This is a genomic window from candidate division WOR-3 bacterium (assembly GCA_029858255.1).
Taxonomy (GTDB): Bacteria; Hydrothermota; Tepidihabitantia; order SM23-42; family SM23-42; genus SM23-42.
This window is the reverse complement of record JAOUFJ010000015.1, coordinates 1-57671: the sequence shown is the minus strand read 5'-3', so window position 1 is coordinate 57671 and position 57671 is coordinate 1. Positions and strand designations below refer to the sequence as shown.

55 protein-coding genes, 1 tRNA gene and 1 pseudogene (1 of these 57 running past the window's edge) are annotated in these 57671 nt (G+C 48.5%); 18 read left to right on the top strand and 39 right to left on the bottom strand.

Annotation, left to right across the window (positions count from 1 at the left end):
* On the bottom strand, positions 1 to 1715 hold the 5' portion of the coding sequence (locus tag OEV79_07825; GenBank protein MDH4211341.1) for a TonB-dependent receptor. Its footprint begins 808 nt before the window's first position; the window shows 1715 of its 2523 coding nt (coding positions 1-1715); it begins with the start codon at positions 1713 to 1715; the stop codon falls past the left edge of the window.
* A gap of 311 nt (positions 1716 to 2026) precedes the next feature.
* Between OEV79_07825 and metK the strand changes: the two genes are divergently transcribed.
* Entirely contained in the window at positions 2027 to 3172 is a 1146-nt protein-coding gene (gene metK, locus OEV79_07820) for a methionine adenosyltransferase (protein MDH4211340.1), read from the top strand.
* 8 nt (positions 3173 to 3180) lie between these two features.
* Complete coding sequence (locus OEV79_07815; GenBank protein MDH4211339.1) at positions 3181 to 4422, top strand: adenosylhomocysteinase; 1242 nt, start codon at positions 3181 to 3183, stop codon at positions 4420 to 4422.
* A gap of 50 nt (positions 4423 to 4472) precedes the next feature.
* Here the strand turns inward: OEV79_07815 and dprA are convergent, their stop codons facing one another.
* The 21 genes and pseudogenes from dprA to OEV79_07710 form a co-directional block, all read right to left on the bottom strand.
* Positions 4473 to 5555 carry a DNA-processing protein DprA gene (gene dprA, locus OEV79_07810; protein ID MDH4211338.1) on the bottom strand — a complete coding sequence of 361 codons (1083 nt, stop codon included), beginning with the start codon at positions 5553 to 5555 and terminating at the stop codon, positions 4473 to 4475.
* On the bottom strand, positions 5536 to 6072 hold the full coding sequence (locus OEV79_07805) for a HEAT repeat domain-containing protein (protein ID MDH4211337.1): 537 nt from the start codon (positions 6070 to 6072) through the stop codon (positions 5536 to 5538). The genes dprA and OEV79_07805 overlap by 20 nt, the downstream gene beginning before the upstream one ends.
* Positions 6062 to 7012, bottom strand: coding sequence for a GTPase ObgE (gene obgE, locus OEV79_07800; GenBank protein ID MDH4211336.1), 951 nt, complete (start codon positions 7010 to 7012; stop codon positions 6062 to 6064). Before obgE ends, OEV79_07805 begins: the two co-directional genes overlap by 11 nt.
* A 139-nt stretch (positions 7013 to 7151) precedes the next feature.
* On the bottom strand, positions 7152 to 7631 hold the full coding sequence (gene coaD, locus OEV79_07795; GenBank protein ID MDH4211335.1) for a pantetheine-phosphate adenylyltransferase: 480 nt from the start codon (positions 7629 to 7631) through the stop codon (positions 7152 to 7154).
* A gap of 6 nt (positions 7632 to 7637) precedes the next feature.
* Positions 7638 to 8174 (bottom strand): 16S rRNA (guanine(966)-N(2))-methyltransferase RsmD, encoded by a 537-nt coding sequence (gene rsmD / locus OEV79_07790; protein MDH4211334.1) that lies wholly within the window; start codon positions 8172 to 8174, stop codon positions 7638 to 7640.
* A 44-nt stretch (positions 8175 to 8218) separates the two neighbouring features.
* The gene (locus tag OEV79_07785; protein ID MDH4211333.1) at positions 8219 to 9820 is read right to left on the bottom strand and encodes an AMIN domain-containing protein; all 1602 of its coding nucleotides are present in this window, start codon (positions 9818 to 9820) and stop codon (positions 8219 to 8221) included.
* A 3-nt stretch (positions 9821 to 9823) separates the two neighbouring features.
* Positions 9824 to 10228: a pilus assembly protein PilP gene (locus OEV79_07780; GenBank protein ID MDH4211332.1), complete on the bottom strand. Its 405-nt coding sequence runs from the start codon at positions 10226 to 10228 to the stop codon at positions 9824 to 9826.
* The gene (locus OEV79_07775; protein MDH4211331.1) at positions 10206 to 10778 is read right to left on the bottom strand and encodes a type 4a pilus biogenesis protein PilO; all 573 of its coding nucleotides are present in this window, start codon (positions 10776 to 10778) and stop codon (positions 10206 to 10208) included. Before OEV79_07775 ends, OEV79_07780 begins: the two co-directional genes overlap by 23 nt.
* 2 nt (positions 10779 to 10780) lie before the next feature.
* The gene (locus OEV79_07770) at positions 10781 to 11380 is read right to left on the bottom strand and encodes a PilN domain-containing protein (GenBank protein ID MDH4211330.1); all 600 of its coding nucleotides are present in this window, start codon (positions 11378 to 11380) and stop codon (positions 10781 to 10783) included.
* Complete coding sequence (locus tag OEV79_07765) at positions 11380 to 12420, bottom strand: pilus assembly protein PilM (protein MDH4211329.1); 1041 nt, start codon at positions 12418 to 12420, stop codon at positions 11380 to 11382. The genes OEV79_07770 and OEV79_07765 overlap by 1 nt, the downstream gene beginning before the upstream one ends.
* A 156-nt stretch (positions 12421 to 12576) precedes the next feature.
* Positions 12577 to 13685 (bottom strand): annotated as a pseudogene (tgt, locus tag OEV79_07760) (tRNA guanosine(34) transglycosylase Tgt).
* Entirely contained in the window at positions 13682 to 14812 is a 1131-nt protein-coding gene (locus tag OEV79_07755; protein ID MDH4211328.1) for an FAD-binding oxidoreductase, read from the bottom strand. Before OEV79_07755 ends, tgt begins: the two are co-directional and overlap by 4 nt.
* Before the next feature lie 136 nt (positions 14813 to 14948).
* A complete protein-coding gene (gene kbl / locus OEV79_07750) occupies positions 14949 to 16196 on the bottom strand; it encodes a glycine C-acetyltransferase (protein MDH4211327.1) in 1248 nt (415 codons plus the stop codon).
* 10 nt (positions 16197 to 16206) lie between these two features.
* A complete protein-coding gene (locus OEV79_07745) occupies positions 16207 to 16461 on the bottom strand; it encodes an acyl carrier protein (GenBank protein ID MDH4211326.1) in 255 nt (84 codons plus the stop codon).
* Between the two features lie 18 nt (positions 16462 to 16479).
* Positions 16480 to 18180, bottom strand: coding sequence for an acetate--CoA ligase (gene acsA / locus OEV79_07740; protein MDH4211325.1), 1701 nt, complete (start codon positions 18178 to 18180; stop codon positions 16480 to 16482).
* 17 nt (positions 18181 to 18197) lie between these two features.
* On the bottom strand, positions 18198 to 18563 hold the full coding sequence (locus tag OEV79_07735; protein MDH4211324.1) for a 4'-phosphopantetheinyl transferase superfamily protein: 366 nt from the start codon (positions 18561 to 18563) through the stop codon (positions 18198 to 18200).
* Between the two features lie 12 nt (positions 18564 to 18575).
* Positions 18576 to 19616: an L-threonine 3-dehydrogenase gene (gene tdh, locus OEV79_07730; protein ID MDH4211323.1), complete on the bottom strand. Its 1041-nt coding sequence runs from the start codon at positions 19614 to 19616 to the stop codon at positions 18576 to 18578.
* 253 nt (positions 19617 to 19869) lie between these two features.
* Positions 19870 to 20346 carry an NAD(P)H-dependent oxidoreductase gene (locus tag OEV79_07725; GenBank protein ID MDH4211322.1) on the bottom strand — a complete coding sequence of 159 codons (477 nt, stop codon included), beginning with the start codon at positions 20344 to 20346 and terminating at the stop codon, positions 19870 to 19872.
* Positions 20347 to 20477: 131 nt separating this feature from the next.
* The gene (locus OEV79_07720) at positions 20478 to 22421 is read right to left on the bottom strand and encodes a S9 family peptidase (GenBank protein ID MDH4211321.1); all 1944 of its coding nucleotides are present in this window, start codon (positions 22419 to 22421) and stop codon (positions 20478 to 20480) included.
* The gene (locus OEV79_07715) at positions 22418 to 23269 is read right to left on the bottom strand and encodes an undecaprenyl-diphosphate phosphatase (GenBank protein MDH4211320.1); all 852 of its coding nucleotides are present in this window, start codon (positions 23267 to 23269) and stop codon (positions 22418 to 22420) included. Before OEV79_07715 ends, OEV79_07720 begins: the two co-directional genes overlap by 4 nt.
* Positions 23167 to 23979: a geranylgeranylglycerol-phosphate geranylgeranyltransferase gene (locus tag OEV79_07710; GenBank protein ID MDH4211319.1), complete on the bottom strand. Its 813-nt coding sequence runs from the start codon at positions 23977 to 23979 to the stop codon at positions 23167 to 23169. Before OEV79_07710 ends, OEV79_07715 begins: the two co-directional genes overlap by 103 nt.
* A gap of 77 nt (positions 23980 to 24056) precedes the next feature.
* On the opposite strand from OEV79_07710, the gene ruvX reads away from it, so the two are divergent.
* From ruvX to OEV79_07670, 8 genes are all read left to right on the top strand, one after another.
* Positions 24057 to 24467, top strand: coding sequence for a Holliday junction resolvase RuvX (gene ruvX / locus OEV79_07705; protein ID MDH4211318.1), 411 nt, complete (start codon positions 24057 to 24059; stop codon positions 24465 to 24467).
* Entirely contained in the window at positions 24464 to 25420 is a 957-nt protein-coding gene (gene mltG / locus OEV79_07700) for an endolytic transglycosylase MltG (protein MDH4211317.1), read from the top strand. The genes ruvX and mltG overlap by 4 nt, the downstream gene beginning before the upstream one ends.
* The gene (locus OEV79_07695) at positions 25417 to 27834 is read left to right on the top strand and encodes a hypothetical protein (GenBank protein MDH4211316.1); all 2418 of its coding nucleotides are present in this window, start codon (positions 25417 to 25419) and stop codon (positions 27832 to 27834) included. Before mltG ends, OEV79_07695 begins: the two co-directional genes overlap by 4 nt.
* A complete protein-coding gene (locus OEV79_07690; GenBank protein ID MDH4211315.1) occupies positions 27831 to 30098 on the top strand; it encodes a hypothetical protein in 2268 nt (755 codons plus the stop codon). The genes OEV79_07695 and OEV79_07690 overlap by 4 nt, the downstream gene beginning before the upstream one ends.
* The gene (locus OEV79_07685) at positions 30098 to 31489 is read left to right on the top strand and encodes a diguanylate cyclase (GenBank protein MDH4211314.1); all 1392 of its coding nucleotides are present in this window, start codon (positions 30098 to 30100) and stop codon (positions 31487 to 31489) included. The genes OEV79_07690 and OEV79_07685 overlap by 1 nt, the downstream gene beginning before the upstream one ends.
* A 62-nt stretch (positions 31490 to 31551) precedes the next feature.
* Complete coding sequence (locus OEV79_07680) at positions 31552 to 32046, top strand: CBS domain-containing protein (protein ID MDH4211313.1); 495 nt, start codon at positions 31552 to 31554, stop codon at positions 32044 to 32046.
* Positions 32039 to 33217 carry a cation:proton antiporter gene (locus OEV79_07675; GenBank protein ID MDH4211312.1) on the top strand — a complete coding sequence of 393 codons (1179 nt, stop codon included), beginning with the start codon at positions 32039 to 32041 and terminating at the stop codon, positions 33215 to 33217. Before OEV79_07680 ends, OEV79_07675 begins: the two co-directional genes overlap by 8 nt.
* A gap of 22 nt (positions 33218 to 33239) precedes the next feature.
* The gene (locus tag OEV79_07670) at positions 33240 to 34376 is read left to right on the top strand and encodes a cation:proton antiporter (GenBank protein ID MDH4211311.1); all 1137 of its coding nucleotides are present in this window, start codon (positions 33240 to 33242) and stop codon (positions 34374 to 34376) included.
* A gap of 44 nt (positions 34377 to 34420) precedes the next feature.
* Here the strand turns inward: OEV79_07670 and OEV79_07665 are convergent.
* From OEV79_07665 to OEV79_07655, 3 genes are all read right to left on the bottom strand, one after another.
* A tRNA-Pro gene (locus tag OEV79_07665) sits at positions 34421 to 34495 on the bottom strand.
* A 264-nt stretch (positions 34496 to 34759) separates the two neighbouring features.
* Positions 34760 to 35179, bottom strand: a complete 420-nt coding sequence (nikR, locus tag OEV79_07660; protein ID MDH4211310.1) for a nickel-responsive transcriptional regulator NikR — start codon at positions 35177 to 35179, stop codon at positions 34760 to 34762.
* 42 nt (positions 35180 to 35221) lie between these two features.
* A complete protein-coding gene (locus tag OEV79_07655) occupies positions 35222 to 36472 on the bottom strand; it encodes an MFS transporter (protein ID MDH4211309.1) in 1251 nt (416 codons plus the stop codon).
* Between the two features lie 263 nt (positions 36473 to 36735).
* Here OEV79_07655 and OEV79_07650 point away from each other — a divergent pair, with 263 nt between their 5' ends.
* Together OEV79_07650 and OEV79_07645 are read left to right on the top strand one after the other, a co-directional pair.
* Positions 36736 to 37143: a hypothetical protein gene (locus OEV79_07650; GenBank protein MDH4211308.1), complete on the top strand. Its 408-nt coding sequence runs from the start codon at positions 36736 to 36738 to the stop codon at positions 37141 to 37143.
* 8 nt (positions 37144 to 37151) lie between these two features.
* Positions 37152 to 37607, top strand: coding sequence for a hypothetical protein (locus OEV79_07645; GenBank protein ID MDH4211307.1), 456 nt, complete (start codon positions 37152 to 37154; stop codon positions 37605 to 37607).
* A gap of 4 nt (positions 37608 to 37611) precedes the next feature.
* Here the strand turns inward: OEV79_07645 and OEV79_07640 are convergent, their stop codons facing one another.
* Genes OEV79_07640 through OEV79_07615 form a run of 6 tightly spaced genes read right to left on the bottom strand, consistent with a single transcriptional unit; the run spans position 37612 to position 41757 of the window.
* Positions 37612 to 38841: a DPP IV N-terminal domain-containing protein gene (locus tag OEV79_07640; protein ID MDH4211306.1), complete on the bottom strand. Its 1230-nt coding sequence runs from the start codon at positions 38839 to 38841 to the stop codon at positions 37612 to 37614.
* On the bottom strand, positions 38838 to 39458 hold the full coding sequence (locus OEV79_07635) for a TonB C-terminal domain-containing protein (protein MDH4211305.1): 621 nt from the start codon (positions 39456 to 39458) through the stop codon (positions 38838 to 38840). Before OEV79_07635 ends, OEV79_07640 begins: the two co-directional genes overlap by 4 nt.
* Positions 39455 to 39850: a biopolymer transporter ExbD gene (locus OEV79_07630; protein ID MDH4211304.1), complete on the bottom strand. Its 396-nt coding sequence runs from the start codon at positions 39848 to 39850 to the stop codon at positions 39455 to 39457. The genes OEV79_07635 and OEV79_07630 overlap by 4 nt, the downstream gene beginning before the upstream one ends.
* Positions 39847 to 40551 carry a MotA/TolQ/ExbB proton channel family protein gene (locus tag OEV79_07625; GenBank protein ID MDH4211303.1) on the bottom strand — a complete coding sequence of 235 codons (705 nt, stop codon included), beginning with the start codon at positions 40549 to 40551 and terminating at the stop codon, positions 39847 to 39849. The genes OEV79_07630 and OEV79_07625 overlap by 4 nt, the downstream gene beginning before the upstream one ends.
* Entirely contained in the window at positions 40548 to 41264 is a 717-nt protein-coding gene (ybgF, locus tag OEV79_07620) for a tol-pal system protein YbgF (GenBank protein MDH4211302.1), read from the bottom strand. The genes OEV79_07625 and ybgF overlap by 4 nt, the downstream gene beginning before the upstream one ends.
* 25 nt (positions 41265 to 41289) lie before the next feature.
* A complete protein-coding gene (locus OEV79_07615; protein ID MDH4211301.1) occupies positions 41290 to 41757 on the bottom strand; it encodes an OmpA family protein in 468 nt (155 codons plus the stop codon).
* Between the two features lie 54 nt (positions 41758 to 41811).
* On the opposite strand from OEV79_07615, the gene OEV79_07610 reads away from it, so the two are divergent.
* Complete coding sequence (locus OEV79_07610; GenBank protein ID MDH4211300.1) at positions 41812 to 42135, top strand: hypothetical protein; 324 nt, start codon at positions 41812 to 41814, stop codon at positions 42133 to 42135.
* Between the two features lie 114 nt (positions 42136 to 42249).
* Here the strand turns inward: OEV79_07610 and OEV79_07605 are convergent, their stop codons facing one another.
* The 7 genes from OEV79_07605 to OEV79_07575 all read right to left on the bottom strand — a co-directional run bounded on the left by OEV79_07605 (position 42250) and on the right by OEV79_07575 (position 52831).
* Positions 42250 to 46089, bottom strand: a complete 3840-nt coding sequence (locus OEV79_07605; protein MDH4211299.1) for a hypothetical protein — start codon at positions 46087 to 46089, stop codon at positions 42250 to 42252.
* Complete coding sequence (locus OEV79_07600; GenBank protein MDH4211298.1) at positions 46086 to 47591, bottom strand: 4Fe-4S binding protein; 1506 nt, start codon at positions 47589 to 47591, stop codon at positions 46086 to 46088. The genes OEV79_07605 and OEV79_07600 overlap by 4 nt, the downstream gene beginning before the upstream one ends.
* Positions 47592 to 47617: 26 nt before the next feature.
* Positions 47618 to 48529 carry a DUF362 domain-containing protein gene (locus tag OEV79_07595; GenBank protein MDH4211297.1) on the bottom strand — a complete coding sequence of 304 codons (912 nt, stop codon included), beginning with the start codon at positions 48527 to 48529 and terminating at the stop codon, positions 47618 to 47620.
* Between the two features lies 1 nt (position 48530).
* Positions 48531 to 49091 (bottom strand): hypothetical protein, encoded by a 561-nt coding sequence (locus OEV79_07590; GenBank protein ID MDH4211296.1) that lies wholly within the window; start codon positions 49089 to 49091, stop codon positions 48531 to 48533.
* A gap of 8 nt (positions 49092 to 49099) precedes the next feature.
* Positions 49100 to 50419: a DUF362 domain-containing protein gene (locus OEV79_07585; protein ID MDH4211295.1), complete on the bottom strand. Its 1320-nt coding sequence runs from the start codon at positions 50417 to 50419 to the stop codon at positions 49100 to 49102.
* 208 nt (positions 50420 to 50627) lie between these two features.
* Positions 50628 to 51824: a hypothetical protein gene (locus tag OEV79_07580; GenBank protein ID MDH4211294.1), complete on the bottom strand. Its 1197-nt coding sequence runs from the start codon at positions 51822 to 51824 to the stop codon at positions 50628 to 50630.
* Positions 51821 to 52831: a hypothetical protein gene (locus tag OEV79_07575; GenBank protein MDH4211293.1), complete on the bottom strand. Its 1011-nt coding sequence runs from the start codon at positions 52829 to 52831 to the stop codon at positions 51821 to 51823. Before OEV79_07575 ends, OEV79_07580 begins: the two co-directional genes overlap by 4 nt.
* Before the next feature lie 157 nt (positions 52832 to 52988).
* Between OEV79_07575 and OEV79_07570 the strand changes: the two genes are divergently transcribed.
* The 5 genes from OEV79_07570 to OEV79_07550 all read left to right on the top strand — a co-directional run bounded on the left by OEV79_07570 (position 52989) and on the right by OEV79_07550 (position 57157).
* A complete protein-coding gene (locus OEV79_07570; GenBank protein ID MDH4211292.1) occupies positions 52989 to 53111 on the top strand; it encodes a hypothetical protein in 123 nt (40 codons plus the stop codon).
* On the top strand, positions 53108 to 53488 hold the full coding sequence (locus OEV79_07565) for a DUF3887 domain-containing protein (protein MDH4211291.1): 381 nt from the start codon (positions 53108 to 53110) through the stop codon (positions 53486 to 53488). Before OEV79_07570 ends, OEV79_07565 begins: the two co-directional genes overlap by 4 nt.
* 252 nt (positions 53489 to 53740) lie before the next feature.
* Positions 53741 to 55204, top strand: a complete 1464-nt coding sequence (guaB, locus tag OEV79_07560; GenBank protein ID MDH4211290.1) for an IMP dehydrogenase — start codon at positions 53741 to 53743, stop codon at positions 55202 to 55204.
* Positions 55185 to 55937 (top strand): class I SAM-dependent methyltransferase, encoded by a 753-nt coding sequence (locus OEV79_07555; protein MDH4211289.1) that lies wholly within the window; start codon positions 55185 to 55187, stop codon positions 55935 to 55937. Before guaB ends, OEV79_07555 begins: the two co-directional genes overlap by 20 nt.
* Positions 55934 to 57157, top strand: coding sequence for an endonuclease Q family protein (locus OEV79_07550; protein MDH4211288.1), 1224 nt, complete (start codon positions 55934 to 55936; stop codon positions 57155 to 57157). Before OEV79_07555 ends, OEV79_07550 begins: the two co-directional genes overlap by 4 nt.
* A gap of 155 nt (positions 57158 to 57312) precedes the next feature.
* Here OEV79_07550 and OEV79_07545 read toward each other — a convergent pair.
* Positions 57313 to 57671: M55 family metallopeptidase (locus OEV79_07545; protein ID MDH4211287.1), on the bottom strand; the 359-nt coding region annotated here is incomplete at its 5' end.

Genomic DNA, 57671 nt, shown 5'->3' with positions numbered 1-57671 from the left:
TTCTCTGGTGTCAGTTCAGGATTGCCGATGATCGGAACGTATCCGAAGAGATAAGAAGGCAGTGGCAGGAGGCTGTAGTAGCTGTACATGTAATCGTACAAAGGCGGTTGTGCATATTGACCGAGATTCGCGCGAAAGATGAACTTTTCAGTTACCTCGAAAGACAACCCGATTCGCGGGGATATGTAATGCTTCGGCTCGACGCCTTCGATATCGCTGGAGAAGTAGTCATAGCGGCAGCCCAGCTTAGCATAAACGCCCTTGAAATCGATATTATCCTGGACGTACAATGAATACTCAGTTGGCTGATAATCATATTCATCCAGAAGCTGGCTTGAGCTGTCGCTTATGAAATAAGTAAGGCTGCTGAAATCCTGCAGGACATATTCGCATCCTGCTTTCATCTGATGGTATCGGTGGACCTGCAGATCGGTGTTGAGTGTTGTCTTTATGACATTCGAAGTCTTGTCACCGAATTCAGGATAATCACCTGCGCAGTATGGTTTCCAGACGTAGGCACCGTACGGGTTATCCATGCTTGATCTCAGCCACTCCAGCGAACTGTATGGCTGGAATACGAAGTCTTCGAAAGTACCATAATCTAAGTCTTCTCGGACCCCATAAGTTTTATGAAAATGGAGATGGCTGAGTGTCAGTTGAAAGAATTTTCGGGTATCGGGAAGGTAACTCAAATTCAGGGTTTGGAGATTGCCTTTTTCCAGGTCAGAACGGTAGTGGTCGAGATGGAATTTCCACAGGGTTTCATACCGGTCGAACTGGCTGCGCGACATGGCGCCACTTAAAGCCAGTTTCAGTTTTGCTGACGCGTCGTACAGCCACTTGCCGTACAGAGAATAGTCATCGCGGTTCTTGTGGGGAAGAATTTCCAGGCGGGGGTCCCAATCATCGGTGTGCATGATGTCGAGCGCGAAGTAGCCCTTCAGCCGGCGGTTCAGTGGCAGATGGAGGGATGTCTGCACATTCTCGTAGCCGAAATCCTCTTTATCTGACATGATGCGTTCGGTCTTGCCCCTGACTCGCGAGCTGAAGTAATCAGCCGGGTGCGAGGTGATCATGTTGATGATACCAGACATGGCGCGTCCGTATTCGGCATTGAATCCTCCAGGCAGGAAGATGACCTCATCAATAATACCCTTTGTGAGATTTATCGCCACGTCTCCTGTTTGTGGGTCAATGATGGAAACATTATCGATCATGTACTGAACTTCGGTGGCACGTCCACCTCGGACGTGCAATGCTGTATCCCGGCGGGCGACGGAAGCTTGAAAAGCGATCAGGTCGACAGTGTAATCGACCGGAAGCGAAGAAATATCTTCTTTCCGGACAAGATATGTGGTACCGACCATTTCTTTTGATACTGCCGGCCGTTCACTCGTTACGGTTACGGGCGAGATTTCGATCGTCGTTGGCTCGAGGACTACGCTCAGCCTTGCGGTTTCATCATGTTGCACGATAACGTTTTCGATGCGTTTAGTACCGTAGCCAAGGCATGAAACTTCAACGACATATCTGCCCGGCGCGACATTGAGAATGAAGAAATCACCACTGGCATCGGTGGCCGCGCCGATTTCTGTTTCGAGAACCAAAACATTTGCACTTTGTATTGGTTCACCGCTCATCCCATCGGTCACCGTGCCTTGTATCTTACCTCCGATACTGGTAAGAAAGACCACGCCAACACATAAGTAGATCATTTATCTCCCCCTTAGTTTAATCGAACATTTGTCCAGAATATGATATTGGACAGTGTCAAAAGCTTCTCACATCCTTTCTCACAGATTTGAGTGTATCCACGGTACATCAACGAAAGGCGTTCTAATGTACGATTGATGAAGTTAACCGAAAACGGTTATTTGTCAATGCATTGGTTGATTTGACCTGCACGGCTGAATTGCACGTATATCTATCGATGTGCATCCTGGGGCGCCTGGTTCTTTGATTGTCGGCTGCGGACAGAACCTTGATTTTATGGACGATTTGTCTATAATTCGAGAAAAGGAGTAAAATGGAAAATTACTTTATTACCTCTGAATCAGTTACTGAAGGACATCCAGACAAGATCTGTGACCAGGTTTCAGACGCGATCCTAGATGCGATTCTGGAGAAAGACCCATTTGGCCGTGTTGCGTGTGAGACTCTGGCGACCCGGGGCATGATCTTTGTCGCCGGTGAGATTTCAACAAACTGTTATGTGGACATACCAGATATTGTACGCGCGCTTCTCTACGAAATAGGATATACAGATTCTGATATGGGCATTGACGCAAACACGTGCGCGGTCATATCGGCGATCCAGGAGCAGTCGAGCGATATCGCCATGGGCGTAAATATCGGCGGCGCAGGTGATCAGGGTATGATGTATGGGTATGCGACCGATGAAACACCGCAGCTCATGCCCATGCCCATTGCAACTGCGCACGACCTCGTACGAAGGCTTACCGAGATAAGAAAGACGAACGTGGTCGCTTACTTGCAACCGGATGGTAAGTCACAGGTTACGGTCCAATACAAGAACGACAAGCCATTCAGGATCGACACGATAATCCTGTCGGCTCAGCACCACCCCGACGTCAGTAACGAAAAACTGCACACGGACATAAAGAAGTTAGTGATCGGAGATGTCATTCCCGGAGAACTCATAGATGATAAGACAAAAATAATGATAAATCCAACCGGGCGTTTTGTAGTGGGTGGTCCACAGGGTGATACGGGAGTGACCGGACGGAAGATAATGGTCGATACGTACGGCGGTATCGGTCACCATGGGGGCGGTTGTTTTTCCGGGAAAGATCCGACCAAGGTTGATCGCTCTGCTGCCTACATGGCTCGATATGTCGCAAAGAATATCGTTGCTTCGGGAATTTGCAGGAAAGTCGAGGTTTCGATGTCGTATGCCATTGGTGTGGCTGAACCGACTTCAATATCGGTGAACACGTTCGGAACATCCTCGGTTGACGAGGCAGTGATCATAACCATCATCCGCAAACTATTCGATTTTACACCGCAGGGCATGATCGACAAACTCAATCTGCGGCGGCCGATATACCGCCGAACCGCCTGCTACGGGCATTTCGGTCGTGAGGAAGAAGGTTTTAACTGGGAATTATGTGACATGGCTGAAGCGATAAAACGTGAGGTGGGTGGACAATGAGAAGAATGGTGAGTCATAATATCAGTGATGAGAATCTGGCTCCGGAAGGTCAGAAACGGATCGACTGGGCGGATGCCAAGATGCCGGTACTGGGGTTGATACGCGCGAGAATGAAAAAATCCAGGGCACTCAGGAACCGGCGCATCGGTTGCTGCCTGCACGTGACCAGCGAGACGGCAAATCTAATGAGGACGCTAAGGGATGGCGGTGCCGAGGTGGCGTTGTGTGCTTCTAATCCTTTATCTACACAGGACGACGTTGCGGCTGCACTGGTAAAGGAAAACATAAGTGTCTATGCTTGTCGAGGTGACTCCCGTAAAGAGTATTATTCGAACATGAACAAGGTACTTGCACGAAAACCCGAAGTACTGATCGATGACGGCGCTGATCTCATTTCAACGGTCCACAAAAAGAAACAGCGCGGAATACTCGGTGGTACCGAGGAGACCACAACCGGCGTGGTACGTCTGAAACAGATGGAAAGAGACAATGTTCTTCAATTTCCAATCATCGCCGTCAATGATTCACTCACCAAGCACTTATTTGACAATCGTTATGGCACCGGCCAGTCGACGATCGACGGTATCCTGCGCGCGACGAATATTCTAATCAGCGGCAGTAACTTCGTGGTTGCTGGTTATGGTTGGTGCGGCCGCGGTCTTGCGCTGCGTGCCAAGGGTATGGGCGCCCAGGTCATCGTGACCGAAGTGGATGCGGTGAAGGCCCTCGAAGCTCGTATGGATGGTTACACGGTTCTGCCTATGTCCGAGGCTGCCAGGTCAGGCGATATCTTTATTACTGTAACCGGGGACATCAATGTGATCAGAAAAGAGCACATGTTGGGAATGAAAGACGGTGCGATTGTCGCGAATTCCGGACACTTCGATGTGGAAATAGACAAGCAAGCGCTGAAAAAGATTGCTGCGCGCAAGCGGACAATAAGGAACTCGTGCGAAGAATATACATTGAAAAATGGCAGAAGAATATATTTGCTCGCCGAAGGAAGGTTGGTCAATCTCGCGGCGGCAGAGGGTCATCCCGCCATGGTGATGGATATGTCTTTCGCAAATCAGGCATTTGCGGTTGAGTATATCTTGAACCGGCCGGACCTTGATCAGCGGGTATATTGCCTGCCCGTTAAAATAGACCAGGAAATAGCAAGTATTAAGTTGAAATCGATGGGCATAAAGATTGACAGGCTTACACCTGAACAGCGCCGGTATTTGTCATCATGGAAAATGGGAACGTAGATTTTTTTGTATTTTGATGTGACTATATTGAAAATGTGTGTTGAGGCAGTCTATTCAAACTTCCTGACGAATGACATGCCCGGCAGTTGTTTTACATAACCCTTGATCTCGAGTTTCAGCAGAATATTCAAAATGCTGCTTGTAGGCTGGTCGAGCTTTTCAGCGAGTGCATCGAGAAAAATTGGCTCACAGGAGAGAGCTTCCCATATAATATTCTCGTCTTGATCAAGAGAGATATTTTGCGTTGCCATTTCCCGTTCCGTTTTTTTTACGCCGAGATATTCCAATACCTCATCCGGTGATGTTGCTGGTGTTGCTCCTTCTTTTATCAAACGGTTCGTACCGCGTGAGGTCTTTGCGAATATGTTACCGGGAACCGCAAAGACTTCCTTATTCTGTTCGAGTGCCCATTTTACCGTATTCATGACACCCGATTTTTCCTTTGCCTCTATCGCGACCACGGCTTTTGCCAGACCAGAGACGATCCGGTTGCGTCTTGGAAAGTTGTGCGCGAGGGGCGGCGTTCCAATGTCGAATTCGGAAATGACCGCTCCAGATGCGACTATCTCGGTCATTAACGTCTTGTTTTCTGGCGGGTAGCATGTGTCAACACCACATCCCAAAACAGCTATTGTACGCCCTTTGTTCTGCAGGGCACCGCGGTGGGCTTCGGTATCGATACCACGCGCCATACCGCTGACCACGGTTACTCCGGCAAGAGCGAATTCGGCGGCAAACTTACGGGCGATTTCCTTGCCGTATACGGTTGCCCCTCTCGTGCCGATCACGGCTATGGAAAGTTCGTCCCCGGGAACAATGTTGCCCCGTATGAAAAGTATCGGAGGGAAGCGATCGATCAGAGTCAGCCATTCGGGATATTCCGGAGCATAGTACGGTGTGATATTGACGGTCATCTCCGCCAGTTTGCGCTTCTTTCTGAGCAGCGTGTCAGAAATGGCGAATGACTTAATCGCTGCCGCGGCCTTTTCTCCGACAATACCGAGCAAATCTTCTCTGGATGCGCAAACGACTTCTCTACATGAACCAAAATTATCGATCAGCTCATGCAGATCCTTTACCTTCAGCGCGTCTATCGAGAGAAGATGAAGTAGCTCAAATGTCTCGTCTTTCATCCATGATCCGTTCTTTGATCTCACCGTACAATTCAATGTCAGTTCGTTCCAGCGTGAAAAGAACGGTTCGTAACTCACTGGGTTGGAGCTCGATAATCAAAAGCTTTTCCGTGAATTTACCCGGTTTCTTGCGAGCGAACTTCGCCAGCGCGCCACTTGCTTCTTTTATCACTGTGGGATTTTCGTCATCGAGAAATACCCTGATGACGGGTTCCAGCGTGCGCAGATCACCGATCTCACCGAGCGCGAGGCATGCAGATGCGCGGGTATACCAGTAGCCTTTTTTAAGAAGGCGCTGCAGGCGTGATGAAACTCTCGAGCCGTATGATACAAGTTTACGAGCTGCTCGTTCGCGCATGGACCAGGACTGGTCTTCCAGCATTTTCATCAGGATCTTTATACCTTCTCTTGAATCAACGCCGTCGATCCGGTCGAGCAATTTAAGTTTTTTTTCTATATCGTTAGATTTTAATATGTTGAGGACGGAGTCCTTGTCCTGTTTCAGTTTAATTCTCATTTCTAAGGTAATCAATGAGGCGGTTAACGCCCGTTCCTTTCAGTGCAGAGACGAAGAATATGTTCTCCTTCAGTCGTACAACGGGTATGCGGTCAAGCAGGTCGATCTTGTTGAAAACCACGATGCGTGGTTTATGCAGCAATTGCGGATCATACTGTTTGAATTCATTCAGCAGTGATTGATATTGGTCGATCGGGTTTGTTCCTGATGCGTCAACCACCAGGATCAACAAATGCGTTCTTTCGATATGTCTCAGGAATTGCAGCCCGATTCCCTTGCCTTGATGCGCGCCTTCAATTATTCCCGGCATATCGGCGATAACGATATTTTTCATGTTGTCTCGCAAGACGCCCAGGTTTGGATTGAGCGTCGTGAACGGATAGTTATCGATCTTTGGTCTTGCATTGGTCATGGCTTTCAAGAGTGTTGACTTGCCGGCATTTGGCAGGCCGACAATGCCAATGTCGGAAATGATCTTGAGCACGATCTTCAATACCTTCTTATCCCCGGGGTGTCCTTCCTGTGATTTCCTTGGCGCTCTGTTAGTGGATGTGACAAAGTGCGCATTGCCACGGCCTCCACCACCACCACGGGCGACGACGAGTCTCTGACCTGCTTCTACTATTTCGCCGATCAGCTTGCCGTCGTCAAATACCGCGACGCCAAGCGGTACCTGAATACAGATATCATCGCCTGTTCTACCGTGCATGTTTTTCCCTTTGCCATGTTGCCCCCGGCCGGCGCGGTAGTGCGGTCGTAGCTTGAGGTCATACAACGTTGCGAGTTTCTTATTGCCGATCAGAAATACCGAGCCTCCGTCGCCACCATTGCCGCCATCAGGGCCACCCCTGGGCACATATTTTTCTCGGCGGAATGATACACAGCCATTGCCACCCGCTCCTGACGCAACAAAAATAGTTGCTTCATCGATGAATTTCATGCCATCAAGTATAACGAATATGGTCGTGAAGTCAACGGCGCCCCATGATCATACAATGATTTTTATGCGGAAATGAAAGTGTACTCTATACTGCAAAAGAATGCATGGTATAGAAATCCTACGGTACGACGTGAAGAGGCTACTTTTTGAAAATTTTCTTCTGCAAAGCCTTTGCCACCAATGGAGGAACTAGTGTTGAAATGTCGCCCTTCAGTCCAGCGATTTCCTTGGCCAGGGATGAGCTGACAAAGATGTACTTCTCCGATGGCATCAAAAAAATGGTCTCGATCTTTGGTGCCAAATTCCGATTCATGAGTGTTAGCTGTAACTCGTAGTCGAAATCGGAAACGGCGCGCATGCCGCGTATGATAGCTTGTGCTCCGATACCCCTTGCGAATTCAACCAGCAGTGATGAGAATCCGACGACCTCGATCTTGCTTGCATCCTTGAATACCTCGCGGACCAGTTGCGTTCTTTCCCGGTGCGTAAAGAGTGTGGTCTTCGGGCCAGCGCTCACTCCGACCACGACATGCTCAAAGAGCTTGGTTGCCCGAGATATCACGTCGATATGACCGTAGGTGATCGGATCAAAGGTCCCTGCGTATATCGCTTTATTCATATGATTTCAGTGTTTTCTGTGAATAATGAATGATACAGCAGTATCGCCATATTTTTTCTCTTTGACCATTTCCAGAGTATCAGGTATGGTAAATTCCTCTAATGGTGAATGTTCGATGACGATCATTCCGCCGCGCGCCAGTAGGTCGTAACCAGCGATTTCTTCTAACGTGAGCTGCACGTAGTTCCTGTTGTAAGGAGGATCGGCGAAAATCACACCGAATTGTAGGTTCTTGAGTCTGCGTAAAGCCCGGCGAAAATCTTCAGCGATAATTCGTGCTTGGCTTCTGGATAGAAGATTACTGACATTCGTCCGCAGGTGGCGTGGGTGTTTTTCCACGAAAACACAATGCCTTGCTCCACGCGAGATCGCCTCAATGCCCAGCGCACCGCTGCCGGCAAAAACATCGAGAACTTCAGCATTCATATTCAGTTCGCCGAGAATATTGAATATCGCACCACGAACAATACCCTTGGTTGGTCTTACGCCTTTTTTGGGTACCTTTAATGAGCGTCTCTTACACGCCCCTCCTACAATGCGCATCAAAGATTAATAATTGTTTTCTAAAACAATAATTATCTTTTAGATCAGCCCCTGATGATCGTCGGCGTAATGAAGATAAGCAGTTCGCGGTCTTCAACTGCCGAGGTCGTTTCTCTGAACAATGCTCCTAGTATGGGTATGCTTTTCAGTATCGGAATACCGCGTATTTGCTTTGTTTCTCTTCGTCTTATGAAACCACCGATTACGACTGTGTTACCGTCCGCAACGAGGACCTTGGATTCGGCTTCAGAAGTTGTGATTATCGGCCGTCCGGCAAGTGCCGAAGCACGGTCGAGTTCACTGACCTCTGCATGGATATCCATGGTGATTTCTTCCAGAGAATTTATGTGCGGCACCACTTCGAGCTTCGTACCGACTTCATAGAACTGGATCACAGTGTTGCCCGAGATATCAAGCGTCGGGATACCGAATCGCTGACCACCGAGGATCGATGCGGCTTCGTTGTCGATAGCGGAAACACGGGGAGCCGATACGGTTTGAGCCCTACCGGTTTCCTCGAGCATGTTGATCGTTGCGGAGACCTGTGCGAATGACGGAACCGTACCGATGTTGAAGATTCCAAAACCCGCCACCTGTGGTTGGGGGTTGGCTTGCACGTCAGCCCGTAGAATTCTGCTCTCAAGTCCTCGTAGCGTCCAATCTATTCCTAACGACCTTGTTATAGTTGCATCCATGTCTACGACTCTCACCATGATCTCGACCTGCGGCGTTGGCGTATCTAACAGTTTTACAAGCTGCGTGATACGATCATGTATTGGAGCAACCTCGGTTACCACGATGGAATTCGTACGTGTGTCGACATTCGCCTTGCCTTTCGGGGAAAGCATAGCCGTGATCTTGTCGAGCATTCTGGTCGGGTCGGCAAATTCCAGCTTGTAGATTTTTGCGCTGACCGGAAGATCATAGTCCTGCTTGTCGAGATTTTCGGCGGTGTCAACACGGATGACGCCAGGATCTTCACGGTAAGCGTAGCCTGATGCACGAAGGATGATTTCGAGCGCCTTACGCCACGGAACGTTATGTAGCCTGACGGTTACCGTACCGGAAACATCCTTACCGGCAACGATATTCACACCAGCGTATTCAGACAAAGCGCGCAGTATGGTCAGAATATCCGCATCTTCGAAATCGCATGATATCGGACGCCCGGTTACCGTAGCGGTTGGCTTGGGTGTTGGCAGGATAGGAGGCTGGGCCTCTTCACCTGGCATTGCCGGGGCAGGAGAAGCTACACCTGCGTGCCAATCCGTAAATGGGTTCATTGCACCCGAGAGCAGTGTGAGTACGAAGTCATCACCTTCAGTGGATGTCAGGAAGGAATAATCTTGATCCAGGGTCGTGACCACGCGAACCAGATCTGGCTGTTCGGTGAAGCCGGTGACGGACATTTGTTTGATACCGCCTCGGTTCACTGCGAATTTGTTACCGACTAGCGGGCTCGATGCTCCTGAGCAATCGATCACTATCCTCGATGGATCCTTTAGGGCAAAGGAATTGGCAACAAATGGTGCATCAGACCTAATAATAATCTTGGTATTAACATCTTCTGGGGTTATGACTATATCGCTAATTACGGCACCACTGGCCAGGGAAATTAATAAAGCGAGGACAACTGCGTTCCTCATTTTTTACCTCCTTTCCTTTTCTTGAAGTCTCAGTTCATATTTGGTTACAACCCCAGCTTGTGTCAGCTCGAATATCACTCCATCACGAACAATCTCCGAGACTTTTCCGCCGACAACACGGTCACCTCTCTTGAGAATATATCCTTGATTCACACCATCTTTTACCAGAGCATAATACCCGCGTTCGCCCCACAGAATTCCAATGAGGGTAAGATTCTCAACGCTCAGGTGACTTGCCTTACCGCCTGGGGATAAGTCAGTGCCTACTAGAGGCACAAATGGATCACGTCTCCCTTTAACGTTATATTGCCACTTCTCAACAGGGAATAACGTATCTGCTGGTGGTGTTGTTGGCGTTTGATTGATCAACATCACAAATAGAAGGCTACCGACGACTTGGGACACCACTTTGCACCCCCTTTCCCTTTGCCACAGTATAAGTCTGTGTTCTCAACTCTGCTTCGACGGCACGATCTTTGCCCGCCGTTATTTTTATCGATGGAACATTTACGATTCTTGCGAGGTTACCGACATTGGATAGGAATTTACCCAGCTGATGGTAGCCACAAGTGACCCTGATCTGAACCGGGATTTCGGAATAGTTTATTTTCTGAACCACGGTGCTCGGTTTGAATAGAAGAAAACTCACACCGGCCTTCGCTCCGGAATTTGATATCTGTTGTATGAGCGAAGGTATTTCCTTTTCTTTTGGTAACATCTCTTTTGCTCGCTCCCATTCAACCTCAAGCCGTGCGATTTTTTCCTGAAGCTCGGGCAACCGGATCTTTGCCGCTTCTGCCTTCTGGACTTCAATCTGCAGTGAGTCGCGTCTCGATTTCAGCACATCCACCTTGTCACTGTTCGTCTTGTAGGGGAATCGGAAGAATAGAATGAGTATCACCACGAGGATGATTAGAAAGATCACCATTTGTTGCGTTTTTCGTTCTCTAGGTTTCATTCTTACCTCCTGACCACCGAGTCAAAACCGACGTTTGCCGTCAAGGTGAATTCCATCATTTCTTGTTTTTCGATTACCTTCTTCTCGAGAACGGACAGGTCAACGTTATATATGTAAGGTGATTCTTCAAGTCGGTTCATAAAATCGGCAACAAGCAGATTTGAGGCAGCGATCCCTTTTATGTCCAGGTTAGTAGAATCCGCGTTGAGCATTGTGATCCAGGTGAAATCCGGTACACGTTCCGAGATTTCATCAAGGATGTGCGCGATGAAAAACCTGTTTCTGTTAAGTTGTTTTATCGGTGCGATAAGCGCCGCAAGTTCCCTTTCTCGCGTCTCGAGGCTGTCGACCGCTGCTTTGTATATCTTCAATTCGTCGAGTTTGGCATTCAGTTGATTGATATTGGAGTTGAAGTTACGCATTTGTATGTTTTGGCTTACAAGCAGAACGATAACGATGAGTGCGACGATCACTATGCCTGCGATGTACACGATCGCGGTCTGAATGGGTGGTATCTTTATTCCTGGACGTGGAGCTCTCGGTGCCCTTGCTTTAGGAGCACGGCCTTTCTTTGTAATTGGGGCCAGATTAATTTTGATCATTATTCCCCCCTTAATGCTAGACCAACAGCTTGAGCCAGGATCGGCCCAGCTGCATCCGCGCCCATAGGTACAAAAATATTTGGGTCATAAATGATGTTCTTGAAGGGATTGAGTGTCTCGATCGGTATTCCGAAGCGCCTCTTCAGATAATCAGTAAGGGTCGGTATTAAAGAACCTCCGCCCGAGATGTACATACGGCTTACCTTTTCCTCTCCGGTAACCGTCGAGAGAAATTGCAGACTTCTCTCGATGTGGGTGCCAAGGTCACTCACAAAAGATTCGAAGACTCCCTGGATTGAATCCTGAGACACGCCCGGCGGGACAGTACCCTTGGCTGCATTCGCAGCATCTTCATAATTGAATCCAACTTCCTTCTGGAGCTTGCTTATGTATGCATTCACGCCGTAGTAGACATCACGCGCCGAGAGACTCGAGCCGCCTTTTATGACATTGATCACGGTCATTCCCGCGCCGAGGTGGATGAGGCAGATTATCTCGTCGGTGACTACTTCATAGCTATGCTCATAGACATGCTGAATGGCAAAAGCGGTGGTGTCGATGATGATCGGCGTTAGATTAAGGTCTTTCAACAGAGACGTAAGGTTGTTGATGAGCTCGTTTTTCGCGGCGACAAGGATGACTTCCTGTTGATTATCTCCGAAGTTTGGGTTCACAACATCGAAATCAAGCGATACTTCGTTTATGTCAAAGGGTACATACTGCTCGGCCTCCCATTTGATCTGTTCCCGCGTGTCTGCTTCACTCATTCGGTCCATGGTAATTCTCTTGATTATGACGTCTCTTCCGGCGATACCCAGGACAACGTCTTTTGTGGAGAAGCCCTTCGTTTCAATTAATGTTCTGACGGAGTCTAAAACTGCCTCCCGATCGATTATTTCACCTTCAACTATAGCGTCAGGCAAGACCTTGGATATCCCAAAATTCAATAACTTCTTACTCTTACCTGCGCTAAGCTCAACTATTTTTGTTTGGCTTGACCCAATATCAAGACCAAGTACTTTTTTCTTTCTCCCGAACATGTTAGCTCCTTTTCACATTTAATTGTGTAATTATATATATAATTCATTTTGTGTCAAGAGCAATGTTCAGAAATTATTGTACAAACACGTATCTACATGGTTCTGGTGCTACAGATGGTGCAGAATAAGTCGAGTCAATCAATAATGTTTGTCGGTCTACGAGTTTCGGAAATCATATTTGCGTAGCATTCTTCTCGAGAAACCCTGAAATGTCCCTTCTTTTATGTGATTTCTGATTTTTGACATCAATTCCGTGTAAAAGTAGATGTTATGATAGCTAACCAACCTGCCGGCCAGGGCCTCGCCGGTGTTAAAAAGATGACGGAGGTAGGCACGCGAGAAATTGCGGCAAGTATAGCAGCCGCAATTCTTATCAAGCGGTGACTTGTCGGTCGAGTAGCGGCTGGCCTTTATGATTAATTTACCGTGTGAGGTGAAGGCCATTCCGGTTCGGCCGTTCCGCGTCGGAAGCACACAGTCGAAAAGATCCACCCCCAATCCGACAGCTTCAATTATGTCCTCTGGATAGCCGCAACCCATGAGATAACGGAGTTTTTTCTCGGGGATGACCTGATTCACCGTGAGCACCATTTCATTTGTCAGGATCGCGGGCTCGCCGATCATGAGGCCGCCGATACCGTATCCCGGGAAGTTCAGTTCAACAATACGCTGCGCGCATTCATGGCGCAGGTTTTCATAGGTTGCGCCCTGAATTATGCCGAATAATGGTACTTTTTTTTTACCTGGAGGCTGCGTTTCGCCCAGTTTACCGTGCGTTCTACTGCGATCCTGGCTTGGAGGAACTCCATTGGGTAGGCGCTGAAGACGTCGAGACACATGGCGACATCGGGTCTTAGCTCTTCCTGGATATGAACCGCGCTCTCCGGGCTCAGGAAATGCCTTGAACCATCAAGGTGTGAGGAAAACTCGATGCCATCGTCGGTGATCTTCTTCAGGTCAGTGAGGGAATAGGCTTGAAAACCTCCGGAATCAGTGATTATTGCCCGGTCCCAGTTCATGAAGCGATGCAGTCCGCCAAGATCCTTGATCACACCAGAGGAAGGTCGTAACATCAGATGGTAAGTATTACAGATGATTATTTGAACGCCGATCTTTTTTAGATCTGCCGGGGATTGTGTCTTCACCGTTGCCTGCGTGGCGACCGGCATGAAATTAGGCGTCTGAACCTCAAAGTGTGGTGTTTTCAGTGTCCCGTAACGTGCCCGGGTCGTTTTGTCCTTCTTGATGACCTTAAAGCTTCTCACTTCATCACCTCTTTACCTGTGAAATCACGATGCAAGGCAAATTCAGAGATGTCATAAGGCGGTTTGCCTTCGGTGATGTACTCGGCAGCAAGCCAGGCGATTTCGGGGCCCAGCATGAATCCATGGCCACACATCCCGCCCACGATCCAGAAACCGTCTATGTCGGATTTATCAAGAATCGGATTACCGTCCGGAGTGATTTCATAACTGCCCGACCAATGCCGTATGATCTTTATGTCATTCAATCTGGGTATGAGGCGAGCCATCCGGCGTCCCATTTCCCTGGCGAATTCAAAAGAGGTGCCCAGGTCATATCCGGGGACGTTCGGTACCGGCGTGTAGCATCCAATGATGCTTCCATGTGGCCATTTCTGATTGAAGTAGCATCCGTCCGGCCGGTAATCGACAATCATCATGTCGAAGAATCTTTCCATCTGCTCGGTGATCATTGCTTCATGGCGTTCTGGATAGATTGGTATGTCGATGTTGGCCATTCCGGCGATGTCCCGGGCAGAAGGACCGGCAGCATTGACCACGATCGGCGCATTGTAATCCTCATTGTCACGCGTGCTGACCGAAACGACTTTTCCATTTTGGGTATTTATTTGCGTGACTTCCTTGTGCGTGAAGACATTACCTTTTTCCTTTATCTTTCTTGCGTAGCCATCAATGATCAGAAATGGATTGGCCTGTGCATCGCTTGAACAGTATGCACCACCCAAAAGATCTGTTGCATCGATACCCGGTACCAGCTTTTCGATCTCCGGAACGCCAATGAAGCTGACATCGAGTCCCATATTCCTCTGGATTTCAATGAGCTTCATGTATGTTTGCTTTTTTTCTTCGCTGTGCGCAAGAAATAGATATCCACCTTGATGGAATTCAACATCCTGCTTCAGGTCATCATTCATCGCGGTGAATTTTTTCATCGATTCCATCGCGACTTTGATGCTGAGGGGAGTTGAGAATTGCTGTCTGATCCCTCCGATGCAGCGGCCGGTAGAACCTGAGGTCAGGTACTCTCTTTCAAGCAGGTTGACTTTCAGCCCTTTCTTTGCTAAGTAGTAGCCAGTGGCGCAGCCAATGATACCACCGCCGATCACGATAACATCTGACGTATTATTCATGAAGAATCCTAAATTCGAAGCACGAAATTCTAGACAATCTCAAAGTACCAAACGGAAATGACCAAAACCTGTTTCGAATTTTGGAAATTTGAAATTCGAATTTGTGTAGAGTTTCGTATTTAGAGATTAGCATTTGCTAGAGCCCGTACATCTCGATGATCTCGTTCTTCTTTTTGCCCAGTATCTTGTATTTCTCGCCGATCTTTGTGAATGCTGCGATCGCACGCTCAATATGCTCCCGGTCATGACCGGCGGAGATCTGTACTCTTATGCGTGACTGGCCCTTGGGCACGACCGGAAACGAGAAGCCGATGACGTAGATGCCTTCATTATACATATCGCTTGCGATGTCCTGAGCGAGTTTTGCATTGTACAGCATGATCGGTACTATGGGATGTACGCCTTCTTTAATATCAAAACCCGCGGCAGTCATTTTTTCTCTGAAGAATACCGTGTTTTCCTCGAGCTTATCGCGTCGGTCCGTCGTCTTACTGATGATGTCGAGTACCTTACTGGCAGCGGCGACAATGACCGGCGGTACCGTATTCGAAAAGAGATAAGGGCGAGCACGCTGTCGGCAGAGGTCCACTATCTCTTTGCGTCCGCTCACACATCCGCCTGACGCACCACCCAGTGCCTTGCCCAGGGTGGTCGTGATGATGTCGATGCGTCCGAGTACGCCGCAGTGTTCGTGAGTGCCGCGCCCGGTTTTACCCATGAATCCACTAGCATGGGAATCATCGACGAGAACCATAGCGTCGTATTTCTCGGCAAGGTCGCATATCTCATCCAGTTTGGCAATATCGCCGTCCATTGAGAAGACACCATCAGTGATCACCATCCTGAAGCGACAGTCCTGGGTTTCCTTCAATTTCTCCTCGAGGTGTTCCATGTTAGAATGTTTGTAATTGAACAATTGCGCCTTGCAGAGCCTCATCCCGTCGACGATCGAGGCATGAACGAGACGGTCAGCGATCATGGCGTCTTCTTTATCCAGTACGACATCGAACACACCGGCATTGGCATCCATGCATGACGGAAATAGGATAGTGTCTTCGGTGCCCAGGAATTTTGTCAATTTCTCTTCCAGCTCTCGGTGAATATCCTGAGTGCCGCAGATGAAACGCACCGACGACATACCGTAACCCCGTTCTTTGAGACCATCATGTGCTGCGGTCACCACTTCAGGATGACTCGATAATCCAAGGTAGTTGTTTGCACAGAAGTTAAGGACTTCTTTTGGTGGCGAGCCGGCGGGAAATTCCACTTTGATGTTTGCGGCCTGAGGCGATTCAATGAATCTTTCCTCTTTGAAGGTGCCTGCTTCTTTTATGCCGGTCAATTCGGTCGCGTAGTAACCTCTTGCCTTTTCGCTGTAGGCCATCACTAACCTCCTATGTAACGTTGAATTCCTTGAGTAAATTCATTATGTTGTTCACGGTGTCGAAGGCTTCGGGGGTTGCTTTTTCGTCCGGGATTTTAATATTGAATTTTTTCTCAAGGAATGTTTTAAGTGAAACCATTGAGAACGAATCGACAATACCGCTCGATATTAGTGGCGTGTTCTCATTGACTTCTTCTTCCGCATCTTCTTCCAGATATTCTTTCTTAACATACTCTATTATCAAATTCTTAATGTCTTCGGTCATGGGACCTCCTTATTTTGTTCAGTCATTCTCCAACGTTGATACGTCACCGATTTCTTGTCCCCATTCCTTTGCCCGGAGCAAGCGGCGCATGATCTTGCCGCTTCGCGTTTTAGGCAGAGATTCGACAAATTCGATCTCTTGTGGCATTGCCAGGGGAGACAATTTCTTGCGAATAAAATTCATGATGCTGAGTTCCAGATCGGCATTCGCCTCGTATCCCGGTTTAAGCGCGACAAATGCCTTTACCACTTCCATGTTGACCGCATCCGGTTTTCCGACTGCGGCTGATTCGGCGACAGCTTCATGTTCGAGAAGCGCCGATTCGATCTCGAAAGGCCCAACGAGGTGCCCGCCCGTATTTATTACATCATCATCACGTCCTACGAACCAGAAGTAACCATCACCATCGATGCTCGAGCGGTCGCCGCAAATGTACCAGCCGTTCTTGAATTTGCTCTCATACATTTCCTTATTTTCCCAGTAAGCCCGGAACATTGAGGGCCAGCCTGGTTTGAGTGCGATGAGTCCAACCTTGCCGGGCGTCTTGATCGGTTCGAATGTTTTTTGGTCAAGAACCGTAGCAGTGATTCCCGGGAAGGGTTTGCCCATGGATCCCGGTTTGACCTTCATTCCCGGGTAATTGGTGATGACGATAGAGCCGGTTTCGGTCTGCCAGTAGGAATCATGGAAGGGTTTGCCGAACGCCTTTTCCGACCAGATGACACCCTCAGCATTGAGGGGTTCGCCGACGCTGATGAGATGCCTGAGACAGCTGATATCGTACTTTTGAACGAGGTTCGTGCCGTCTTTCATCAGAAGGCGTATGGCGGTAGGAGCTGTATACCACACGGTGATTTTGTGCTTTTCAATGAACTGGTACCATTTCTCCGTGCTGAATCCTGAATCAAGCACGGTCTGGGTTACGCCGCACGCCCAAGGGCCGATTATGCCGTAGCTTGTGCCGGTGACCCAACCGGGGTCTGCGGTGCACCAGTAGATATCATCGGTTGTGATATCGAGGACCCATTTTGCAGTCAGATACTGGGCAATGATCGAAGAGTGCACGTGCAACGCACCTTTTGGTTTTCCAGTCGTGCCCGAGGTGTAATGGAGGACCGACGGTGCTTCCGGACCTACTTTTTCGCTCTCGAAACTGTCCACGGGTTTTGATGTTTCCATGTTGAAGGCGATTTCGCCCGGCTTCAGATTTTGCCCTTCGGCATCGACGACGATCACTTTCTCGAGCGCCGGAAGCCTTTCCCTGATTCTCCGCACCTTGCCGGCATGCTTCCTGGTGGTGATGATCGCCTTGGTCTTTGCATCATCAAGCCGAGTAAAAAGCGCTTCTTCGCCGAAAGCCGAGAAAAGCGGTTGGATTATTCCGCCCATTTTGAGAATACCGACGAAGGTTATGTATAGTTCGGGAATGCGATCCATGAAAATACAGACACGGTCTCCGCTCTTGACACCATTGTCCTTCAGGAATTTTGCAATAACGTTACTGTAGACTCGGATATCATTGTAGGTGAATTCTTTGACATCGCCTTTGAACCCCTGCCATATCAAGGCGATTCTGTCACCAAATCCTTTTTCCACGATACGATCGCTGCAGTAGTAACCGATATTATACATACCATTCTTGCCATACTCAAGTTCGTCAATTGATATCTTCCAGTCAAATTTTGAATATCGTTCGTCGTAGGAACCGATGTTACTCATTAAGGCACCTCCTGCAATTAATCGTCGGATTCCAATACAATAATGCCCACCGCATATCTTTTCGTTTTTGCCGCGGAAATGTGGAATTGCCTGACAGATTTCCCTTTGACAATATTTTTTACCCGACCAGAGGTTTTGACCTCCAGGCGAGGACTGATATCAATGTTCCGCCAGAAATATCCAAAATGGAGTCCGCAGCGGAGGGCTTTTAGAAACGCTTCCTTTATTGAAAAAAGAAGAGCGAACGTACTATCATTATCTACTGTGCTTCGGACGATATTAAGTTCATCAGGCGTGAAGACATCCTTTTGGAATTCTGCCCTGTTTTCAAGAATATTGAATCGTTCGATCGCCGAAATATCAATGCCCAAACCCTTAATCATATTGGTGCCAGACTATGGATATAGCAGTATCTTGCCGCAATTACCCTGCCTCATCAATTCCATTCCTTTCTCATATTCATCGAGGCGCAATCGATGAGTTATGATGGGTTGGAGATCGAGCCGGCCAGAACTTAAGAATCTTGCTGTCTTGTGCCAGGTGGAGAACATCAGCCGGCCGTTAATGCCCTGCACTGTAGCATACTTGAATACAATGTGTTTGCCGACATCTATTTCCATTGGTTTGTCGGGTATACCGAGGATCGAGTAGCGCCCACCAGGTCTCAAAGCTCCGAATGCGTCGATGATTGCCGTTGGATTACCGGACATTTCTAAAACGACATCAACGCCGAGTCCATCCGTTTCTTCGAGAACTCTCGAAACGACTTTGTCTTTCCTGGGGTTGAGTACGACATCGGCGCCGACTTTTTGGGCGAGGCCGATGCGGAAGTCATTTATTTCTGTTGCGATTATCTTTGTGGCGCCGCAAACCCGTGACACCGCGATGCTCATGAGTCCGATCGGGCCGCATCCGGTGATGAGAACAGTATTGCCGGTGATCTCGCCGGCCAGTACCGTATGCACCGCATTGCCGAGCGGCTCCATTACCGACGCGAAGTCTTTGTGAATACGATTGTCCAGGATCCACGCATTCGGTGCGGGTACTACCGCGTATTCCGCGAATACACCGTTAATGTCGACCCCGAATATGCGGCCGTTGACGCAGATATGGGCGTTGCCGGTATGGCACAGATAGCAGTGCCCGCAGGCAATATGGGTCTCCGCTGATATGTTATCGCCTTTCTTCAAATTCTTTACGTTCTTGCCTGTCTGCACGATTTCGCCGCAAAGTTCATGCCCCATGACTTGAGGTATGTTCTTGATCCGGCCCTGCGCCCACTCGTTCCACTCATAGATATGCAGATCAGTCCCGCATATCGAAGTTGCCAGGACCTTTACCAGAACATCATCAGGGCCGGGTGTCGGTACGTCTATGTCGATGATTTCGGCACCCGGTGCGCGTTTTATCTTTACTACGGCCTTCATTTTTGGCATTTAGACTCCCGGCCTATTATATCCAGAAATTGCACAACGTCAAGCAGACGGACACGACAAAAGATAAGCACGAAATCCGAAATACGAAGCACGAAACAATATCGAAACCCTATTACCGAAATTGAAATAAAGTAAAATGCGGAATTGTATTCCGCTTATAGCCTCTCTCAGGAGAGGTTTTCGTCAAACTGCTGATAAATGGAAAGATACTGTTACACACCGGGAACAGCATCAAGTTTGCTGAGTCAGCGATTTAGTTGCCGAAGAGTTTCTTAGTCAGCACGGCGATCTTTTTGCCGTATTTCGTGCAAGTCTTGTCGGCTTCTTTGTCCGGTGCGCCAACAGCAAGCGGTCCGTAGTGCTGTATTTTAGCATCACCGGCAATGATCATGCCGTGGATGAGCAAGGCTTCGAAGATGCTGAAAATCGTAGTCTCTCCGCCACCGCCCATCATGCCGCTCGAAGTGAAAGCACCACCGACTTTGCCGGTCAGTTTGCCGTGGTGTTTTACGCTGTCATCAAACAGCTTTTTCAACTCGGCTGCCATCTGACCGTAGTAGGTCGGCGAGCCAAAGATGAGCCCTTCATAGTGCAGCAGTTCGTCAACGCTGATATCGGAGATCTGTTTCACGTCGCATGCCATGCCTTCGTCCGCGATACCTCTGGCGATCGCCTCGGCCATCTTTTTTGTGTTGCCGCTGCGTGAATAATAACCAACCAGAATTTTCATAAAACCTCCTTAATGAAAAGGTTGAAAAAGGGCTCATAGATAGAAGGCTCCAGGGGGCGATGATGGCTTATCTGATGCGCCATTGTGTGCCTATTGTAGCCTTCTTCATCCTTTTTGAGCCATTTGGCGCGTTATTTCTTCTTTATCAAATACTTTTCCAGGAACAAGGTCATTGCCTGCTGGAAAAAATTCCGGTTCGATTTTTTACCAAAACCGTGCCCCTCATCCTCAGCCAGCAGATACCAGACTTCAACATTATTCTTGCGCATTGCCTGGACGATCTGCTCGGCCTCGGAGACCGGTACTCTTGGGTCGTTGAGCCCCTGTACGATGAACATGGGTTTCTTTATAAGGTTTGCGTTGGTTAGCGGCGATATGCGGGAGAGGAAATCGTGCATTTTTGGATCGCGCTCATCGCCGTATTCCTCACGGCGCAGGTCCTGGCGGTATTTGCCGGTATTTTCAAGGAACGTGACAAAATTACTGATGCCGAGAATGTCGACCCCGCATGTCAATCGGTCACCGTAGTGAACCATTGCCGCGAGTGCCATGTACCCGCCGTATGAAGCGCCGCTGATGGCGACACGCCGGCGGTCGAGTTGCGGCTGTTCCTTTATCCAGTCGAGTAGGGCGCCGATGTCCTTCACCGAGTTTTCTCTGTTGTAGCCGTCGTCGAGCATCATGTATTCCCGTCCGTAGCCGGTCGAGCCGCGAACGTTTGGCGCGATAACCGCGATGCCCATATCATTGAGGAAGAACTGGAACAAATACGAAAAATACGGTTTTTTCTGCACGGCCGGGCCTCCGTGGCATTCGATCAATACGGGATACGGTGGCTTGAATTTTTTCGGTTCGTAGTAGTAGGCGGGAATGGTACGGGGCTGCCCCTGGACGCTGTCAAATGTTTCGTAGTATATCAGTCTCGGTGACACGAACGATAGCGTATCCAGCCCGCCGACCTCGCTGCATGTCCACCGCAGAAATTTCTTCGTTCTTAGATTCAGTGTGTACACATCACCGGGTTGGGTCGGCCTGTTCAGAGTGATCGCGAGTTCGTCGCCGTTGGGCTTGAACGTCAGATTATATATCTGCGCATCCGGCAGGCTCACGCGGCTGAGGGCGCGGGTTCTCATGTCCATAAGATATAGCCTGCTGAAACCTTTCTCGTTACCGGTGAAGGCAAGATCGGTCCCTGCCGGGGATATTTCGACCTCACCGACATCCCAGGCGATCTGCTTTGTCAGTATTTCGAAATCCCCTTTTTGTAGATCAAGGTATAACAGTTGTCGGAAGTCGCTGAACTTATCCGAGACAACGTATATTCCCCGCATGTCGGGCGACCAGCGGGCGGCTCCGTAGGCGATCTTGTTCGTATCACTGCATATTGGTGTTGCCTTTTGATTCTTCAAATCGATTATGTAGTAGTACGACTCGTCCGAGGATACGTATTTCTTGACCAGCAGCTTGCGGTCGTCAGGTGAAAATTCAACGGGGTACCAATAGCCTCCTTCCTTGAGGATGCACCGGAAACTCTGTTTGCCGCGCAGGTCCCCAAGATAGATATCATAGTCTCGCCGGTTGCGTTTATCGGAGCGAAAAGCGAAGATGTCGCCCTTCCTCGACCATACTACAGAATTATTCTTTGTTTCTCCGTCGCTCAACATTTTGTAGGAGCCGGTTGCGTAGTTATGTTCATATATTTGATGAACCTCATTACCGGCCGAATCTTTGGTAAAGAGCAGTACCGTTTTTCTTGGATCAGGACATACCCTGCATTCATCGACCGGTTCGTCGAAGAAGGTAATTTGACGGCGCATGCCTCCGGGCGACTCTACAACATGGATCTGGCTTGACTCGCCAAATCTTGTTCTTATTAAAATCCCTGCATCCTGCGGCAGCCAGTCCTGGAATGACGCGGCCCGGACGTTCTGGTAGGGCTGCAGACGGGAAACAACCTGGATCGGTATTTCCGGTATGTTCTCCAGCAGCAGGTTGTCTTTTCGGTAGCGGTTGACATCACCGCGGATCATGGTCGTTAAAACAATGAAAAATGTTACTATTTGATATATTCTCATGGTTGAAATATCAGTAGTGTTACACTAATAATCAGGCAATAAATGCCGAAGAGATGAAATCTCCTGTATACTGTGCGCCGTAGAACCGACAAGGCTGCTAGCCCGCTAACAAAACTGCAAAGCGTGCCGATCATTAATTCGGGCAGGTTGGTGATGTCCGATACGTTTCTCAATTCGAAGAGGTTGGCGCCGAGAATCGCCGGGATGGCCAGAAGAAAAGAAAAACGGAAGGCGCGCTCCGGAGCTGTTCCCGAAAACATCCCGGCCGAAATCGTCATTCCCGACCTGGATATGCCCGGTAGAATCGCGAGCATCTGGCCAATACCGATCCATATCGCCGAGGTCATGGTTACTTGCTTTTGTTTCTTAGTTACTACACCAGTTAGTAGTACAACCGCACCTGTTACACCAAGCAGGACGGCAACAACATTCGTGTTATTGAAAGCTCCGGCAACCCATGATCTGAAGAATATCCCGGCAGCCACAATCGGGATGGTGCCGACGATAATTTTACCGGCATAAGAGATACTCTCGCGGTCGCCGGTGAGGATTCCTTGAACAAGTTCTCTGAGTGGTTTGAAGAAAAAGACGATGATAGCAATGAAAGTGCCGAAATGCAGAAATACCGCAATGGTCATCGGTTCGGTGATACCGAGCATATTCTCTAAAATGGCAAGATGTCCAGAGCTCGAAACAGGCAGAAACTCGGTAAGTCCCTGAACGATTCCCAATATTACCGTTTTGATCATGAAATGATCATTGCCAGCAATCCCACGATCATAGATGCTTTGATGAGATTGCTGATGAGGTGCAATGCGCTGGCGGGTGGTTTTTTCAGAAGCCGCCATATGATATAGATAAGCAGAGGGTATGCTCCGGCAAGGATGATGATGATATATGTCGCGTCAAGTATACCGGTGATGTACGGTATGGGAAGCATCAGACACAAGACGCTCAGGAAGATGGCGCTGATGTTGTACGCCTGCATGGGGCCTACCAGGATCGGAAGCGTAACGGCGCCGGTCATTCTGTCGCCCTTCATATCGATCACATCCTTCAGGATTTCGCGCGGCATATGGATCAATATTGAAAATATCGCGGGGACAATAGACAGAATATTATTGGCTACAACCCCTCCAAAAATGAAACTGAGTCCCGCAATTAAAGCCACGGTGATATTGCCGAAGACGGTTTTCTTCAGATATACGGAATAGAAGATGAGCAGAATAATCGCCGCAATTACGACCAGAAATGGAATTGTCCCCAGAAAAAAAGAGGCTATCGCCGAGCCAATCATGGATGCGAACGCCATGAGCCAGATAAAATTCTTCTTCACTTTGCCCGATGGAAGGGGGCGCGTTGGATTGTTGATTCGGTCTATTTCTATGTCTTTGATGTCGTTTATGAGGTTGCCAAAGGCGCATACGGCAAAACCGATGAGCGCGGCTATGACTAGATTGCCCGACAGGAAGATTTCTTTTGCTATCCACCCACCGACCAGTACAGATATGGAAGTAATGATACAGTTCACCGGACGAATAATGCGTAAATATGCCACAACATATTCTACAAATATAGTGTTCAAAGTCAATAAATATTGACAGAAATAAATATATCGGTATAATTTGTGAAAACATGACGAGAATTATGGCAATCGATTACGGTCAGAAAAGGGTCGGCGTGGCCATTACCGATCCGTTGTGCACAATACCCCAACCGCTGTTGACGATAAAACCGAAGTCGGTTGCTGATTTAATAAAACGACTTAAGTGTATCGTAGATGAAAACAACGTAGGTCTGATAATTGTGGGAAATCCAGTCTCGATGCGTGGCGAGCCTACAGAGATCAGCCGTCAGATCGAACGTTTCATAAAGAGGCTAAAGCGCCAGCTCGATATCGACGTTGAAAAATGGGACGAACGCTATCTGAGCAAATATGCGGTTAACAAATTCAAAGAGGCCGGATTGAGCATGAAGAAAGGGGACATCGACCGCGTTGCTGCTTCGCTCATGCTTGAAGAATACCTGCTCACAAGGCGGTCATGAACAAGAGATTGCTGATATTTACACTCGTATTGTTGATTCTCGTGGCTTGGTGGCAGCCCTTGACCCTGGGACGGACCGAAGTTACGATCCCGGACAATGCGAGCGCGCGGGAGATCGCGGTCTTCCTCGCAGATCAAAATATTGTCCGGAACGTAGACGAATTCTTGTTCTGGTTGAAAGTTTCGGGACAGGAGAGACAGCTAAAAGCGGGCACCTACGAACTGTACAAGTACAAAAATCCTCTATATTTGATCAACCAGCTCAGGAGTGGTGGAAGATCTGAGATAATCGTCACGATACCAGAGGGCTCGACAATACGCGAAACCGGACAGATCCTCGCTGATCACGGATTGGTTGATTATACACGGTTCATCCAATTGTGCAGCGATGACAGCCTGATCGATGCGCTCGGATTGAACATGAGGTCGCTTGAGGGTTATCTTTTCCCTGATACCTATTCTCTCAGCGTCATGCAGAGCGAGGAAGCGGTGATCACGATGATGGTTCGCAACTTTCTGCGCCGGGTTCCGAAATACGGGCTCAAAAGTGCTGATTCTTTGCACCGGGCCGTTATTCTGGCGTCGATTGTGGAAAGGGAAGCAAAATATGAAGAGGAGAGGCCGATCATCGCCCGTGTGTTTTTGAACCGTCTGAATTCAAACAGGCCGCTGGAGTCGTGCGCGACGATCTTTTACATTTTGAAAACGGCCGAAAATCCCGTTTCCAAACAGAAACTAACCGACCAAGACCTCAAAATTAGCTCACCATACAATACATATCTGCATCTTGGACTGCCTCCAGGGCCGATATGCTCGCCGGGTGAGAGTTCAATAAAGGCAGCAATAACGCCAGCCGATGTTGATTACCTTTACTTCGTGGCAAGGGGTGATGGACGGCATCATTTTTCCCGGACTTATCGGGAACACGCCCTCGCAAAGGACCGGTACCAATGATCGATAAAGGAATAGAGGATAGAGTAATTCACGAAACTCCATACTACGAAAAACTGCATGCTACGTATCGCGATAACGCAAATTTCACGCGATACTTCTCTGTGCTCAAGCGGATCACGAGACGCGATCCTTTCATCGAGAAACTAGAGAGTAATAATGGCAAAGAACTTGTGTATCTGGGAAGAAGGATTTTTACCCTCCAGGGTGATTTTGTCTCTAATTACATAAAGTTTCTCGAGGATGAATCACAGATAGATCAGTGGGAACATTTTTTCGAAAGATATAGCAAACATATTTTCAACATTTATCAGGATTTTGTTCAGGGCGTTAGTTCTAATGTTGTAGTATTCGAGATCGCCAATCGGAAGTTGCTTCGTGATATCCTTACGCGCAAGCTGCTCGCCGAATCCGCCGAAACCAAAATTGCTGTGTCGGAAAGGTTCGGGGCTGTCGTCAATCAACTGTTCAACTATATAAGAAACTCACTTACCAAGCGAACCGTGGTCGTCGACAACATAATAATCGATTCATATGAACACGTACCTTTCGTGCCGAAGACCAGTTACTTTGATATGATGAAAGTCCTGAACCCGAGCTTCATGAAAAAGGGTTTGCCCGAACCGGTATTCAGTGCCATAATGAAGGGACTGGTCCGCTACTATTACACAGATGAAACGAAAAATATCGTGGATGCATTGGGCAAACTACCGTCCTTCAATAAGAAATCGATAGGTGAAATATTCAAATCCCGGTTTTTCTTTCCCGACGATAGCGCGCTCACGCTCATCATCGATGCGCTACAGATGCGCGGTCGCAGGTTGATGGCGGATATCACGGAAAAGAAACGGAGTATCAGCGAAAAAATGCAGAATATCCGGAGAAAGATAAGCGAAACGACGAACATCATGAGCGATAGTTTAATCAATCTCGCCGAGGATTTCTCCACTGAAGAAGCCATTGAGAACATGGTGAAGAGGTTGCACCGTTCGGTGATCGGTAATGCCTACGATCTGAAGATATTGAAATGGGAGTATCAGGAGTGCCTCGACAGGGAGAACAATCTCAAGGAGATCATGCGCTACAAGCCCGCTGATATTAGCGGGCTGGTCGTGAAGAACGAATGGGATCCGTATATTATGCAGGTGCTGCACAGAAATGAGAAAATTGGAGAGGATCAGCTTCAGCTCATAATCAGGGACGCGTTGAACGATCTGAGAAGTGACGAGGCCGCTCAGCAATTGATGAATCAGTACAGAACCCCTGCACTGCTCAAGGAGAAATATGATAGCCAGCTAATAATCGGTAAGTTCGCGAAAATCGTTGATGAAATCATCACGCCGCTTGTGAAGTGTATCCTGTTGGAAGAGTTGGTTGATTATTACCCCAAGCTCTCTGACATGATGACCGCCGAGGGAATCCGTTACCTCGGCGAGGAAGCGCTGTCCGGTCGGGTTTCGATGATTGAAAAGGATGTGAACATTGTGCCGTCCGAGGGGCCTGTTTCTGATGTCAACGTTGAGCGCTATAAAAACCTCGTATCTGTATTAGTATATGACATAAGAGGCTCGACATTTATGGGTGCAAAATTAAAGAATGCCGAGAAGGAAAGCGCGATCAGGAATCTCTTCCAGGAATCGATGCTTTACGTCGCCGAAAAGTACGGAGGCATTCCCGTAAAGGATACCGGCGATGGTGGTGTGATCTTCTTTGCGAAAAACCACTATGACATAAAGGATGAGAAAACCTTGAAACCTGAGTCCGGCAGCATGCTGCCCGCAGTCCGCTGTGCTATTGAAATGGTCCAGGAAGCCAAGCTTTTTGTCCAGAGGAACCTACATCGATATCATGATTGGTTCCGTGAAGCGGAAGAACGCGAAATTGATTTTGAGGGAGCGACTTACGCTACGTTGCCACCATCATATCAGGCAATCTTTCAGGTAGGGATCGGTATCGCCTCGGGTCATTATCCGCGTGAGCTATATCTAGAAAAGAATGCTTTTGGTGAGTACGATTTGACCGGGATGCTTGTCCGGGAGGCGAATCTGTATTCCGCAGTCAAAGCAAAAGGCAAGTCGACTGTTATCTGTGACGATGCAACAGTATACAACATTCTGCTGAATGTTGAGCGTTTTTCATTCTTGAGCGAAGCGGGTTTGCGTATCGATCCGGTACAGTTGAATATACAACAGGGATTGGAATACTGGATCAGGCAACGGGCAACGCGTAAGGGTTTTATCTTTGATCTGCACAAAATATTCGCGGCCAAATTCGGACGGGAGATGGCGGATACAGATAACCTGAAAATTGTACTCGACGACAGCGATATCGTAATCGACGAAAGTACTGATATTCAGCTTGAAAAAGTGGAGCGGTCTAAATTGCTCTTCGAGATTCATACGGAGATCTCCAGATGAACACGCATAAGGTCAGCAACCTTCAGGATTACATGGAAGAGCAGAGCAACTACTTCGCCATGGTCGGGCAGAGATTTGTCGGTGAGCAAAGATACACTGAGAGTCTTTCGGCGATCGAACAAGGTTTAGCATGTCTGGGAATGTCAAAGGCACCGATCAAAGTCTTCCAGAATCGCCGCAATTTTATACTCGAACTGGGGCACAAGATCAACGAATATGAAGGTTTTGAACTGCCACTGTTCATAGGACATAAGAAGAGAGGTATGCCCATCCCCGAGGCGTTGATCGAAAAATGTCCGAAGGAAGTGGTGGCAATAATCGAGCAGGCAACCAATAGGAAGCAGATAAACGAATACACCAAGGATATGCGCGAGGTTTCACTTGCGCACGATATATTCTTGGCCGTGCACAAGAGCATCATCGGGGCGCGTGTCGAAACTCTTCTGCCCGATCTACTCTCTGACGTGGAGCGTCTTGGGATTACCGGCATGAAAGATGCTGCCGAGAAAATACCGGCAATCTATCTTAATTACCTGTCGGCAACATCCCTTGCCAAGTTGATCAGGAAGCTCTCGGTCATTCTCCGTGATGTCAGAAGCAAATCAGAGGAGGAACTCAAGACAATTGACCTGTATTCATTCCGGATAAAAGAACAACTCGAAGGACTCTTCCTTGAAACAAATCAAGGGTTGCACGAGATCGTCGATAAGGATGTGTCCCAGGATGCCGACACCAACGTGATAACTCAGAAAGTCTCCAATCTCTTCTCGAGGTTGGACCGTTTGTTTCTAGGTAACATATATCACCTCAAGGATTATCAGCGGAAGAAGAAAGAAATACTCGATAACCTCCAGCAGGAAGAGAATCTCAAGCATTATGCGGAAACACGATTGTTGGATGTCACGAAACCGGTATACGAAATCTTCAGCGAGTATATCTTTATGCATAGATTTGGACCGCTGACAAAGGATGAACATAGAAACTTCACAAAATCCGTGACACAGGAGTTGGAGGAAATCTACCGCAAGAAGAGTCGGAGCGTTTCCATGCTCAAGAAATTCGAGAAGCGCGGTATTATCTCGGTTGAATTGGAAATAGATATGCTCCTCGATGCTTACAATTCGTTCATGAAGAAAACGATCATACCTGATCATGTCGGACAATGTTTCTTGAATCTCGTCAGCTGCTTACCACCAGATGAGAATGAGGCGCCGAGGGTGACCAGTGACCTGGCAAACCTGAAGACCGTTTTCCTGACCGGGAAGAATGTTCTGGAGCTCGGAGGAAAGGTTGCTGAAAAGCCGCGGGAGATTATAGAATACGCGGGTAAATACCGAAAATGCGTCACGATATTGGTATACGACATAAGAGGTTCCTCCTACATGGGCATCAAATTGAACGATGCTGTTAAGGAACAGCGAATAAAACACAAATTCGCCAAAGAGATGGCACAGGTTGTTAAGAGGTATGATGGCTTTCTGCTCAAGGACACGGGTGACGGTGGGCTGGTCTGGTTTTCCGAGAATTCAGGCTCTCTCTACAATTATCTGTACACCGAATCGGTGACCGGGAAGGGAACCAAGCTCCGTTATTCAATATGTTCAGGCGGTGAATGTGATATAATTCCTGCCGCGGATGCGGCAAAGCGTGCGGTCCTGTGCGCTCGCGATATCGTACAGAGGGCAGAGGAATTTATCCGGGCGAACTTCGTGCATTACCGGGAATGGTTTGCGGATGTCGCCGAGCGAACTCTTGAACTGGATGGTATTACGTATGCTCTGCTGCCGCCTGAGTTCAAGAGCCTCTTCCGGATCGGCGTCGGCATCGCTTCGGGAGTACCTGATCAGGATGTTATCTTCGCGCCGAATTCGTACGGGGACCCCGATCTGGTTGGGCCGATTCTGGCCGATGCCAATCTGTATTCGAGAGAAAGACAACCGGGACGGTCTGTTATCATATGTGATCTTCCCACTTTAGTTAACCTTGTCCTTAATGCAGATAACTTCGAGTATCCGATCGAAGAGAATGATTATGAGAAATACTGTAAACTCCTTCGGGAGTTCCGTGATACGACACATGGCTACAATTTCTCTGATCTCAAAGTGTCGGTTGTGCCGAAGGGTGCGCATTTGCTTGGCGAGTTGAACAAGAATAAGGCGATAGTGGATGCGCGTATCGACGATTTTATTATTGATGATCGCAACAACATCTATGATACAGATAACAAGAGAATTAAGATGTTATATGAAGTCTTGACTCTTTGATGGAAGCATTAGTCTTCGATCCGGACCGCCTTAGACTTACGACTCTCTCCAGACATCTTCACCAACTCGGATTGAGCAATACTACAGTATCGAACATAGGCGAGTTGCGTAAGATTGTACGGAAGAAGAAGTGTGACATATGTATACTTGATGTATCAGCATTGACAATACTCGATCAGTTAAGGAAACAGCACGAGGAAGTGCCTGTCATACTTGTCGCCGACCGAAGTGCGGTAATGAATTTGGAGAAAGCGATTTTTGCCGGCGTGGCGGGATTGCTCCTTCGCCCCTATAGGATCGATTTCCTGCAGAAAGTTTTGGAAAAAGCCATTCAACGGAGAAATGAGATTATATACAACCGCAAGACCGTGATGTCTCTGCAGCGAAAGGTTCAGGTATTGCAGACACTCAATGAGGTGGTTCAGGCGATCAATTCATCGCTCAAGCCCAAAGAGATTCTTAATACTATCATGGCAAAAGCCGCGGATCTGATAAACGCGGAAGGTTGGTCGGTTCTTATGATCAATGAGAAAACAAAAGAATTGGTTTTTGAGGCGGCCTCGGGAAAAGCCGGGAAGAAACTTCTGGGAATGAGATTGAAAATTGGGCAGGGTGTTGCCGGCTGGGTCTCCCGGTACGGCGCGTCGTTGATGGTTCCCGATGTGTCGAAAGACCCCCGGTTCTACTCAGGGGTCGACCAGCAAACAAAGTTCACCACAAAGTCGGTGCTTTGTGTGCCAATGAGGAGCCGTGATCGGATCATCGGGGTCGTGGAGGTCGTCAACAAAATAGGCGGCGAATCTTTTACGCAGGACGATTTCGAAATATTCGAAAATGTTGTTGCGCATTTGACCATAGCGCTCGAGAAGGCGAACCTGTACAGAAAAATGGAACAGGCGAGCCTGGTCGACGATCTCACTCAATTGTATAACACCCGGTACTGCAATCAATTCCTGGATAATTTTCTGATCGAGAGGAAAGACGCAAGCGGAAGGATTTCCTTGATATTTTTGGATATCGACTTTTTCAAGCTGGTCGATGACAATTTCGGTCATCTTGTTGGCAGCGAGACCCTGAAAATTGTCGGTGAAAGAATGACCAGGGTTATCCGCAAGAATGACGTGATCGTGCGCTACGGTGGTGACGAGTATATCGTTCTCTTGCCAAACACGGATAAGAGAACCGCATTGATTATTGCCGAGAGGATCAGGGTGGTGATCGGCCGCGAACCGTTCTACGCATTCGGCAACAAGAAATTCAGTATCACGGTGACGCTTGGTGTTGCCGCTTACCCCGAAGATGCCAAGACGCGCGACGAGCTCATCGGCAAGGCGGACAAGGCGATGTACGAAGGCAAAATGAGTGGGCGCAACAAGGTTGTCGCGGCCTGAATTCAGTGAGCCAGTAGTATATTCAGTGTTGCAAAGTATTAGATATTCTATATAATTCCAGTATGGACATTGAAAAACTATCGGTCGCATCAGTAATGAGGCGTGATGCACCTACGGTTAGCCCTTCGACAAATCTGAAGCAATTGATTGAATTCATGCGAAAGACTAATCACTACATGCTCCCGGTTGTCGATGAGGACAGGACGCTATTAGGAATAGTGAACTACCGCGGAATTCTGAGCATATTCCGTCCTTTTTCAGGATCGGTCAGCGAAATAGTGGAAAGAATGCCTTTTGTCGAGAAAGTCGATGATGAAGATTTGAATCTCGAACTCTCTCCCGAAATGGGTACGCTAATTCTGGTTGCCGACATCATCAACACGAACTATGTGTCTATCACTGAGGATAGAACAGTACGCGAGGCGCGACGGCTCATGAGACTTCATAACATCGAGACGCTACCCGTAGTCGCAGACAAGAAGTTGGTGGGCGTATTGTCTTTGCTCGATATTCTTGTCTTCATATTAAAAGAACACGAAATCTTGAACAGTGAATAGCCTACTCAGCGCCGGTCTGATTCTACTGTTGGGATTTGTCGGCGCGCGCCTCCTGAAATTGGTGCGCCTGCCAAGCGTAACCGCCTTTCTGATAGTAGGCATCCTGATCGGCCCCCAGTTGCTTAACCTCGTCACGGTAGAGATCTTTGCCGCCTCAGAGTTCTTTTCGAATCTTGTTCTGGGGCTGATCGCCTTCAGTCTGGGTGAGAATTTCCGTATTGACAAATTGCGCCAGGGTATGAGACAGGTCATGTGGATTTCACTGAGCGCCGCCCTGGCAGCCTGGTTACTCGTCTCGACTGCCCTGATTGTGTACTTCATCAGCATCAAGATGCCCATATACCCTGCTATTGTCCTGGGTGCAGCCGCGTCGGCCACTGCACCCGCTGCCACGGTGTTGGTTATCCGCGAGTACCGGGCAAGCGGTATACTCACTGAGTTGCTGCTCAAAGTGGTTGCTATCGACGATGCCTGGTGTCTTATTTTTGCCGCCATGGCAATTGCGGTGGGTAATGCAATGCGCGCCGACGTGTTTCAGCTGTCGATCGTGTTTGCCGGTTTGGGTGAAATATTCGGCGCTCTGGTGCTTGGTGGTGTGCTCGGATATCTTTCTTCCAGATTGAGCAAGTATGTAAGGACGAGAGAAGAACTGCTGGTCTATACGCTCGGCCTATTGTTCCTGGATGTCGGTTTGTCCATCGCCCTGGAGGTGTCGGTGCTATTGTCGGCAATGATGATGGGCTTGGTCATGGTCAATATCGCCCGTGAGAATTACAGGTTCTTCGAAGTCCTGCGCTCGGTCGACACTCCTCTTTATCTTGCATTCTTCATCATGTCCGGCGCCCATCTTGATTTTGCAATACTATATAAAATGGGACTTGCCGGCATTCTTTATATAGTATTCCGTACGATAGGAAAGGTCTATGGTGCCAAACTCGGCGCGAGGATAAGCAACGCGCCAAAGAGTGTTGAGCACTGGCTCGGCCTCAGCCTGGCACCACAGGCTGGTGTAGCATTGGGTATCGGTCTTGTCGCCAAGGTAACCTTTCCGGATTTTGGAGGTTATATTTTCACCATCATAGCTGCAACCTCGGTGATATTCGAACTGATCGGCCCTTTGTTGACGAAATACAGCCTTATAAAAGCCGGGGAGATTTTGCCATCTGAATAGTATACTGGGCATTGCCCTCATTATCATATGTGCGTATTTGGGTGCAAAGCTTCTGCGCCGCATTAGTTTCCCTGCCGTTACCGCATATCTTCTGGTCGGGATCCTTATCGGTCCCCGTTTGTTGAATCTCATTCCAGTCAAGATCATGGATGCATCCGATTTCGTTTCGAATTTTGTGCTGGGTATTATCGCTTTCACCCTCGGTGCGAATTTCAGGATAGAAGGTATCAGAGCAGCCGGTAAACCGGTGATATGGATCTCTGTACTCGAAGCTGCGTTTGCCTGGATCCTTGTTACACTGGTAATGATCGCCTATCATTCTTTGAATAACCTTCCCATACATCCGGCTTTCGTTTTGGGAGCGGCTGCCGCAGCGACTGCACCCGCCGCAACCGTGATGGTGATCCGGGAGTATCGGGCCAGCGGGCCGGTTACCGAAATGCTTTTGAAAGTGGTGGCAATTGATGATGCCTGGTGTCTGATATTCTCAGCCCTGGCGATAACGACGGCAAATGCCTTGAGGCTTGGAGTTTTCAACTCCGTTGTACTCCTCGAGGCCATTTTTGAGATATGCGCGGCCTTGATACTCGGCGCAGTACTGGGTTTCGCTCTCAATCTACTATCCCGTTTCATAATGACGGTGGAGGAAGTGCTTGTCATTGTCATTGGTTTCATACTGTTGGCAGTGGGTTTATCCATGACCCTGAGACTTTCCCCGCTTTTAACCAATATCGCTTTTGGCCTGGTCGTTGCTAACATCGTCAGAAACAATGAATTGTTCTTTGAAAAATTGAGAGACATCGATATGGTCTTCTTTCTGGGATTTTTTGTTCTGGTTGGTGCAAATCTTGAGATTCATCTTTTGCCGAAGGTCGGCATCATGGGAGTGCTATATATTATATTCAGGGTCTTTGGCAAATTCATTGGCGTGAGACTCGGGTCTTACATATCGAAGGCCGGAGAGAACATCAGCAAGTACCTCGCCTGGGGGCTGGTACCGCAGGCCGGAGTGGCGCTCGGCGTTGCATTGAGCGCCAAGGCGTTGTATCCGGAGTACGGCGATGTCATCTTCACGACGATCACCGCGACTACGGTGATATATGAACTGGTCGGCCCGATATTTGCCAAGTACGGGTTGAAGAAGGCAGGAGAGATTTAAGACATTTCGAATTGCGAATTTCGTATTTTGCATTTGGAGGAAGATCGGGGCGATCGGATTTGAACCGACGACCTCCAGCACCCCAAGCTGGCGCGCTAAACCAGCTGCGCCACGCCCCGATGGTCAATTATAGCGAACACCACGACCCTGTCAAGCGTAGGCACAAAAAAATGCCGTTAATTGCGTTAATCTCGTTATTCCCGTTGGATGCTTGATGCTCGATTCTCGATACTGGATATGAACTCCGGTAGCATCCTGTACCACTGGAACGTACACGAATACGAGATCTTTTCGAAATGTCGTTACAGCGGGACTAACGGAATTAGCGAGATTAACGAACCAAACGATACGGGCAGCTACAAAAAATAACCTATGACCCGTTTTTATGCAAGTGATCGTCCTGTCGTCGTTGTCGTCAGCTTGCCATGCTTTACGCCTTTGGTGCTCAGCAGGCGGTCGGCTATCTTCTTGATCTCCTGTCCCCTGCCTCTTACCACGAGCACCTCCAGGCAGTTGTGCTTGTCGAGATGAATGTGCATCGTCGAGATTATCTGTTTATGGTATTTATGTTGAAGGGCAGTTAATATTTCGGTCAATTCGTGAACGTCATGACTGTAGACGATGGTGATCGTCCCGACCGTTTCCTGATTTGTATGCTGCCACTCTTGCTGCACGAGACGCTCCCGGATCAGATCCCGTATTGCCTCAGACCGGTTCCGGTACCCCATGTCTTTGATGAGTTGGTCAAAATTCTTGAGCAATTCCCTGCTCATCGAGACGCCAAATCTTATTGCATCGATCATTTGAATCCTTTCCTTATATTATTGTAGACATGCAATCGTATACTACAACCTGGATCTTACCTCATGGGGGATGGAGCGGTAAATGATGATCGAGAACGCCAGAATAACAAGTAACACGAAACTGACAAACCGGATGATCATGAATGGCCCAAGCATTGAAGATATTACTCCGATCAATACTGCCCATATGACGAAAGTAAGATTTGCAATGAATTCCTTTGTTGCGAATATGCGTCCGCGAATGCCTTTGACAACATCTTCCTGAAGGATCGTGTCCTGAGAAATGCCTATAAATGAGTACACAATACCAACGAGAAATGACATTATGTACAGATATACCGGAGTGATAAAGAAGGGGCCGACGAAAAACGAAAGCATGAGTACGGCAATGCTGTATATTAGTATTAAGCCTCGGCTGACATAGCGTCCGAAATAACCGATCATTATGGCACCGCAGAGCATGCCAACTCCGATGATACCGCCGAGCAGCCCGACACCGGGTGTGCCCATGCCGAACTCCTGCTGCACAAGAAAAATAAGAACTGTGTAAGCAACGGCGGAGACAAATGGTAGCACGAAGACCGATATCATCACGAGCACGACCATTCGGTCCCTGTACAGCAATATGAGGAGTTCTTTGAGGTCGAGCAGGAAAGTATTAAGTGACTTCTTCAACTCTTTCGATAAGGAAAAATCGACCTTCCTGACCGGCGCGAACATACTCCTCGCCCCCATGCCCAGAACGAGCGCACCAGCGATCATGTGGGCCGATGCATCAATGAAGAAACCGACTTGCCAGCCTACCCACCGGATGAGATATCCACCGCCGACCATGCCGATGAAAGTCGCGACCCGTGCCAGCGTGATGATTACAGAATTCGCCGGTACCAATTGATCATAACTGACCAGATCAGGAATGACGCTGTTCTTCGAGGTGTTGTTGAAAAGATCGAGGGAGAAGAAAAGAACGACCAGTATCCAGACCGGGGCCATGCTGTGCGTCAACATGATGAAAAACGGTGTTATGAAAATAAGAATGGCTTGGATTAAATGGCAGCGAAACATTATTGTCTGCCTGTTCCAGTGATCGACAATGACGCCGGCGAATGGCGAGAGAATCACGATCGGAAGCGAAAAAGTGATAGAGAATTCGCTGAATGCGGAAATACGTCCCGGGAACATGATGCCGATCAAAGTTATAATGACCATGTGGGTAAGACGGTCCCCGAGTTGGGAAATCGTATTCGATAGTCCCAAAAAAAGGATCCCCTTTTTCCGTAGAAGACTAAACATTTTTCAATTGTGTACTATCCGCTAACAACATGACTTTTAAGGTTATCCAGAACGAAAGCCAAGTCAATAGCACTCGGCAGCGCGATAATTTTTTCATTTCCTTTGCCCTCCGCTTCGTAAATCTCGATCATATTGACACAGAGTGCCGCGAGGTTATAATCATGGCAGAACTTCAGCGAGTAATGAATGTATCATGGATCAAATGTTCGTCTGTTTTGTATCTCAGGAGAATCTTTCAATGAAGATCAGCAGGAGGTGGCATAATGACATATGTTTTGCTTGTGTTGACCCTTGTTTCTACTACGCCGGATAGTAGTATTGATATCCCCCGGATGAGTAGTAGCTACTCCCGTAAGGTGCTGGTCAGTACACTGGTCGGTGCTGCATGCATTGGCGGCATAGCGATTTTTCATGTTAGAGCGAATGATGCATATGCTGAATACCAGTCGAGCGAAAGCATGAGCTCAGCCATTGAATCGTGGGATAAAGTACAGCGGTACGACAACATCAGGAATGCTTTTGGTGTTGGTGCTGTAGTTTTCATCGCGCGTGCGATATACTATCAGATCAAAAGATCGAAGCTGTATCAATCATCGCATTTATTGCCGATGCTTGACTTGCGGTACGCTGGTAATTCGAAGATGGTGGTTGGTATAAAGAGGGACCTGTAGGAGGAATGATGCGTGCAAAACTAATATTGGCACTACTCTTACTTGCGATCGGCTGCCGTGAGCGGATGAATCCCTACGATCCCGGTGGCGATGATTTTATGACGCCGCCGCCGATATATTCCTCCAGACCTGTCCTCGGTTGGTATAATAATAGTGGTTATCTGATCGGTGTAAGAATGCAGGTTGACTTTGTCGAACCTTTTGAGCGATCTTTTGAAATAATGAATGTTTTGTACCGAGGCACGGAAGAGCTGGCGCGCGACAGTATTCAGGTTGGCAGTGGTATGGATTCGTATGTCGTTGACCTGATAGGTGATACTGTTATGGATACCGGGGAATATATCGTAATATACTACTGGGATGAATTCTCGATCGGGAGTTGTCTATTCTATATTGAATTCAGAGACGGGTTTCATCTCATTCGTAATGTCTCTGAGTACGATACCCTGCGTCAGGGATATTGACCGGTTATTCAGAGATCGGAGACCAGTCCGGTGCGTTGGCCGTAATACCGTTCGTCAGTTTACGCAGTCGCGAACCGTCCCAGTTCATCGTATACAATTCATACCGGCCGGTTCGGTTGGATGTGAAGACGATGTGAAGACCGTCCGGGGACCACCCCGGTTCTTCGCTATTGCCCAGATACGTTAGCCGAAACGGGCTGAAGTCCGTTGGGTCGGTAACGTAGATTTGTTGAGAATTATCCTTTTCCCTGGAAACATAGGCGATAATATCACCGCGCGGCGACCAGGCCGGCGATGTGTTATAATTACCATGATACGTGAGACGCCGGACATTGCCTCCGTGGGTGTCCATTACATAGACCTGAGGGTTGCCAGAACGGTCGGACACGAAGGCGATCTCCCGGCTGTTCGGTGAAAAAGTGGGTGAAGTGTCGATCGCCGAGTTGTTCGTCAGGCGGTTCATTTTTCTTGTGTTGAGGTCGAGCAGATACAATTCCGCATTGCCGTCTTTTGATAAACTCATGCATATCTTCGTACCATCGGGGGACCAGCAGGGAGCAAAATTCAGCCCCTTGAAAGAAGACAGGGAAGTCATTTTTTTCTCTGTGAAATCATAGATATAGATCTTCAAACGGTCTTCGGTGTAGGTTGAAAAAAGCATGCGCTTGCCATCTGAAGCCCATGAAGGGAAAAGGTTGATGTTGCCGTTACTCGTGACATGCGTGAAATTGAACCCGTCGTAATCGATCAGACCGATCTCCTTGCCGGCAGTTGTCTTGTATGAAAAGAGAACCCTTGTTCTGCAAATACCTTTCTCTCCGGTCAAGATGTTGATCACATCGTCGGCTATGCGGTGGGCTGTTTGTCTCCCATCGGTTTCGACCTCATATGTCCGCTCTCCAATTTTCTCACGGGAATCAAAATCCTCGAGCCGAACATTGATTTTGTCTTTTTCGGACGCGGCCTTCAGTATTACTCCCTCGGCGTTTTCTGCCAGAAATGTAGTATCGGTGAAGATGTCGAAGTACAGTGAATATTCGAGGTCTTTCTTGAGAACGTCCTCGACGACTGTTACCTGCCGCGCGGTTTCGTCGCGTGACGGCGATTCCTTTGATGTGAATGGTTCGACGACAAGATTGATCTTGCCGCCGCCGTGGTCGGTCAATCGAAGATAAACGTCCTGCGCAAGTGCCACTTCGGCGACAAGCAGTACTGAGAGGAGTAAATTTTTCACTTTGCGGTCAGAAATTCCAGATGTACTTTCAGGTAGTCATCTGCAAATTCATCGGGCAGGGGTGGCAGCGATTTCGTGACGACAACGGCGCGCATGGCCGTTTCGTTGTATATGTCATTGCCGGAATCTTCTTCTATACGAATGCTGTATATGTTGCCGTTCTTATCGACCTCAAAGTACACTATGCTCTTCAAGATGACATCCTGGTCGCGGAACGGGTTATGCCAGTTCTTGCTTATCTTGTTGAGCAGGATATTCAGGTAATATGAATAGGTAAAGCCCCGTCCGCTCCCAGTATAGATCTTCGGTTTTATGTCTGGCAATCCTTTTTTGACCACTTCCTTGGCTTTTTCTTCGACAGGCTTCTTAGCAGGTTGGGGTTTTTTCTCTTCTTCCTTTGGCGGCGCTTTCTCTTCCTGCTTCTCTTCTTGTATAACTTCTTCCTTTTCCTCTGGAACCTCTTCGGGAGCGATTACTTTCGGCTGGGGTAGAGGGGCAAGACTGACTTTATAGACTTCGAGTTGGGGTATCGGCCTAAAATGGGCACGGCCCGAAATAAAGATCGCCGCGAAGATCAGAATGTGAAGCACGACGGACAAAATGTGGAAGCGGTTCATCCCTGCGGTATTTCGGCAACAAGTCCTAGTTCTTTGACGCCCGCCTTGCGCAGTCTGCCAACTATTTCGACGACGAAGCCGTAGTCGACTTCTTTGTCGGCGCGCAGGTAGATGATGATGCCGGGCGGTTTGCTGTTCAGTATCTGGTGGATCTTCCCTTCGAAGTTGTCTACTTGCACTCGCTCGTTATCGACGAATATTTCGAGCGCTTTGTTGATCGAAACCGTGACTCCTTCTTCATCGTGAGGCAGGGAAGCATCGGTGCGGGGCAGATTGACGTCGATCCCCGGGGTCATCATTGGCGCGGTGATGATGAAGATTACAAGCAGCGTGATACTGACGTCGGCAAGGGAGGTGATGTTGATCTCGGAAATCAATCCCTTGTTGTTCATTGTGAAAGTGTTAGCAGTTCTTTGCGCAGGTTGGCGTAGATTTCGTTGATGAATTTCTCGAGGTCACTGCTGTAACTGTTGACCCGGCTTCTGAACATATTGTAGAAGATGAGCGCCGGAATTGCCACGAGGAGCCCGTATACAGTTGTGATCAGCGCGTCGGAAATGCCAGGCGCGACAATGGTGATGTGCGCCGAGCCCCGGGCGCGGATCTCCAGAAAGGCTTCCATGATACCCCAAACTGTGCCCAGGAGGCCTAGGAACGGGCTGACGCTGACAAAGGTGCTCAGGGTCGGAAGGGATGTTTCTAGCTGCGCGGTCTCTCCGATCTTTGTCCTTTCCATGGCCATTTGAACGTTGTCGGCGAGTTCATTAATAAAGCCACGTTCCTTTTTATGCTCTTGCTGATTCATCAGACGCGCGCTTACCTGTACTTTCAGTTTTTTGTATTCTTCAAGCCCGCTGGCAAGGACTCTTCCGTATGGATTGTCGGTCAGTTGGAAACCGAAGTTTCCCCATTCTTTTGTGTTTTTGTGAAAATTGTAATTGGACATGAACCTCTTCGTGCGCCGCTTCACGCCTCCGAATTCGAACATTTTCTTGAGGAATATGCCCCATGACCAGACAGAGAAAATCAAGAGAATGATCATTATGATCTGGGCGGCGATGCTGGATTCTAAGAAGATCCTGAATATGTTCATGGTTGTTGTAGTTTGCTCCTTGCGAGAGCTGCCTCGGGTGAGTTGGGGAAGTTCTTGATCACCTGGTTATAATAGAAGCGGGCTGTCTTCAGGTCCTTCCCTTCCTCATATATGATACCCATTCGGTAGAACGCGGTCGGCACGCGCCCGCTTTTCGGATATTTGTTGACCAGTTCCTGGAACGTGTTTACCGCTTTCTGGAGTTGGCCCAAAGCAGCATGCGACTCGCCGATCCAGTACAGCGCGTTATCCACAAGCGGACCATCCTGCGCTGCTTGCTGGTATGCCAGGAATCCGTCGATCGCTTCCTGATAGTTTCCTTTGATATAATGCTTGTAGGCGGATTCGTAAAGCGTGCGGATCTCCGGGCTCACCTGCGCAATGGCGTCGGAATCAGCGACCGCTCGCTGGGTTGGCCCAATCTTGCTGGATAACTGGCTTATCTGTGTTTCCGACTCACCCAGCCGTGAATTCAGCATGTCGAATTTCTGACTCAGCTCGTTCGTCTTCACGAAGAGGTCGGTGCGCAGCTGTGCGATTTCATCTCCCTGTACGGCAATGAGGCTGTCTATTTTTCGCGTGTAGTATCGCAGGCTGTCGAGTTGCCAGCCATAATTGCGGAACCGTTGGCTGCTTAAGCAGCTCGTGCTGGTGAGGATTACCAGCACGAGCATGGGCAATATGTAAGCGACTCTTAATATTCTTTTACGCATTTTTTGAGATTGTAGTGAATGTCCGCTAATTTCTTCTGAATTCACATCTTCGGTTCTGTTCGAGAACCGTGGGATCGAGCGGTTTTTCTTCACCGTAGCTGACCGTAGACATGCGTCCGGGATCGATGCCAAGCATTACCAGATATTCGAACGCTGCCTTTGCGCGTCTCTCACCCAGGGCGAGGTTGTATTCGGCGGTGCCGATTTCACAGCAATGCCCTTCGATGGTTATGTTCGCCTCGGGATAGAGATCCATCATTTGAGCGTTTTGCTTCAATGCCCCTGCGGCATCAACCCGGATATCCGATTTGTCAAAGTCGAAGAAAATACGCTGCATCTCGAATGGCGGTCGAGCCGGTTCCTCGATGATTATTTCCTCGGGAATTTCTTCCACGATCACTTCCTCGGTAGGCTGTACTACTTGTTTCTTTGGGCACCCTAAGAGCATCAACAAAGCCAGCAATATAGGCAAACCCAGTTTTACGTAACGCATAAAACCTCCTGTATTTATTGCGTAATTATAGTTATTATATTTATACTGTCAAGGATGACCGAAAACAGAACCCCTCAGATCGTTGCTTTCGTTAGTCCCGTCAATATCGACAATTTCGCTATTATCGTTAATCCCGCTATTTTCGTTAGTATCGCTGAAACAACGATAATAGATAGTCGCCACTTGATATTCCATAGTTTCACTCCCCAAACAGAACGGGGATATTATCTCTCTGCGTTTGAAACCTACGGCCAGCAGGATCTGAATTCTGATGCCGCATTGAGTTCTTCGGAGAGTTCGTATCGAAATGCGAATTTCACACGGGTGGCGTTAATGGATTCAACGGAAGTAACGGAAGTAACGATAATAACGATCTAAACGAGCCTTTGATGTACAAAAGTGTAAAAAGTGTATGCCTGTCGCCGTATGTTGAATGGATCTAACGAAAATAACGAAACTAACGGTGTTAGCGAGCCAAACGAGTTTTCTGTGTTAGAACGATCCCATTATCTTTGCCGACAGTAAATGGGTTGTTTGCCCGTGGATAAGCACGTTCGCTTCATAATCTAACTGCATATACAGGAATTCGATCATGTTAAGGTATACACTGCACCCGGGTAGAATTGAATTGCTGAGTCCGCTCGCGAATCGATATTGTCTCCTTGCGCCGATGCTCAAGTTGACATATGACCTGCGGCCGAACCTCCAGAGCGTTTCCATTCTTACGGTGGATTCTGAATCTTCGGCTTGAGCGGTTTGATAATCATCCTTATCTATTCTGTGATTGGCACTGAATTTTGTCCTCAATTGCGCGGTCCAGGATCTTATCCATTCGAGGTAGGTGTTCGTGGTGATCTGCACAGGATAGAACCGGTTTTCTGCACGGTTAAAGACAACCGTTACAAATCCGATTCGCGCCTGTTCATATTCTGCCCTTATTTCGTCGGCATATCCACGGCGAAGGACGGGCGTGTCGTAGCGCGCGGTACCGCTGCGGTTTAAAGTTCGCTTGAGTTGCAGATTGAGATTGGATAGCGGCTTGAAATATATCTTTGCGTAGGCATTACTCAGATCAGAAAGCGTGGCAATGTCATTCTCGACCGGTCCGACCAGGAACAGCGGCAGCTTGCGGCTGAGCGGAACATTGCCCAGATACTCTTCAAAATTCTGGCCGGTACCCAGTGTGAAATTGATAATGCTCAGAGGTGAATACCAGCTGCCCGGCGCGATGTTGAGGTCGTTATACATATAACTCCGCACCGACATGTCCTTGGACGCCGGCAGGAAGAAGGTTTCCTTCTTTTGTTGATAATTGCCAGTGTAGTACAGCCCGGGTATCACGTCGATATTCAGGGCGAGACGGATCTCATTTTCATCCTTTTCCCGATATTCTTCTGCGTAACGGTCTACGCCGTGCACATAGATGTCCACCCTTACCGGAAAACTCAGTGCGATGTTGGTGTTAACGGTGTATCCGAGTATTTCTTTCTGGCTGTCGTCACTGAAATGGAGGAGATCATTATAGATCGACGAAGTCAGACGAACCTTGTTCTCGGCCATCTGGAAGTTGTAATTCGCGTTGCATTGAAGACGGACCTTTTCATAATCCGGCAGTTTATTCCGGGCAGCGAGTAAAAATCCGTTCGGCAGACTCGGATTCAAATACTCTATCCTTCCGGAAATGAATTCGGTTTCGTTTGAATTGTCGAGTGAATCTGTGAGCCATTCTTTTTTCACGCTGGTGTTGAAACGTACATAGTTGACCGGTTCTATACCGAGCGAAACCGCGCCGCTGTGTTCCATATTCCCGTAGCGCTTTTCGCTCAATCCGAACGATTCGAATCCTTCCGAGAAACCGCGATAGTTTGCATTCAGCGTCAGCGCCTGGTAGTTGGCGACCAGCAGATAGTCCTGGGCATATTCCTTATCTTCATTGACTGCAACCTGGGGCACGACAGCGATCGAATTTTTTGCCGAACCGTTCTGGTACTTGCCGGAAAGGTGAAATATTTCCTCTTCATCGATCGCACTGTAACCCGGCGCGATGTTGATATTATCGCCGATCTTGATGTTCGGCTGCACCGAGTAGAACGGATCAGAACGTGTTCTTTCCACGGCCACATATTGTATCTCGACCTCGCTGAAATCAGAAACCACGTCGTCGCTAAGGAAAAGGACTGTACCTGAAGTGTAGTCAATGCTGTAATGATAATTCCTTGTCACCTGCTCGCCGTCCACAAAAACCTTTTCGCTACCTATCATTACCGGCTGTCTGCTTAGTGAATAGAAGACCGACTGGGTCAGGAACCTGTAATCAATTGTATACACGTTCAGCTGCTGGTCGTAGACCTCGTCCGGGAACGGCCGTTCCTGCGGGAACATCAGATAGCCGAGCCGGTAACTGATGAACTCCGCGTCGACCAGGCCGTCGCCGTTGTTATCGATCCCGAATTCGCTAAGAGGATGCGCTGCACCCAGGGTATCGAATATACTGAGTTCCAGAGAACCCGGTACTATGTCCGGCCCGAGCGCGTATACATTCAAGAGCACGTTGTCACGTATCAGATCGGATTGTATGATGATCTCCTGTCCGTCAGCCTTGAGGACGACCACAAAATCATCACCTACCGGACGGAGGAGCTGCAGGATACCGTTCTCGTAATCAATGAAGTAATCGAAGCCATTAATTAGAGGGTCAAAATCACCGGTGATGCCCGCGATAGTGTATCCTGCTCTGGTGGCGATCGAGTTCGTTTCCTGCAGGCGGTCATCCACGAATATCGTGTCCGTCCCGTTGCGTGTTACGGTATTTCCCTGGGGTATTCTATAGAACGTGTTCCTGGAATAATGAATATCCTGTATGGTGGTATCGCGTTCGAACGAGCGTCCGTAGAAAAAATCATTTTGATGACTGGATCTCAGCTGTCCTCCCTGTACCATCAGGCTGTGCGCACTGTGGCGTAATCTTGCATTTGCTCCGAATGTTGAGAATTCGGGTACCAGATTGAATTCGTAGTACTCGGATTCGATGAAGCCTCCGTTTGCGCGGTAGAGAAAATCGGTTTCGAGGCCACGGTAACCGAAACCATACAGTGTATCTTCCTTGTCTGTATCATCATAATAAATAGATATCATGCGGTTGCTCGCATGCTGGCCGATCAGGCGCAGATTTATCGTCGAGTAGTCATTCCATTCCAGGCTGTCCCTGATGGTTCCAAAAACCGAGTAGTATGCCCTGCCCTGCAGCCGTACATCAATGTCATCGATCGCGTTTAGATGCAACCCGGCTTCGTCATAGCTCAGAATTTTTGCACTGATGCCCTCAACCGGGATCAACTCTTCGATCTGCCAGATACCGGTACTCTTATCATAATATTGTATGCTGCGTGGACCGATCGCGAAGAGGTAACCGGGTGCTTCGTAAACATCGGCTATCGTATCATTGAACATGCCGTTGGTGCGGTTATGCACGACCTGCGTTTTCTCGACCAGGTCATACAGCAGCAATCCCTGGTCTGTGGCGAATGAAATTTTATTCGATGTCTTCGGGCTGATGGATATGCCGTTTATATTGCCAAGTCCTTCTACTTCGATCAGTGTTCCCCAGCTGTTGGTGGTCGGGTTATATAGAAGAACCCGTTTATCGCTGACCACGAAAAGAGAATCATCAAGAGTTGCGTAATCGTCCACTCTCATTGAAGCATACTCTGTCCATGCTTCCGTGCTTTTCTCATATGCTACGAAATTTTCCTCGGCCAGGAACCAGATTCTCGATTTGGTGTCGATGATGTAGTAATATTCATGTTTGGGTGCCGCATACATTTCTTCGATCCTCTCGAATTCACGATTGTACCTGAGAATGGCGTGCGCTGTGGCGATCCACAGAAAATTCTTGTCAAAGAGTATATCCTCGGCCGGTGTGTCATCGATGCCCTCCCAGATTTCCGCATACTTATCGAATCTTTTCAATCCGAAATCACCCGTGACCCAGGCGTAACTCTCGTCGAAGGATAGGCCTTTCACGGTGCCGGGCATTTCATATGTGATCCAGTCATTCAGCCGGATGTCAGCCGAAGCCAGTCCTTTTCCTGTTGCGACCCAGAGAATCCCCTGATCGAGACCAACAATATGGACTTCGTTGTCAGGCAGACCATGGGCTGTCGTGATGCTCTTCCATGTCCTTGAACTCCGGTCAAAATTGTAGATACCAAGCGGAGTCGTCGTAAGGATGTATTCCGATGCGTATCGGCTTTCAATGCCGTCAAGTATTATGGGATTGTTTGCGATCTGCTTTTGTGAAAAACCGAGGAGAAATAAGAGGACGGGTATCAATTGTCGATGATGAAGCCGGACGGTAAGTCTTCTTCCTTCTCCTCACACGCGCGCAGTCTGATTTTTTCCTCCGTGATGTAGGAGCCGCGCCGCATGCGCTCTTCGCCAATGGAGTAGACCTCGATAGCGGCACGTCCTTCGATCGGGCAGCGCGCCTCGCAAAGTCCGCATCCCGTACAAATCTGTTCGTCTATGAAAGGCCTGAGCAGTGTCGTATTGCGGACCGTTTCGCTGAGCGAACTGATGGCAGCATAGGGGCAGGCTTCGTCACAGATCAGGCAAACCCGGTCCTGCTCCCAGGCAATGCACCGCGCACGGTCGATGACCGCCGTTCCCATCTTGGCATAGGTTTTCTCTTCCGGCGAGAGGTTTCTGATCGCCGAGGTGGGGCATATTTGCCCGCACATATTACAGTTCTTTTCACATCCGCCGATCCGGGCAGCGAGTCTTGGTGTCCAGAGCCCGTTCACACCTGCTTCCAGTATACACGGCTGCAGGCCGTTCGTCGGACATACCTTCATGCACTTGCCGCAGTGTATGCATGTGTCGAGGAAATCGGGTTCCGGGATCGATCCTGGAGGACGGATCAGCCGTCCCGAGAGTCTTCTATGCAACAGCGAGTTGGCGAGCGGAGCGACGATAATGCTGGCGCCCAGGGCGCCGATCAATTGTCGACGGCTAAGGTCGAGATACGAGGGTGCTAGTGAAATCTTGTACTCCAAAACATTCTGCGGACATTCATACAAGCATCTGAGGCAGTCTATGCATTCACCGGAATCAACTTTCATCTTCTCGATGGAAATGGCATCCGTCGGGCAGACCTTTTCGCATATTCCGCACTCTGTGCAGCCTTCGGCAAACGAAAACTTGAAGACCGCGGACTTTGATAATAGAGCAAGCAAGCCGCCCAGCGGACAGGCATTGCGGCACCAGAATCTCCGGTTGATAAAATTCAGACCGAGAATTAAAGAGAACAGCGCCACAGCGATCGCTGATTCAGTGTAGAAGGTTCTTACTCCGATATTAAAAATGCTGGAGATGTACATGGCCGCTGGATAGAAAACCAGTGTCAATGTTCTTTCGAAGATCGCGAGAGGATCGAGGAAGTGGAGGAATGAAATCCCGAGTCCTGCGGCAATCAACAAAAAGATCAAGGTGAGATATTTGCCGTTCCGCAATAACGGTTCTGTTTTTTTCCGCTTTTTGACGAAAACATCGAAAATATCAATCGTCGTGCCGAGCGGGCATACAAATCCGCAGAAGAAACGGCCGAAAAATATTGTCGCCGCGACGATCAGCAAAGACAAAATGGCCGCGGTAATGAACGTGCGGTATGCGATGCTGACGACTAAGAGAATTAAAGGGTCGAACTTAAAGAAGAGATTTTGAAAAGTTACTGGTACGCTGTAGCGGGTTTGAATGAAAGCGGCGATGAACAAGCCAAGAAAGAGTATCTGAATTGTCCACCGGATTATCCGTGCTCTCTTTATCCGCAGTTTCACCTGCCTCTGGGTTCTGTCCTCGCCGGTTAGACTTTGGCTTGCTTGATCTGCATGTTCGCGGTATCGATTTCACCGAGCCCAAGATCGGCAGCAGCCCGAATATGCTTTACCTGTTTTCCGGTCCAGGATTTCTTGTACCACTGGGCAAGTCCGACGGTGTAAGAATCAACCGCGACTGGGTCGATGCCCGCAACTACCTTATTGAGAACGACCGTTTTGCCCGGTCCGCCTGGTCCGCCGGTTGTAAGGGCGCGTGTTGCGTCGACCACGGTGAGGTCAGGCTTGATCACGGTGCCCAGTTCGGCAATTGCCCGGTCAATGTTCACACGGTGGAGATAACCACGGTCCCATATCAGCCCCATTAGGCCTTTCAGGCCAAGACTCACGCCGGTCGCTGAGTGCGACTTTGCCGTCGGCATGTTGACGAGCAGATTGGCATTCTGTATTGCCTTGGCAACCTGGATCTTGTTCAGTTCCTTGCCATTTGGAACGTCAACTTCTGCATACTGGCGTTCTTGCTGTAGGGTCACGAGGCTGACCTTCTTATCGATGATCGCCTCTTCGATGCGGCTGCGTTCCACGCAGAGCGTTGCCTCGTGGATCGTGTGGTCGAGAACGATGATCCTTGATGCGCCGGCATCCAGGCACAGCTGGACCATCTGTTTTACTATATCCGGGTCAGTGGTTGCTCCGCAGTCGATGTTCGAGGCAAAAGAAAGGTTGGGCTTTATGCAGACGACATCACCCGGTTTCATGAATTTGTCGATCCCGCCAACGAGATCTACCGCCGCCTTGACCAGCTTTGAGTTATCGCCTTCGGCAACACCGATGACCGGCATGTTTTTCTTCTCGGCATGGATCAGTGATTTTGGCAGCAGGGTGACGAGCGCCGCGCCGGCACCGATCTTGATGAATTCCCTGCGCGTGATCTTGTCCATGCTAATCCTCCGGATCGCCGGTCGTCCTTTTGATTGCATCTGAGACGTTGAGGGCGAACAGTTTGGCGAAGTTGAGCGCCTCTGGTGATCCATCGTCTATGGTGATTTCAATGTGGAATCTTTTTTCCCAGAATTCAATTTTGTGATACAGGATGGTTGATTCAATTCGCGCCTCAATGCCCGCGTGCCCGGTTTCGGTCCAGGGTACTTCGACGCCGGTTTCAATGCGGCTGTCATGATACACAGCGTATGCATTGAGGGTGTCGCCCATGTCAAAAGCACGGAGCAGAAGGCTGCGTTGACTGCCCAGAACGTCACCCACGAATTCCTGGAATGCACATTTAACAAAACCATTATCGAGGTAGACAACGCCTTCGCCGTTGATCAGGGCGTAAAGTTGTGTCTCGTTCTCCGCGACCTCCATGGCGCCGTCTCTTGTCCAGCCACTGATCTCGTCATTCTGTGGTATTAAATCCACGACGTCGATCATGGTGGGACCTTCTTCTTGCGTGCATAAGAGCAAAAGTGATAATGAAATAAGTAAAGGCATAAATTTCTTCATGTTACCTCCTAATTGAAGATAGTAACTTTTTTGAGGGAACTGCCGCTGTTGTTATAGATCCTGATGAAATAGTTCCCGGCGGCGATTTTTTTCTTCATTATATAATCGATCCGATGATCGCCCGAAGGCAGGTTACCGGCGAAGATCCTGTCAGTGACACGGCCGGCAGGGTCGATCAAGTCGATATGCACTGGTGCTGCTGTAGCCGCAGAGAACTTTATCGTCGTTCTCCCGCGGAAAGGATTGGGTGTAATTTTTACCGTACCGTTGAACGGCGTATGTTCTTTCAGTTCTTGTGTGCCGGAAGGATTGTTGATCTCGATGAGGTTGACGTCGGTCGTGCCGAGATTATACGGGTATGATTCTGCAGTTAGAATATGAGGAGCGGAAATCGTGGGCCACTGTTGGCTGCTTCTTATCTCATTTATCAGGATCTGTCCCTGCCAGTCGCAAGCTACTGTATCAAAACTCATTAGCATTTTGTTGGGAATAAAGTTGGGAGGGCCATTTGGCCCCCAGTAGATTTTGGCGTAAAGGCCGTCTATGATGAATATCTTCTGGATATTATTGGGAACAATAACATCGCGTATTTGCTGATTGAGTGCCGCGATATCGGGATCGCAGGTGTAGGACACGCCGTTATGTAATGACCCGGGATTATTGACCGAGCCGTAATGATTCTTCATGGTCAGGGTCACTTGTGCGCCGTTATGGTCTTTCAGGACCGCGGCATTGATCAGATAATCGGTCATGTCAGTCAGTATGCGGCTGGCGTAACTGGTCACGCCGTCAACGTTGAAGGGCATTGAATAATTGTAGCCGAGCCCTGAATGGTTCGTGCCGAAACAACGTGCCGTATTCGGGTCGCTGCCGTCATAAATTGTGTAACCGCCCTCGGTAAGGTCATAGTTCGTGCAGTCCCAAATTATTACGTTATTTCTCTTGAAGAACTGGCTTCCGAACTGCATCTTGATGAGGCCGTTGATAATGCAGTTTACGAACTCAGGATGGGTCGGCAAGTATTCATTTATAGCATTTACTTTGATGCTGATGACGCTGTTCTCGGTGATGCCCGGGAAAACCGATTTCCAGGCCTCGCCGACGTCAGTGATCCCGGTCAGTTGTTTTATCGAAGCGTCCATCATCGTTTGGACGATTGGCTCGTTGATCGTACTGCCGCTAGTAGCGTTTTCATCAAAGCACTGTATTACATCACTCGCACGCTGACCGCCTGGTGTCCTGCCGTAGATCAGATTCGGCTTCAACACCAGCCCGAGTGCGCCGACACCACAATATTTTATGAAATCTCGTCTTGTAATATCCTTCATGAAACCCCCATGGACACATATTCTAATCGGAAACCAGTGATTGTCAATAAATAAGGGCGGGTGATTCCAATACAGCATGCCTACAACATGTCGGCATTTCGACATGTATGACATACTCTAAATTTTTTACTTGAATTAATGTGCCGTTTCTACCGCTGTTGTTTGCCGTTTCTGTACTACCGGTATATTAAATATTCTTCAGTATTTTCTAAAATTCGTATTTCAAATAGACAGCCCAGTTCTGCAAATACCCGAGGTCTCCGGTATTGTACAGGTCGAGCGTGAGTTTCTTGTGCGGTTTCCAGCCGAAACCGAACGAATAGTCGTAATTGAGATCGTGGCTGATATTCTGTACCGCGACAGAATCTTCGCTCGCTTCACGGTTATGTCTGAAATCGTAGAAGAACTTTGCACCAAAGCGGAGAGTTACAGTACCGATTAAATGTTCCATGCCTAACGGCAAGGATATTGTGTTCTGTATACCGCGCAGCCCCGTTCCGGCTGCGACATTCCCGGTGCTCTGTATGAGGAAGGCGTTCTTCAATCCGATGACGAGCATGCCGGTGCGCGTGACTGGTATCGCTCTGGCAAAACCCAAGCGCCAGACCAGTGTCTTTGCTGCCAGCATGAACACGTGCTCGTCTTCGAACACAGAAGAATACAGTGAATACGGTATCGAGTCGATTTCGGTATTGGACAGAGGACTGCCGACATCAAAGTACCACGAAGAGAAATCATTGGACGCCGTCACCTTTCTACAGAATAGCCCGATACGCGCCAGCCCGAGATTGACACGCTGATTATAGAATGCGTAATCGCTAAGCTCACTCTTGTGCTCGTAAAACCCGAATCCGATCTTTATGTCCAGAGTCAGGTTTTTTCTGACGTTGAACGCGGTCTGTGTTCCTATTATGTATTCGAGATCGCGGTCTGTCGAAGTTGCATTCGTTGAATTGGTTGATTCGATTTTCGAGTAATCGAGATCATTATAGATGTTGATGACCGTCTTCTTGATCCGTGACATCCACAGGTCCTGGACCCGGTACGCCTGAAAGGTAGAAGACAGCCATCCGTACGCATCTGGCTCCAAATCGTGGCTGTAATCGAACCAGTACTCACCCATAATGCCGAGATTGTTTGTCAAAAGATTCAGTGAAATCGGCGTCGGAAATACATATATGTAAAAAGGAGGGTAAGGAAAAATCCAGTATCTGTATGAATACCCCGGCTTGTAGGATATGCCGGCAAGGGTTCTATCTAAGATCTGCGGATTCCGGTATAGATCGGTTTCGTAATCAGGAACGAGATCGGCAAGATCTGTGCCCAGCGCAATGATACGGTGGGAATACTCGATCGCTTGCATACTACAGAACAGGATGAGCGTAATAAAGATCGCTCTTTTCATGATGCCCTCCTCTGTAGGATATGGATGCCCTGTCTTCTCACTAGAACATAGATAGTTTCTTCGAATATCTCGAAGGATAGCATTTGATAATTCCAGTAATCTCCGCTGATCGTGATCTGCTCGGCGTCGAAATCGTCCATTTGTATTATACCTATACGGTTTCCTTGGTAGAGCAGATATATGAGCGAGTCTGAGGTTTTTGGACTACTATAGCTCTGGTCGATGTAGAGCATGTCTTCGTAAATCAACGTGTCATACGTGTCATGGCGGTAGCGATGAACGGCGTAGTGGTCAAAAATGATTATGTACTGTTCGGTCATTGCTGGACCGTATGCCAGATAATACACGCCGGGCAACTCACCCTCAAAGATGATCTGGGGGTTTTCCGCATTTTTTATATTCCACATCTTGGCCCGGTAGTGGTCATTGGATTCATACATGTCGAGTAATATCGTGTCTCTCAAGGTGAGAAAAGCGCCGTAACGATATATTGAATCGTTGAAGACCTCGACATAGTCAGGTAGGTTTGATATATCCAGTACACGTAATCCATCGTACGTGCTGACAAAGAGAAAATGCTCTCGGTGGACAATGTCCTGCACGTTATATCCAAGATACAGGCTATGAGTCTCAAGTGTATTGAGATTCAATATTAACAAATCGTAATATGACATCCTATAGAATACAAGGCTGTCTTGATGCTTTCTGAAAATCAAAGAAGGTGGAAGGTAGAGCAATTCAACGTTCTGCAGCGTTGGATTTGTTGGGTCCTGGAGACTGTATTCCCGCAGCAACGGACCCGGATTGTAGTTAAATGTAGTATCGTATAAGGCAAAGAGGCGTTCACCATTGGCGAAGAGCATACCATACGTCACTGAATCAACTGGCACAAAGCCAACCACTTCATATTCGTCAAAAGGTGGGTATTCATGCTTGCAGTTGATGATCACAAGAATTAAAATCAGCAATGAGATCATTGGGATGGCGGGTCTTATTTTAACGTACATAATAACCTCCTACATTATATTCACAAACTCTACTGAAATCGAGCAATAAATTATATGTTTGATCCCGTGTCTGTCAATCACCAAGTTGCATTTGATTTACCCTACCTGCAGTGTTGACATATTTTGATATGCATATTATAATGAAAAGAAAAGCGAAATGACCCGAGAGAACACACAACGACATAATGCAATTCAATCATTGAGAAAAACCATTTTCAAGATCATGCAGGATATTTTCTTTGAAGTTTTTGTCGCGAAAAAAGAAAAGGAGGTAGGATGAAATTGTCGATTGCTTTTATTGTGCTACTCGTTGCATGTTTTCTTGCCTGTGACCAGGGTCAGCAAGCCGGAGCGCCAGACATCACGGGTCCGGGCAGGCAGTTCGTCGAGATGCTCGCCAGCGGCAACTACGCCGGAGTTTTCGCGACATTCGACGGAACCATGAAGGGCGCAATGCCGGAGGATAAGATCGCCGAAGCATGGCAATCCCTGGAGCTGCAGGTCGGCCCGTTCCAAAAGATCGCCGAAGTCAACCAGAAAAAGGAGCAGGGATATGACGTTGCCTACGTGACCTGCGAATTCGAGAAAGGGAAGGTGAATGTCAAGGTCGTTTACAACACAAACAAGGAGGTTTCAGGGCTCTGGTTCGTCCCGTAGTGGAACAACCAGGTTGTTCCACTTTGATTGGGTTATGGGGTCAGGTCTTGACTATTGACAAATCTGGGTACAGCGTTGTTGAGCTAAGGTGTACTATACGGACGATTTGATGAGTGTTTCAGACATTGGGCTACTTTTGTCAATAGTCAAGACCTGACCCCACAGCTGGATGATACGTTGCCGCGCCCCAAGGCGTGAATCTCTGTTTTGCTTTTTTCCTTGACGGATAGAGAAAAATCATTATAATTGTTAATGGTAAGCGTAAATATAAAAGAAGGTCTCACATTTGATGATGTTTTATTAATCCCGCAATATTCTGAAGTCCTGCCCAACGAATGCAGTGTCGCAACTAAATTCTCCCGAAATATCAAGCTGAACGTGCCAATTGTCAGTGCGGCAATGGATACGGTAACCGAATCGGTAATGGCAATAGCCCTTGCTCAGGAAGGCGGTATCGGGGTCATTCATAAGAACATGACCATCGAGGAACAGCAGGTAGAGGTCAAGAAAGTAAAGCGCGCGGAGAGCGGTATGATCATGAACCCGATAACGGTCGATGAGGAATCGCCGATCCGTCTGGTAAAAGACCTGATGGACAAATATTCTATTTCCGGCGTCGTCGTCGTCGACAAGGGCAAAAAAATCGTGGGTATTCTGACCAACCGCGATATTATCTTCGAAAAGAACCTCGGTCGCAAAGTCAAAGAATTCATGACCCATGAGAAGCTCATCACCGCGCCCGAAGGTACGAGTCTGGAAAAGGCCCAGAAGATATTGAAGAAATACCGTATCGAAAAGTTGCCCATTGTCGATCGTGCCGGAAGACTGAAGGGTCTTATTACTGTAAAGGATATCATAAAAAAAATGGAGCATCCGAACGCGACCATCGATAAGATGGGCAGACTGCGTTGTGCCGCGGGGATTGGTACTGACCAAAGGACCGAGGAGCGTGCCGCTGCCCTGGTGGAGGCCGGGGTTGATGCGATCGTTATCGACACCGCGCATGCCCATTCCAAGTGCGTCATCGAATTGACCAGGCGTATCAAGAAGAAATTCGGCAAGGTGCAGCTGGTTGTCGGCAATATCGGCACCGCTGAAGCGGCGAGGGAGTTGGTCGGCTTGAATGTCGATGCGATAAAAGTCGGCATCGGGCCCGGATCGATATGCACGACGCGCGTCGTTGCCGGGATCGGCGTTCCCCAGATCAGCGCGATCCTCGAATGTGCCAGGGTTGCTGCCAAAAAAGGTATCCCGGTCATTGCCGACGGTGGTATCAGATATTCGGGCGACATCGTCAAGGCTCTTGCGTTCGGGTCGTCCTCGGTCATGACCGGTAATCTTTTTGCCGGAACCGAAGAGAGTCCCGGGCAGACAATATTGCTTGAGGGGCGCCGCTACAAGGAGTACCGGGCAATGGGTTCGCTGGGTGCGATGTCCCGCGGGTCGGCCGACCGCTACTTTCAGGAGGGCGCCAAGAAATTCGTGCCCGAAGGTGTCGAAGGGCGTGTGCCGTACCGGGGACTGGTAAGAGAGGTAATCTTCCAACTCGTAGGTGGTGTTAAGCAGGGCTTGGGTTATTGTGGAGCAAAGACCATCAAAGAGCTACGGGCAAAAGCTAAATTTGTGAGGATCAGCGTTGCCGGGTTGAGAGAGAGTCATCCGCATGACATTACAATAACCAAAGAATCGCCCAATTATGAAATCAAACTCATGTAGCACGCCGTTCGCGACGATCGCACCGTACTACGATAAATTGATGTCATTTGTGAACTACCCAAGCTGGGTCGCCTTTATCGAAAAAATAATCCAGATGAGCGATGTGAAAGAAAAATCCATTCTCGACCTGGCATGCGGTACCGGTGTCTGTCTCGAGCTCTGGTCCAGAAATGGCTATCGTGTTGTTGGTCTGGATAAATCCCTTGCCATGCTTGAGGTTTGTCGGGAAAAACTGGCCGGGCAGGGCAATGCCTTGCTGATCAACGGTGACATGCGGACTTTCAAACTGGCGCGGCAAGTGCCGGTGATCACGTGTCTCTATGATAGCCTGAACTATCTGTTGACCGAAGCCGAACTGCTCAGCTGCTTCCGGCGCGTGCACGACGCGTTGCGTTCCGACGGTGTTTTTGTCTTTGACATGAATACGATACATTCACTGCGCGATGAGTGGGGCAACAACAGTTTTCAACGGCGCGACGAAAGTTTGTTTTCGGTCTGGACCAATAATTACAATCCGATCCAGAACGTCTCTTCATTAAACATAACACTTCATGTACGCCGCAACGGCCAGGAGATCGTCCTCAAGGAATTCCATCAGGAGCGAGGTTATCAGCTGTTCGCGATCGAGGAATTGCTCGGTGAGGCAGGTTTCAACTTCTCCCTTTACCGGCATCTCACGTTCACACCGGCCACGGAACTTGATTTACGTATCATGGGGGTGGCGAGAAAATGATGATAGCGGATCTGCACATACATTCGCGCTATTCGCGCGCAACATCAAAGGAGATGATCATTCCGAAGATCGCCGAATACGCGAAACTTAAAGGCATCGGCATGGTCGGAACGGCAGATTTCACGCATCCGGAGTGGGTGAAAGAACTGAAAAAATATCTGAAACAACGCGACGGCGTTTATGAATATGATGGTGTGAAATTCGTATTGAACGTTGAGGTGAATAATATATATACGAGGGACGGGAAACTCCGCCGGCTGCATAATATAATCTTCGCACCTGATTTTGAGACGGTCGAAAAGATCACCACGTATGTCGGCCGGTACGGAAAACTGGCATCTGACGGCAGGCCCATATTGTCACTTGACACCTATGATATGCTCAAAGCGCTGCTCGATATATCCCCGGACATTTTTCTCGTGCCGGCACATATCTGGACGCCGTGGTTCTCGCTGTTCGGCTCGAATTCCGGCTTTGATTCGATCGATGAATGCTTCGGGGAATTGAAGGACCGGATCTTCGCAGTGGAAACCGGATTATCTTCAGACCCGTCGATGAACTGGCGTCTTTCGGTCCTTGATGACTATACCTTGATATCGAATTCGGATGCCCACTCACCGACGCGTTTGGGTCGGGAAGTGAACGTCTTCAGCAAAGAATTGAATTACTTCGAGCTTCGTGATGTGCTCAAGAACAAAGACCGCGAGATATTTCTCTACACGATCGAATTCTATCCCGAAGAGGGTAAATACCATTATGACGGCCACCGGAAGTGTGATGTGCGCCTGTCACCGCGCGAATCCCGGTTCAACAACAATCTGTGTCCGGTGTGTTCGCGCAGCCTCACGATCGGAGTTCTCCACCGCGTCGAGACCCTGGGCGATCGCGATGAAGGATTTGTTCCGGAGAATGCCGTACCATATAAGAATCTCATTCCCCTTGAAGAGATCATTGCCGAGGCAATGGGTGTTGGTCGGGATACGGTCGGCGTGAAGAACGAGTACCGCCGGCTGTGCGGTATCTTTGGCAACGAATTCGAGATACTGCTCAACGTGCCGGTCGGGGAATTGCAGAACAATGCGCAGGAACGGATCGCGCTCGGTGTCGACAAGACGCGGCGCGGTGATCTAATAATAAAACCGGGTTATGACGGTGAATTCGGCACGGTTAGAATATTCGAAGAAGAAAAGCCGACCGAATCCCAGATGAGCCTCTTCTAACCCGGGGACAGGCATACACTTTTATTAATTTTTGATAATTGACCCGCTTGCGGGACCAGATTTCCTTATTTTTCGTGTATTTCTTTAATGATAGAATCGGAAAGTCGATCTGCGAAGCAGAAAAAGTGTAAAAAGTGTATGCCTGTCCCCGGGGCTTATTTTTCTACCAAGTTCACGTACATGCCGAGACTACATACAAGCCGCAGCATGTGGTAGAACTCCAGGATATTCTTTACTGTGAACAGAACCTTTCTTCCGTCCATTCTCTTGACCCCGGGTATCAACTCCACTGCGTCGGCAACGAGCGAACTCGCGAGGTCGATTTCCGCCCGGATCGGCGATCTGAATTTAAAGGGTTTGATCTTCTTTGCCTTTTGAATTGCACGGGCGGCTTTTAATGAGATCTCTTTCTGGACATCTTGCGGATGACGGCATTGCGCCGCTGCCCTCGAGATGCCGCGCTTCGCGATCACTGTCTCAACAGATTTACCCAGGAATTTTCTGACTTCCTTGA

Coding starts and splice junctions, on each gene's coding strand:
- OEV79_07695 (MDH4211316.1), top strand. CDS start 25,417: ATGATCGATAAAGGAATAGAGGATAGAGTAATTCACGAAACTCCATAC.
- obgE (MDH4211336.1), bottom strand. CDS start 7,012: ATGAAATTCATCGATGAAGCAACTATTTTTGTTGCGTCAGGAGCGGGT.
- OEV79_07785 (MDH4211333.1), bottom strand. CDS start 9,820: ATGAGGAACGCAGTTGTCCTCGCTTTATTAATTTCCCTGGCCAGTGGT.
- OEV79_07755 (MDH4211328.1), bottom strand. CDS start 14,812: ATGAATAATACGTCAGATGTTATCGTGATCGGCGGTGGTATCATTGGC.
- OEV79_07680 (MDH4211313.1), top strand. CDS start 31,552: ATGGACATTGAAAAACTATCGGTCGCATCAGTAATGAGGCGTGATGCA.
- OEV79_07690 (MDH4211315.1), top strand. CDS start 27,831: ATGAACACGCATAAGGTCAGCAACCTTCAGGATTACATGGAAGAGCAG.
- OEV79_07575 (MDH4211293.1), bottom strand. CDS start 52,831: ATGTACGTTAAAATAAGACCCGCCATCCCAATGATCTCATTGCTGATT.
- OEV79_07650 (MDH4211308.1), top strand. CDS start 36,736: ATGACATATGTTTTGCTTGTGTTGACCCTTGTTTCTACTACGCCGGAT.
- OEV79_07655 (MDH4211309.1), bottom strand. CDS start 36,472: ATGTTTAGTCTTCTACGGAAAAAGGGGATCCTTTTTTTGGGACTATCG.
- OEV79_07770 (MDH4211330.1), bottom strand. CDS start 11,380: ATGATCAAAATTAATCTGGCCCCAATTACAAAGAAAGGCCGTGCTCCT.
- mltG (MDH4211317.1), top strand. CDS start 24,464: ATGAACAAGAGATTGCTGATATTTACACTCGTATTGTTGATTCTCGTG.
- OEV79_07580 (MDH4211294.1), bottom strand. CDS start 51,824: ATGAAAAGAGCGATCTTTATTACGCTCATCCTGTTCTGTAGTATGCAA.
- OEV79_07725 (MDH4211322.1), bottom strand. CDS start 20,346: ATGAAAATTCTGGTTGGTTATTATTCACGCAGCGGCAACACAAAAAAG.
- nikR (MDH4211310.1), bottom strand. CDS start 35,179: ATGATCGATGCAATAAGATTTGGCGTCTCGATGAGCAGGGAATTGCTC.
- OEV79_07585 (MDH4211295.1), bottom strand. CDS start 50,419: ATGAAGGATATTACAAGACGAGATTTCATAAAATATTGTGGTGTCGGC.
- guaB (MDH4211290.1), top strand. CDS start 53,741: ATGGTAAGCGTAAATATAAAAGAAGGTCTCACATTTGATGATGTTTTA.
- OEV79_07590 (MDH4211296.1), bottom strand. CDS start 49,091: ATGAAGAAATTTATGCCTTTACTTATTTCATTATCACTTTTGCTCTTA.
- ybgF (MDH4211302.1), bottom strand. CDS start 41,264: ATGCGTAAAAGAATATTAAGAGTCGCTTACATATTGCCCATGCTCGTG.
- OEV79_07775 (MDH4211331.1), bottom strand. CDS start 10,778: ATGAAACCTAGAGAACGAAAAACGCAACAAATGGTGATCTTTCTAATC.
- OEV79_07805 (MDH4211337.1), bottom strand. CDS start 6,072: ATGAGAATTAAACTGAAACAGGACAAGGACTCCGTCCTCAACATATTA.
- dprA (MDH4211338.1), bottom strand. CDS start 5,555: ATGAAAGACGAGACATTTGAGCTACTTCATCTTCTCTCGATAGACGCG.
- OEV79_07735 (MDH4211324.1), bottom strand. CDS start 18,563: ATGATTAAGGGTTTGGGCATTGATATTTCGGCGATCGAACGATTCAAT.
- OEV79_07720 (MDH4211321.1), bottom strand. CDS start 22,421: ATGAGAATATATCAAATAGTAACATTTTTCATTGTTTTAACGACCATG.
- ruvX (MDH4211318.1), top strand. CDS start 24,057: ATGACGAGAATTATGGCAATCGATTACGGTCAGAAAAGGGTCGGCGTG.
- OEV79_07555 (MDH4211289.1), top strand. CDS start 55,185: ATGAAATCAAACTCATGTAGCACGCCGTTCGCGACGATCGCACCGTAC.
- OEV79_07625 (MDH4211303.1), bottom strand. CDS start 40,551: ATGAACATATTCAGGATCTTCTTAGAATCCAGCATCGCCGCCCAGATC.
- kbl (MDH4211327.1), bottom strand. CDS start 16,196: ATGGCCTACAGCGAAAAGGCAAGAGGTTACTACGCGACCGAATTGACC.
- OEV79_07565 (MDH4211291.1), top strand. CDS start 53,108: ATGAAATTGTCGATTGCTTTTATTGTGCTACTCGTTGCATGTTTTCTT.
- OEV79_07630 (MDH4211304.1), bottom strand. CDS start 39,850: ATGAACAACAAGGGATTGATTTCCGAGATCAACATCACCTCCCTTGCC.
- OEV79_07685 (MDH4211314.1), top strand. CDS start 30,098: ATGGAAGCATTAGTCTTCGATCCGGACCGCCTTAGACTTACGACTCTC.
- metK (MDH4211340.1), top strand. CDS start 2,027: ATGGAAAATTACTTTATTACCTCTGAATCAGTTACTGAAGGACATCCA.
- OEV79_07610 (MDH4211300.1), top strand. CDS start 41,812: ATGACCGAAAACAGAACCCCTCAGATCGTTGCTTTCGTTAGTCCCGTC.
- acsA (MDH4211325.1), bottom strand. CDS start 18,180: ATGAGTAACATCGGTTCCTACGACGAACGATATTCAAAATTTGACTGG.
- OEV79_07765 (MDH4211329.1), bottom strand. CDS start 12,420: ATGTTCGGGAGAAAGAAAAAAGTACTTGGTCTTGATATTGGGTCAAGC.
- tdh (MDH4211323.1), bottom strand. CDS start 19,616: ATGCCAAAAATGAAGGCCGTAGTAAAGATAAAACGCGCACCGGGTGCC.
- OEV79_07595 (MDH4211297.1), bottom strand. CDS start 48,529: ATGGACAAGATCACGCGCAGGGAATTCATCAAGATCGGTGCCGGCGCG.
- rsmD (MDH4211334.1), bottom strand. CDS start 8,174: ATGCGCATTGTAGGAGGGGCGTGTAAGAGACGCTCATTAAAGGTACCC.
- OEV79_07645 (MDH4211307.1), top strand. CDS start 37,152: ATGCGTGCAAAACTAATATTGGCACTACTCTTACTTGCGATCGGCTGC.
- OEV79_07745 (MDH4211326.1), bottom strand. CDS start 16,461: ATGACCGAAGACATTAAGAATTTGATAATAGAGTATGTTAAGAAAGAA.
- coaD (MDH4211335.1), bottom strand. CDS start 7,631: ATGAATAAAGCGATATACGCAGGGACCTTTGATCCGATCACCTACGGT.
- OEV79_07570 (MDH4211292.1), top strand. CDS start 52,989: ATGACCCGAGAGAACACACAACGACATAATGCAATTCAATCATTGAGA.
- OEV79_07615 (MDH4211301.1), bottom strand. CDS start 41,757: ATGCGTTACGTAAAACTGGGTTTGCCTATATTGCTGGCTTTGTTGATG.
- OEV79_07715 (MDH4211320.1), bottom strand. CDS start 23,269: ATGGCGGCTTCTGAAAAAACCACCCGCCAGCGCATTGCACCTCATCAG.
- OEV79_07635 (MDH4211305.1), bottom strand. CDS start 39,458: ATGAACCGCTTCCACATTTTGTCCGTCGTGCTTCACATTCTGATCTTC.
- OEV79_07550 (MDH4211288.1), top strand. CDS start 55,934: ATGATGATAGCGGATCTGCACATACATTCGCGCTATTCGCGCGCAACA.